General features: G+C 39.6%; 57 protein-coding genes, 1 tRNA gene, 4 pseudogenes and 1 other annotated feature (2 of these 63 cut by a window edge). Of the genes and pseudogenes, 52 read left to right on the forward strand and 10 right to left on the reverse strand.

All coding sequences use genetic code 11. The features are described 5' to 3' along the window. Positions 1-1,288, reverse strand: partial view of an ATP-binding cassette domain-containing protein gene (locus tag E2R31_RS04605; RefSeq protein ID WP_132973083.1) — the 5' portion only. 272 nt of this gene lie to the left of the window's left edge; the window shows 1,288 of its 1,560 coding nt (coding positions 1-1,288); the start codon lies at positions 1,286-1,288; its stop codon lies off the left edge, out of view. 331 nt (positions 1,289-1,619) lie between these two features. Continuing rightward, the gene (locus E2R31_RS04610; protein WP_125847178.1) at positions 1,620-1,949 is read right to left on the reverse strand and encodes a helicase BlpT; all 330 of its coding nucleotides are present in this window, start codon (positions 1,947-1,949) and stop codon (positions 1,620-1,622) included. A 168-nt stretch (positions 1,950-2,117) separates the two neighbouring features. On the opposite strand from E2R31_RS04610, the gene E2R31_RS04615 reads away from it, so the two are divergent. From E2R31_RS04615 to E2R31_RS04645, 7 genes are all read left to right on the forward strand, one after another. Beyond that, the gene (locus E2R31_RS04615; protein WP_132973085.1) at positions 2,118-2,660 is read left to right on the forward strand and encodes a YceD family protein; all 543 of its coding nucleotides are present in this window, start codon (positions 2,118-2,120) and stop codon (positions 2,658-2,660) included. Next, positions 2,661-3,290, forward strand: coding sequence for an endonuclease III (nth, locus tag E2R31_RS04620; RefSeq protein ID WP_000244436.1), 630 nt, complete (start codon positions 2,661-2,663; stop codon positions 3,288-3,290). Positions 3,291-3,500: 210 nt separating this feature from the next. Next, positions 3,501-4,022: a bifunctional pyr operon transcriptional regulator/uracil phosphoribosyltransferase PyrR gene (gene pyrR, locus E2R31_RS04625; RefSeq protein WP_000850018.1), complete on the forward strand. Its 522-nt coding sequence runs from the start codon at positions 3,501-3,503 to the stop codon at positions 4,020-4,022. Positions 4,023-4,040: 18 nt separating this feature from the next. Further along, entirely contained in the window at positions 4,041-4,964 is a 924-nt protein-coding gene (locus tag E2R31_RS04630; protein ID WP_132973087.1) for an aspartate carbamoyltransferase catalytic subunit, read from the forward strand. Between the two features lie 49 nt (positions 4,965-5,013). Next, positions 5,014-6,093, forward strand: a complete 1,080-nt coding sequence (locus E2R31_RS04635; RefSeq protein ID WP_132973089.1) for a carbamoyl phosphate synthase small subunit — start codon at positions 5,014-5,016, stop codon at positions 6,091-6,093. 448 nt (positions 6,094-6,541) lie between these two features. After that, complete coding sequence (carB, locus tag E2R31_RS04640) at positions 6,542-9,718, forward strand: carbamoyl-phosphate synthase large subunit (protein ID WP_132973091.1); 3,177 nt, start codon at positions 6,542-6,544, stop codon at positions 9,716-9,718. A 221-nt stretch (positions 9,719-9,939) separates the two neighbouring features. Continuing rightward, positions 9,940-11,274, forward strand: coding sequence for an Nramp family divalent metal transporter (locus E2R31_RS04645; protein WP_132973093.1), 1,335 nt, complete (start codon positions 9,940-9,942; stop codon positions 11,272-11,274). 121 nt (positions 11,275-11,395) lie between these two features. On the opposite strand, the gene E2R31_RS04650 is transcribed toward E2R31_RS04645, so the two are convergent. After that, positions 11,396-11,638 (reverse strand): type B 50S ribosomal protein L31, encoded by a 243-nt coding sequence (locus E2R31_RS04650; RefSeq protein WP_000710762.1) that lies wholly within the window; start codon positions 11,636-11,638, stop codon positions 11,396-11,398. 95 nt (positions 11,639-11,733) lie between these two features. Beyond that, positions 11,734-12,669, reverse strand: a complete 936-nt coding sequence (locus tag E2R31_RS04655; RefSeq protein ID WP_132973095.1) for a DHH family phosphoesterase — start codon at positions 12,667-12,669, stop codon at positions 11,734-11,736. A gap of 103 nt (positions 12,670-12,772) precedes the next feature. On the opposite strand from E2R31_RS04655, the gene E2R31_RS04660 reads away from it, so the two are divergent. From E2R31_RS04660 to E2R31_RS04745, 19 genes and pseudogenes are all read left to right on the forward strand, one after another. Then, positions 12,773-13,216, forward strand: a complete 444-nt coding sequence (locus E2R31_RS04660) for a flavodoxin (protein ID WP_001162133.1) — start codon at positions 12,773-12,775, stop codon at positions 13,214-13,216. 117 nt (positions 13,217-13,333) lie between these two features. Next, the gene (locus E2R31_RS04665; RefSeq protein ID WP_132973097.1) at positions 13,334-13,606 is read left to right on the forward strand and encodes a chorismate mutase; all 273 of its coding nucleotides are present in this window, start codon (positions 13,334-13,336) and stop codon (positions 13,604-13,606) included. After that, positions 13,599-14,816, forward strand: a complete 1,218-nt coding sequence (locus E2R31_RS04670; protein ID WP_132973099.1) for a chloride channel protein — start codon at positions 13,599-13,601, stop codon at positions 14,814-14,816. The genes E2R31_RS04665 and E2R31_RS04670 overlap by 8 nt, the downstream gene beginning before the upstream one ends. A 123-nt stretch (positions 14,817-14,939) precedes the next feature. After that, complete coding sequence (rplS, locus tag E2R31_RS04675) at positions 14,940-15,287, forward strand: 50S ribosomal protein L19 (RefSeq protein WP_132973101.1); 348 nt, start codon at positions 14,940-14,942, stop codon at positions 15,285-15,287. 42 nt (positions 15,288-15,329) lie between these two features. Next, positions 15,330-15,401 (forward strand) — tRNA-Arg (locus tag E2R31_RS04680). 482 nt (positions 15,402-15,883) lie between these two features. Next, positions 15,884-16,013 (forward strand): annotated as a pseudogene (locus E2R31_RS10140) (YSIRK-type signal peptide-containing protein); the annotation flags it as partial. A gap of 398 nt (positions 16,014-16,411) precedes the next feature. Further along, positions 16,412-18,112 (forward strand): annotated as a pseudogene (locus E2R31_RS04685) (glycosyl hydrolase family 28-related protein); the annotation flags it as partial. Next, positions 18,099-18,830: a protein phosphatase 2C domain-containing protein gene (locus E2R31_RS04690; RefSeq protein WP_080976545.1), complete on the forward strand. Its 732-nt coding sequence runs from the start codon at positions 18,099-18,101 to the stop codon at positions 18,828-18,830. The pseudogene E2R31_RS04685 and the gene E2R31_RS04690, both read left to right, overlap by 14 nt. Before the next feature lie 82 nt (positions 18,831-18,912). Beyond that, positions 18,913-19,551, forward strand: coding sequence for a phosphate signaling complex PhoU family protein (locus tag E2R31_RS04695; RefSeq protein ID WP_084942846.1), 639 nt, complete (start codon positions 18,913-18,915; stop codon positions 19,549-19,551). A 16-nt stretch (positions 19,552-19,567) separates the two neighbouring features. Continuing rightward, positions 19,568-21,043 carry a UDP-glucose--hexose-1-phosphate uridylyltransferase gene (gene galT, locus E2R31_RS04700; protein WP_132973105.1) on the forward strand — a complete coding sequence of 492 codons (1,476 nt, stop codon included), beginning with the start codon at positions 19,568-19,570 and terminating at the stop codon, positions 21,041-21,043. Positions 21,044-21,055: 12 nt separating this feature from the next. Continuing rightward, positions 21,056-22,069, forward strand: a complete 1,014-nt coding sequence (galE, locus tag E2R31_RS04705) for a UDP-glucose 4-epimerase GalE (RefSeq protein ID WP_132973107.1) — start codon at positions 21,056-21,058, stop codon at positions 22,067-22,069. 142 nt (positions 22,070-22,211) lie between these two features. After that, positions 22,212-22,868 carry a DUF1868 domain-containing protein gene (locus tag E2R31_RS04710; RefSeq protein WP_000793817.1) on the forward strand — a complete coding sequence of 219 codons (657 nt, stop codon included), beginning with the start codon at positions 22,212-22,214 and terminating at the stop codon, positions 22,866-22,868. 37 nt (positions 22,869-22,905) lie between these two features. Continuing rightward, positions 22,906-23,985 (forward strand): extracellular solute-binding protein, encoded by a 1,080-nt coding sequence (locus E2R31_RS04715; protein ID WP_132973109.1) that lies wholly within the window; start codon positions 22,906-22,908, stop codon positions 23,983-23,985. Positions 23,986-24,088: 103 nt separating this feature from the next. Further along, entirely contained in the window at positions 24,089-25,099 is a 1,011-nt protein-coding gene (locus tag E2R31_RS04720; RefSeq protein ID WP_084973845.1) for an ABC transporter ATP-binding protein, read from the forward strand. A gap of 11 nt (positions 25,100-25,110) precedes the next feature. After that, complete coding sequence (locus E2R31_RS04725; RefSeq protein ID WP_084973843.1) at positions 25,111-26,802, forward strand: ABC transporter permease; 1,692 nt, start codon at positions 25,111-25,113, stop codon at positions 26,800-26,802. A gap of 2 nt (positions 26,803-26,804) precedes the next feature. Next, entirely contained in the window at positions 26,805-27,515 is a 711-nt protein-coding gene (locus tag E2R31_RS04730) for an MgtC/SapB family protein (RefSeq protein WP_084973841.1), read from the forward strand. Between the two features lie 94 nt (positions 27,516-27,609). Further along, positions 27,610-27,972 carry a hypothetical protein gene (locus tag E2R31_RS04735; protein ID WP_084973839.1) on the forward strand — a complete coding sequence of 121 codons (363 nt, stop codon included), beginning with the start codon at positions 27,610-27,612 and terminating at the stop codon, positions 27,970-27,972. A 129-nt stretch (positions 27,973-28,101) separates the two neighbouring features. Next, positions 28,102-29,103 (forward strand): LacI family DNA-binding transcriptional regulator, encoded by a 1,002-nt coding sequence (locus E2R31_RS04740; RefSeq protein ID WP_084973837.1) that lies wholly within the window; start codon positions 28,102-28,104, stop codon positions 29,101-29,103. Positions 29,104-29,574: 471 nt separating this feature from the next. Next, positions 29,575-31,344 carry a DUF4365 domain-containing protein gene (locus E2R31_RS04745; RefSeq protein ID WP_132973111.1) on the forward strand — a complete coding sequence of 590 codons (1,770 nt, stop codon included), beginning with the start codon at positions 29,575-29,577 and terminating at the stop codon, positions 31,342-31,344. Positions 31,345-31,556: 212 nt separating this feature from the next. On the opposite strand, the gene yidA is transcribed toward E2R31_RS04745, so the two are convergent. Then, positions 31,557-32,363: a sugar-phosphatase gene (gene yidA / locus E2R31_RS04750; protein ID WP_132973113.1), complete on the reverse strand. Its 807-nt coding sequence runs from the start codon at positions 32,361-32,363 to the stop codon at positions 31,557-31,559. Positions 32,364-32,375: 12 nt separating this feature from the next. Further along, positions 32,376-33,680 carry an HD domain-containing protein gene (locus E2R31_RS04755; RefSeq protein ID WP_132973115.1) on the reverse strand — a complete coding sequence of 435 codons (1,305 nt, stop codon included), beginning with the start codon at positions 33,678-33,680 and terminating at the stop codon, positions 32,376-32,378. A 71-nt stretch (positions 33,681-33,751) separates the two neighbouring features. Between E2R31_RS04755 and E2R31_RS04760 the strand changes: the two genes are divergently transcribed. Next, on the forward strand, positions 33,752-34,129 hold the full coding sequence (locus E2R31_RS04760) for a YwiB family protein (RefSeq protein ID WP_132973117.1): 378 nt from the start codon (positions 33,752-33,754) through the stop codon (positions 34,127-34,129). Positions 34,130-34,153: 24 nt separating this feature from the next. On the opposite strand, the gene E2R31_RS04765 is transcribed toward E2R31_RS04760, so the two are convergent. Next, positions 34,154-35,236 (reverse strand): DEAD/DEAH box helicase, encoded by a 1,083-nt coding sequence (locus tag E2R31_RS04765; RefSeq protein ID WP_132973119.1) that lies wholly within the window; start codon positions 35,234-35,236, stop codon positions 34,154-34,156. Continuing rightward, on the reverse strand, positions 35,233-36,210 hold the full coding sequence (locus E2R31_RS04770; RefSeq protein WP_132973121.1) for a Gfo/Idh/MocA family protein: 978 nt from the start codon (positions 36,208-36,210) through the stop codon (positions 35,233-35,235). Before E2R31_RS04770 ends, E2R31_RS04765 begins: the two co-directional genes overlap by 4 nt. 155 nt (positions 36,211-36,365) lie before the next feature. On the opposite strand from E2R31_RS04770, the gene E2R31_RS04775 reads away from it, so the two are divergent. From E2R31_RS04775 to rpmA, 4 genes are all read left to right on the forward strand, one after another. Next, positions 36,366-37,052, forward strand: a complete 687-nt coding sequence (locus E2R31_RS04775; protein ID WP_132973123.1) for a YoaK family protein — start codon at positions 36,366-36,368, stop codon at positions 37,050-37,052. A 64-nt stretch (positions 37,053-37,116) separates the two neighbouring features. Then, positions 37,117-37,236, forward strand: a sequence feature (ribosomal protein L21 leader region). Between the two features lie 33 nt (positions 37,237-37,269). Further along, the gene (rplU, locus tag E2R31_RS04785; protein WP_000109141.1) at positions 37,270-37,584 is read left to right on the forward strand and encodes a 50S ribosomal protein L21; all 315 of its coding nucleotides are present in this window, start codon (positions 37,270-37,272) and stop codon (positions 37,582-37,584) included. Between the two features lie 15 nt (positions 37,585-37,599). Next, positions 37,600-37,944: a ribosomal-processing cysteine protease Prp gene (locus E2R31_RS04790; RefSeq protein ID WP_000613697.1), complete on the forward strand. Its 345-nt coding sequence runs from the start codon at positions 37,600-37,602 to the stop codon at positions 37,942-37,944. A gap of 16 nt (positions 37,945-37,960) precedes the next feature. Beyond that, entirely contained in the window at positions 37,961-38,254 is a 294-nt protein-coding gene (rpmA, locus tag E2R31_RS04795; protein WP_000916509.1) for a 50S ribosomal protein L27, read from the forward strand. A 162-nt stretch (positions 38,255-38,416) separates the two neighbouring features. Here the strand turns inward: rpmA and E2R31_RS09975 are convergent. Beyond that, positions 38,417-38,491: pseudogene (locus E2R31_RS09975) on the reverse strand (AraC family transcriptional regulator); the annotation flags it as partial. On the opposite strand from E2R31_RS09975, the gene E2R31_RS04800 reads away from it, so the two are divergent. The 17 genes from E2R31_RS04800 (at position 38,484) to E2R31_RS04880 (ending at position 52,572) form a co-directional block, all read left to right on the forward strand. Then, positions 38,484-39,392 carry a LysR family transcriptional regulator gene (locus E2R31_RS04800; RefSeq protein ID WP_132973125.1) on the forward strand — a complete coding sequence of 303 codons (909 nt, stop codon included), beginning with the start codon at positions 38,484-38,486 and terminating at the stop codon, positions 39,390-39,392. The pseudogene E2R31_RS09975 and the gene E2R31_RS04800 sit on opposite strands and share 8 nt — an antisense overlap. Further along, positions 39,389-39,856, forward strand: a complete 468-nt coding sequence (gene lspA, locus E2R31_RS04805; protein WP_132973127.1) for a signal peptidase II — start codon at positions 39,389-39,391, stop codon at positions 39,854-39,856. The genes E2R31_RS04800 and lspA overlap by 4 nt, the downstream gene beginning before the upstream one ends. Continuing rightward, positions 39,840-40,739, forward strand: a complete 900-nt coding sequence (locus tag E2R31_RS04810; protein ID WP_132973129.1) for an RluA family pseudouridine synthase — start codon at positions 39,840-39,842, stop codon at positions 40,737-40,739. The genes lspA and E2R31_RS04810 overlap by 17 nt, the downstream gene beginning before the upstream one ends. Positions 40,740-40,840: 101 nt before the next feature. Beyond that, entirely contained in the window at positions 40,841-41,950 is a 1,110-nt protein-coding gene (gene proB / locus E2R31_RS04815) for a glutamate 5-kinase (RefSeq protein ID WP_243701291.1), read from the forward strand. 9 nt (positions 41,951-41,959) lie between these two features. After that, entirely contained in the window at positions 41,960-43,222 is a 1,263-nt protein-coding gene (locus E2R31_RS04820; protein WP_132973133.1) for a glutamate-5-semialdehyde dehydrogenase, read from the forward strand. A gap of 3 nt (positions 43,223-43,225) precedes the next feature. Continuing rightward, on the forward strand, positions 43,226-44,023 hold the full coding sequence (proC, locus tag E2R31_RS04825; protein ID WP_132973135.1) for a pyrroline-5-carboxylate reductase: 798 nt from the start codon (positions 43,226-43,228) through the stop codon (positions 44,021-44,023). A gap of 120 nt (positions 44,024-44,143) precedes the next feature. Then, positions 44,144-44,782, forward strand: a complete 639-nt coding sequence (tmk, locus tag E2R31_RS04830) for a dTMP kinase (protein WP_132973137.1) — start codon at positions 44,144-44,146, stop codon at positions 44,780-44,782. Beyond that, positions 44,779-45,669, forward strand: coding sequence for a DNA polymerase III subunit delta' (locus E2R31_RS04835; RefSeq protein ID WP_132973139.1), 891 nt, complete (start codon positions 44,779-44,781; stop codon positions 45,667-45,669). The genes tmk and E2R31_RS04835 overlap by 4 nt, the downstream gene beginning before the upstream one ends. Before the next feature lie 39 nt (positions 45,670-45,708). Then, positions 45,709-46,026 carry a DNA replication initiation control protein YabA gene (gene yabA / locus E2R31_RS04840; RefSeq protein ID WP_000358229.1) on the forward strand — a complete coding sequence of 106 codons (318 nt, stop codon included), beginning with the start codon at positions 45,709-45,711 and terminating at the stop codon, positions 46,024-46,026. Positions 46,027-46,028: 2 nt separating this feature from the next. Continuing rightward, entirely contained in the window at positions 46,029-46,907 is an 879-nt protein-coding gene (gene rsmI / locus E2R31_RS04845) for a 16S rRNA (cytidine(1402)-2'-O)-methyltransferase (protein ID WP_132973141.1), read from the forward strand. A gap of 133 nt (positions 46,908-47,040) precedes the next feature. Next, a complete protein-coding gene (trmFO, locus tag E2R31_RS04850; protein ID WP_049500755.1) occupies positions 47,041-48,375 on the forward strand; it encodes a methylenetetrahydrofolate--tRNA-(uracil(54)-C(5))-methyltransferase (FADH(2)-oxidizing) TrmFO in 1,335 nt (444 codons plus the stop codon). Positions 48,376-48,458: 83 nt separating this feature from the next. Further along, positions 48,459-49,196 (forward strand): UMP kinase, encoded by a 738-nt coding sequence (pyrH, locus tag E2R31_RS04855; protein WP_132973143.1) that lies wholly within the window; start codon positions 48,459-48,461, stop codon positions 49,194-49,196. Positions 49,197-49,203: 7 nt separating this feature from the next. Beyond that, positions 49,204-49,761, forward strand: a complete 558-nt coding sequence (gene frr, locus E2R31_RS04860; RefSeq protein ID WP_001262235.1) for a ribosome recycling factor — start codon at positions 49,204-49,206, stop codon at positions 49,759-49,761. Between the two features lie 59 nt (positions 49,762-49,820). Next, positions 49,821-50,675, forward strand: a complete 855-nt coding sequence (gene cvfB, locus E2R31_RS04865; protein ID WP_132973145.1) for an RNA-binding virulence regulatory protein CvfB — start codon at positions 49,821-49,823, stop codon at positions 50,673-50,675. A gap of 12 nt (positions 50,676-50,687) precedes the next feature. Further along, the gene (locus E2R31_RS04870; RefSeq protein WP_132973147.1) at positions 50,688-51,293 is read left to right on the forward strand and encodes a GrpB family protein; all 606 of its coding nucleotides are present in this window, start codon (positions 50,688-50,690) and stop codon (positions 51,291-51,293) included. After that, positions 51,290-51,505 (forward strand): YozE family protein, encoded by a 216-nt coding sequence (locus tag E2R31_RS04875; protein ID WP_001232084.1) that lies wholly within the window; start codon positions 51,290-51,292, stop codon positions 51,503-51,505. The genes E2R31_RS04870 and E2R31_RS04875 overlap by 4 nt, the downstream gene beginning before the upstream one ends. An 80-nt stretch (positions 51,506-51,585) precedes the next feature. Beyond that, complete coding sequence (locus E2R31_RS04880; protein ID WP_000658168.1) at positions 51,586-52,572, forward strand: PhoH family protein; 987 nt, start codon at positions 51,586-51,588, stop codon at positions 52,570-52,572. Positions 52,573-52,621: 49 nt separating this feature from the next. Here E2R31_RS04880 and ald read toward each other — a convergent pair whose 3' ends face one another. Continuing rightward, positions 52,622-53,734, reverse strand: coding sequence for an alanine dehydrogenase (gene ald / locus E2R31_RS04885; RefSeq protein ID WP_132973149.1), 1,113 nt, complete (start codon positions 53,732-53,734; stop codon positions 52,622-52,624). Between the two features lie 175 nt (positions 53,735-53,909). On the opposite strand from ald, the gene E2R31_RS04895 reads away from it, so the two are divergent. From E2R31_RS04895 to E2R31_RS10145, 4 genes and pseudogenes are all read left to right on the forward strand, one after another. After that, positions 53,910-54,479 carry a GNAT family N-acetyltransferase gene (locus E2R31_RS04895; RefSeq protein WP_084880596.1) on the forward strand — a complete coding sequence of 190 codons (570 nt, stop codon included), beginning with the start codon at positions 53,910-53,912 and terminating at the stop codon, positions 54,477-54,479. Between the two features lie 65 nt (positions 54,480-54,544). Continuing rightward, positions 54,545-55,195 (forward strand): helix-hairpin-helix domain-containing protein, encoded by a 651-nt coding sequence (locus E2R31_RS04900; protein ID WP_084880597.1) that lies wholly within the window; start codon positions 54,545-54,547, stop codon positions 55,193-55,195. Then, a complete protein-coding gene (locus E2R31_RS04905; protein WP_132973151.1) occupies positions 55,179-57,419 on the forward strand; it encodes a DNA internalization-related competence protein ComEC/Rec2 in 2,241 nt (746 codons plus the stop codon). Before E2R31_RS04900 ends, E2R31_RS04905 begins: the two co-directional genes overlap by 17 nt. A gap of 184 nt (positions 57,420-57,603) precedes the next feature. After that, a pseudogene (locus E2R31_RS10145) lies at positions 57,604-57,671 on the forward strand (hypothetical protein) (it continues 119 nt past the right edge of the window).

Consider the following 57,671-nt stretch of genomic DNA (forward strand, 5'->3'; position numbering starts at 1 on the left):
TCTCTGGATAGCTGAAATTGAGACTAGCTAGGTGAGATTGGATTTTCTGTAGTTCCTCTTTTTGTCCAGTTTGGCTGAGATAGGCTACTGGTGACATCTCCAATTGCAGTTTTTTATGGTAATCTTGTGGCATAAAACCAAGCGAAATTTCTCTTTTGGCGCTAAGTAGTTGCTGCAACTTGGCTAGCAGAGTCGATTTCCCAACACCATTTGGCCCGATGATACCGATTTTATCTTGGCCACGGACCGTTAGTCGTAACTCCTGAGCTAAAATGCGCTGGCCAATGGACAAATTTTCCTTTTCCAGTTGAACTAAGACTTTAGAAGCCGCTAATGGTTGGATATCTGAGAAGAAAAGTTGGATTTGTTCCTCTTCAAGTGGCTTTTGTGCCATGGACTGAGCTGCCTTTTCGTAGCGTTTTTCTTGAGAGAGAACAGTTTTCATCTTTTTAGCCAATAGGCGACCGGCAGTACTGTCTTTGGTTGCTCGAAGTGCAGTTTCTACATTTTGCTTAACTCGGCGATGTTTTTCCATGGTTTTGTCATAGGCTCTCTGGTCGTTAGCAGCTTGCTGACTTTGTCTGGCAAAACTAGCCTTTCTCTGCTCACTATAGCGATCATAGTCTAAATGCTCGACTAGCGTTTCCGCTTCTTTCCGATGCTTGACCAGTCGCAAGTGGACAATAGTATCAGCCGTTTGAGAAAGAAAGTCTTCATCATGGGAAATGAAAATAACAGTTTGCCTAATCTTTTGTATCTGCCTTTTTAGCCAATCAACCGTCTCAAGGTCTAGGTCATTTGAAGGTTCATCTAAAAATAGAATCTCAAAGGGTTTGGCTAATTCATGGATGAGTTGAATTTTCAAAGCTTCGCCCCCTGATAGACTGCCAATCTTTTGCTCACTAGCGAAGCGATCACTATCAAAATGTAACTCCTCAGCCAAACGATAGAGGATACTGTAGTCTAAATCAGTAGACTCTAAAAAGAAGTAATCGTGTAGAGTTCTATTTTTTAGCTCCTCAGGTAACTTTTGAGGAATGTAAGCCAGTGACTGAAGGTTAGACTGGATGTCTCCCTTGATAGTGAAATCAGGTAATGCTTCCCCCATTAAATCTCGTAGTAAAGTCGATTTACCATTTCCTTCTTCACCAATAATAGCAACCTTTTCCCCGTCTTGGATAGTCATGCTTAAGTCAGATACAAGGTCTCGTAAATCTTTGTTTTGCGTGATAGTTAGATGATTGATTTTTATCATATTGTTGCCCTTTCTAGAATGTCGATAGTGCATAACAAAAAGCTCTACTTTACCTAGTAGAGCCTAAAGTCACTGTCAAAAACTCTATTATCCTCGTTGAAAAGCTCGTCAAACTAGCTTGGAGCTGCCTAACCCAACCCAAGAGGAGCATAGCTTTCTAGTTTTTTGATTTTTAATGAGGATAAAGTACCAGAAAATCCAGTACAAAAAGAGCACACAAAAAGAGACAAAAACAAGATCTACTAAATAAAGATTCTTTATTTGATAGATTAGTTGTTCATGTCTCCCTTACCTCCGAGTATTAGTACCTCTATCCTATACCTTTAAGGAAATTTTGTCAACAGAAAACTGGAAATTCCAAGCTCTAAAAACCAAAAACAGGTCCATAGAGAGTCAGTACGTGTTTGACGTGCTCGTAATGGAACTTGTCATAGTTACGCCAAGCGGTGCGTGCTGGGTCGTTTAGTTTTAGGCTCCCCAGTCCGATCAGTAGACTGGTACGTTGGTAAAATTTCTCAAGGTCAATTAAGATACTGTTGTTAACCGTTTCAGCTTTTTTAAGTTCCTTGAGAGTGCTGTTTAGCAGTTCTTGTAGACGGAAATCATCGGCTGTTCCTTGTTTGCAGCTTTGGTAGCTTTTATTTAACTCGGATAGGAGTTGGTAAGCTTCGTTAATCAGGGCTTTGTCTTCCATATGAGCATCCTCCTTGCTCTGATGTATTCTTGCCTATAGTATAGCACTAATAGGAAAGTTTGTCATAGTAAATATGTTAAAAAATGAGATTTTAATATCAAAGTTTGGGAAGCTGACTTATAGCCTTTTCATGGTATAATCAAGTGAGTACATCTTTATGGAGGAAATATGAAGTTAAATATTCAAGAAATTCGTAAGCAGCCTGAAGGCCTGCATTTTGAACAAGTTTTAGACCTGGCAGCAGACTTGCGTAAACGGAATCAAGAAATTTTAGATGTCAAAGATATCCTTGCAGTGGGAAAGGTGCAGTATGAAGACCGTCTGTATTTCTTAGACTATCAGTTGTCATATACCATTGTTCTTGCTTCCAGCCGCAGTATGGAGCCAGTTGAGTTGGCTGAGTTATATCCAGTGACAGAAGTTTTCATGGAAGGAGCGACCAACCAACTGGACCAGGAAGTTCTAGATGATGACTTGGTCTTGCCTATCGAAAATGGGGAAATCGACCTTGCTGAGAGCGTTTCCGATAATATCTTGCTAAACATTCCAATCAAGGTCTTAACAGCAGAAGAAGAAGCTGGTCAAGGTTTTGTGTCTGGAAATGACTGGCAAATCATGACTGAAGATGAATACCAGGCTCAACAAGCAGTCAAGAAAGAAGAAAACAGTCCATTTGCTGGCTTACAAGGACTGTTTGATGGAGACGAGTAGATGGTTTTATCCAAGAAACGTGCCCGTCATGTCATTGAGGAAATCATTGCCCTCTTCCCAGATGCTAAACCTAGCCTTGATTTTACCAATCATTTTGAACTACTGGTTGCGGTGATGTTGTCAGCTCAGACTACAGATGCAGCGGTAAATAAGGCCACACCAGGTCTCTTTGCTGCCTTTCCAACGCCACAAGCTATGTCCGTAGCGACTGAAAGTGAAATTGCTTCACACATTTCTCGTCTGGGACTTTATCGAAATAAGGCCAAGTTTCTCAAAAAATGTGCCCAACAGTTACTAGACGATTTTGATGGCCAGGTTCCTCAGACTCGTGAGGAATTAGAAAGTCTAGCTGGTGTAGGTCGTAAAACAGCAAATGTAGTTATGAGTGTGGGGTTTGGAATCCCAGCCTTTGCAGTAGATACCCATGTTGAGCGTATCTGCAAACACCATGATATTGTTAAAAAATCGGCCACACCCCTCGAAGTAGAAAAACGTGTCATGGATATTCTGCCTCCAGAGAAATGGTTGGCAGCCCATCAAGCCATGATTTACTTTGGACGAGCTATCTGTCACCCAAAGAACCCAGAATGCGATCACTATCCACAATTATATGATTTTAGTAATGTTTAAGGGGACTCTGAAAAAGTTTTTGCTTGATTTTAAGGGTGCTTTGTGCTATAGTAAATGGTAACTAAATAGTCCTTTAAACCTGTCCCGTGAGGCAGGCAAGGAGCGCGATAAAGTAGAAGGGTGAAGTCTATACTGTATACAGTAGGGCTCGCTTGGCTATACATTTCAAGTCTCCTTGTAGAAGGAGACTTTTCTTTTTGGAGGTTTGTAATGAAGACAAAAGAAGTTGTAGACGAATTGACTGTCAAACGAGCGATTACGCGAATTACTTATGAGATTATTGAGCGCAATAAAGATTTGAATAAAATTATCCTAGCGGGGATAAAAACGCGTGGTGTTTTCATCGCTCATCGTATCAAAGAACGCTTGGAGCAGTTGGAAAACATCACTGTTCCTGTTGTGGAACTGGACACCAAGCCTTTCCGTGATGATGTTAAAAGCGGGGAAGATACTTCTTTGATTTCTGTTGATGTGACAGACCGTGAAGTTATCTTGGTAGATGATGTACTCTATACAGGCCGTACCATCCGCGCCGCTATTGATAACATTGTCGGCCATGGTCGTCCTGCGCGCGTGAGTCTTGCGGTGCTAGTTGACCGTGGACATAGAGAATTGCCTATCCGTCCAGATTACGTTGGGAAAAATATCCCAACCAGTCGTTCTGAAGAAATCATCGTAGAGATGACAGAACTTGATGGCCAAGACAGAGTTCTGATTACTGAAGAAGCTTAGAAAGCTGAAGGAGTAGCCATGTCAGAAAATCAACAAGCATTGAACCATGTGGTTTCCATGGAAGACCTTACAGTTGATCAAGTGATGAAATTGATCAAACGAGGGATTGAGTTTAAAAACGGAGCCCAACTTCCCTACGAGAACAAACCTATCGTATCGAATCTCTTCTTTGAGGATTCTACCCGAACACATAAGTCTTTTGAAGTGGCAGAGATTAAGCTAGGCTTGGAGAGACTGGACTTTGATGTGAAGACTAGCTCGGTCAATAAGGGTGAGACACTTTATGACACCATTTTGACTCTATCTGCTCTAGGGGTGGATGTCTGTGTGATTCGCCACCCAGAGGTTGACTACTACAGAGAGTTGATTGCGAGTCCGTCGATTACAACTTCCATTATCAATGGTGGAGATGGTTCGGGACAACATCCTAGTCAGAGCTTGCTTGATTTGATGACCATTTATGAGGAGTTTGGTCACTTTGAGGGTCTCAAGGTTTCTATTGCAGGTGACTTGGACCACTCACGTGTTGCCAAGTCTAATATGCAGATTTTGAAACGCTTGGGAGCTGAACTTTACTTTGCAGGTCCTGAGGAATGGAGAAGTCAAGAGTTTGCGGACTATGGACAGTTTGTAACTATTGATGAGATTGTTGATCAGGTGGATGTTTTGATGTTGCTCCGCGTTCAACATGAACGCCATGAAAGTGGAGCCGTTTTTTCAAAAGAAGACTACCATGCTCAACACGGCTTGAACCAAGAGCGCTATAATCGCTTAAAAGAAACAGCAATCATTATGCATCCGGCTCCAGTGAATCGAGATGTGGAAATTGCTGACCACTTGGTTGAAGCGCCAAAATCACGCATTGTCCAACAAATGACCAATGGTGTCTTTGTTCGAATGGCAATCTTAGAATCCGTACTGGCGAGTAGAAACGCCAACTAAAACACAAGACGTTAAAAGACGCCAGTGAGCGTCCACGAGAGGTGAAAATATGACAAAAAGACTTCTAGTATTAGAAGATGGCACAGTTTTTGAAGGCAAGGCCTTTGGAGCAGATATTGATGTTACAGGCGAAATCGTCTTTAATACAGGGATGACCGGTTACCAAGAATCCATTACAGACCAGTCTTATAATGGACAAATCTTGACTTTCACTTATCCTTTGGTGGGAAATTATGGAATTAACCGTGATGATTACGAATCCATCATTCCAACTTGTAAAGGAGTTGTCGTTTTTGAAGAGGCACGTAGAGCTAGCAACTGGCGGAATCAAATGACCTTGGATGAATTTTTGAAAGCTAAGAAAATTCCAGGTATTTCAGGGATTGATACGCGTGCACTTACCAAGATTATCCGTAAGCATGGTACCATGCGTGCAACCTTGACTCACGTTGGGGACAGCATGGACCATGTGACGGACCAGCTCCAAGCAACAGTCTTGCCTACAGATAATATCAAGCAGGTTTCTACTAAAACTTCCTATCCAGCTCCTGGAGTTGGTTTGAGTGTGGTCTTAGTAGACTTTGGTCTCAAGCACTCAATCTTACGTGAACTTTCTAAGCGTAACTGTAACGTGACCGTCGTTCCGTATTCAACAATGGCAGAAGAAATTCTCCACCTCAATCCTGATGGAGTTATGTTGTCAAATGGTCCAGGTAACCCAGAAGACGTTCCAGAAGCACTGGACATGATTCGTGGTGTGCAAGGGAAAATTCCAATTTTCGGAATTTGTATGGGACACCAACTCTTTGCTATGGCAAACGGTGCTAAGACCTACAAGATGAAATTTGGTCACCGAGGATTTAACCACGCGGTACGTGAAATTGCAACAGGACGCGTAGACTTTACTAGCCAGAACCATGGTTATGCAGTCAGCCGTGAGGACTTGCCAGAGCACCTGATCATTACCCACGAAGAAATTAATGACAAGTCAGTTGAAGGAGTTCGCCACAGATACCAACCAGGTTTCTCTGTTCAATTCCACCCAGATGCAGCTCCTGGTCCACACGACGCTAGCTACCTCTTTGATGAATTTATCGAGATGATGGAAGCTTTTAAACAATCAAACTAAGAACGAGTAAAAGCTCGTCGAAGAATTTATGTAACTGAACACGGACGGAAAGCTCGGAATTTAGAGAAACCAACTTGGATTGTCAATCCTTCCTTGGTTTCCTAAAATTCAATCGCTTTCTATTCGTCCTTTGTATCTTATTTAATGTCGCCCTGTGAGGCGACGAATAGAAAGACAGGTCGTTTCTTTTAGTCGCTATTGGGCGAACTAAAAACTCCCTGCACTAGATTTTTTATCGAAAAATATCGTTTCTCTAAAAAATCGTCGGAGAATTTATTTAATGGCAACCAGAGAGTTGCCAAATAGAAAGGAGAAGGGTGGTCCGTATTTGCTGAAATGAATACGGGCTACGGACGGTGCTAAAAAGATAGTTATTCCTAGAACTGACAGTTCTTCGTCATAACTCCTATTTTAGATTTGTCCGCTTGACGCCCTTAATATCTTATAAATGCCTAAACGTACTGATATTCAAAAAATTATGGTGATTGGTTCTGGTCCGATTATTATTGGTCAGGCTGCTGAGTTTGACTACGCTGGGACCCAGGCCTGCTTGTCTTTGAAAGAGGAAGGCTATGAGGTTGTTTTGGTGAACTCAAACCCTGCAACCATCATGACGGACAAGGAGATTGCTGACAAGGTTTATATTGAACCAATCACACTTGAATTTGTGACACGTATTCTCCGTAAGGAACGTCCAGATGCCTTGCTGCCTACTCTCGGTGGTCAGACGGGTCTGAACATGGCTATGGAATTGTCTAAAAATGGCATCTTAGATGAGCTTGGAGTAGAGCTTCTGGGAACTAAATTATCTGCTATTGACCAAGCTGAGGACCGTGACCTCTTTAAACAATTGATGGAAGAGCTTGAGCAACCAATCCCAGAATCTGAAATTGTCAACACAGTGGAAGGAGCTGTTGCTTTTGCGGCATCAATCGGCTATCCAGTCATTGTCCGTCCAGCCTTTACTCTAGGTGGTACTGGTGGTGGTATGTGTGCCAACGAGGAAGAATTGCGTGAAATCGCTGAAAATGGGTTGAAGTTGTCGCCTGTTACCCAATGTTTGATTGAGCGTTCCATTGCAGGTTTCAAGGAAATCGAATACGAAGTCATGCGCGACTCAGCTGATAATGCCCTCGTTGTTTGTAACATGGAAAACTTTGACCCAGTTGGGATTCATACAGGGGATTCCATTGTATTTGCCCCTGCGCAAACCATGTCAGACTATGAGAACCAAATGCTTCGTGATGCCAGCTTGAGCATCATTCGTGCCCTCAAGATTGAAGGCGGATGTAATGTTCAGCTAGCTCTTGATCCCCACAGCTTTAAGTACTATGTTATCGAAGTAAACCCTCGTGTATCGCGTTCTTCTGCCCTTGCATCTAAGGCGACAGGGTATCCGATTGCTAAGTTGGCTGCTAAGATTGCAGTAGGCTTGACTCTAGATGAGGTTATCAACCCAGTTACGGGCTCAACCTACGCCATGTTTGAGCCTGCCCTTGACTATGTGGTTGCCAAGATTCCACGTTTCCCGTTTGATAAGTTTGAAAAAGGTGAACGTCGTCTCGGTACCCAGATGAAGGCAACTGGAGAAGTCATGGCGATTGGTCGAAACATTGAAGAATCTCTCCTTAAGGCCTGCCGCTCCCTTGAAATTGGTGTCCACCACAATGAAATGCCTGAGCTTGCAGCGGTTTCAGATGATGCTTTGATTGAAAAGGTTGTCAAAGCCCAAGATGACCGCCTCTTCTACGTTTCAGAAGCCATTCGCCGTGGTTACACACCAGAAGAAATTGCTGAATTGACCAAGATTGATATCTTTTATCTTGATAAACTCTTGCATATCTTTGAAATCGAGCAAGAATTGGGTGCCCATCCACGAGATCTAGAAGTTTTGAAAACAGCTAAACTCAACGGATTCTCAGACCGTAAAATCGCTGAACTCTGGGAAACGACAGCTGATCAAGTTCGTCAAATTCGCTTGGAAAACAAGATTGTTCCAGTTTATAAGATGGTAGATACTTGTGCCGCAGAATTTGAATCAGAAACACCATACTTCTATTCAACCTATGGTTGGGAAAATGAGTCTATCAAGTCTGATAAGGAATCTGTACTTGTCCTAGGTTCTGGTCCAATCCGTATCGGGCAAGGGGTTGAGTTTGACTACGCAACTGTTCATTCAGTTAAGGCTATTCAGGCTGCTGGCTATGAAGCCATTATCATGAACTCAAACCCAGAAACCGTTTCTACAGACTTCTCGGTATCTGACAAGCTCTACTTTGAACCGTTGACCTTCGAAGATGTTATGAATGTTATCGACTTGGAGCAACCAAAAGGCGTTATTGTTCAGTTTGGTGGTCAAACAGCTATCAACCTTGCGGAGCCATTGGCAAAAGCAGGTGTGACCATTTTGGGAACGCAAGTCGCTGACTTAGACCGTGCCGAAGACCGTGACCTCTTCGAACAAGCCCTTAAAGACTTGGATATTCCACAGCCACCAGGTCAAACAGCTACCAATGAAGAAGAAGCAGTGCTTGCTGCTCGTAAGATTGGTTTCCCAGTCCTCGTTCGCCCATCTTATGTTTTGGGTGGACGTGCCATGGAAATCGTTGAAAACGAAGAAGACCTCCGTTCTTACATGCGTACCGCTGTTAAGGCTAGTCCAGACCACCCAGTTCTTGTGGACTCTTACATTGTTGGGCAAGAGTGTGAAGTTGATGCCATTTCAGACGGAGAAAATGTCCTTATCCCTGGTATCATGGAACATATAGAACGTGCTGGTGTCCACTCAGGTGACTCAATGGCCGTTTATCCACCACAAACCTTGTCGCAAAAGGTTCAGGAAACCATCGCAGACTACACCAAACGCCTAGCAATTGGTCTTAACTGCCTTGGCATGATGAACATCCAGTTTGTCATCAAGGATGAAAAAGTCTATGTTATTGAGGTTAATCCACGTGCCAGCCGTACGGTTCCATTCCTTTCAAAAGTAACCAATATTCCTATGGCGCAGGTAGCAACTAAGCTCATTCTTGGACAAAGTTTATCAGAACTTGGTTACCAAGATGGACTTTACCCTGAAAGCACTCGTGTTCATATCAAGGCTCCAGTCTTCTCCTTCACCAAGTTAGCTAAGGTAGATAGCTTGCTCGGTCCTGAAATGAAGTCGACAGGGGAAGTTATGGGATCTGATACAACTCTTGAAAAAGCTCTCTATAAAGCTTTCGAAGCTTCTTACTTACACCTGCCAACCTTTGGTAACGTTGTATTTACCATTGCAGATGATGCCAAAGATGAGGCCTTGGACTTGGCTCGCCGTTTCCAAAATATCGGTTACGGTATTCTCGCGACAGAAGGAACTGCAGCCTTCTTTGCTAGTCATGGACTGCATGCCCAGCCTGTTGGTAAGATTGGTGATGATGAGAAGGATATCCCAAGTTTTGTCCGCAAAGGGAAAATTCAAGCTATCATCAATACTGTCGGAACCAAACGAACTGCCGACGAAGATGGTGAGCAAATCCGCCGTTCAGCCATTGAACACGGTGTGCCACTCTTTACAGCCCTAGACACAGCAGATGCCATGCTCAAGGTGCTAGAAAGTCGTAGTTTTGTTACAGAAGCGATCTAGTTGAGAAATATTTTTCACAGTTTTAAAGCCAGCGTCAAAAAACGCTGGCTTTTACAATACTGATATTGTCTATTTCAACTATCATTTGTTTTCTTAGGAATCATTCTAAAATGTGATATAATAAGGGTGAATTGGAAATAGGTAAACTATTTTCACCATTCTTTCAAAAAAATATTCTATTAAGAAATATGTAAAGACAGATTAGAAAGTGGGAAATCCCTATGTCCTCTTATGAAAAAGTCTCTCTTTCTGAGATCAATCAATCTATTGAGACTCCAAATAACAATCATTTTTGGCAAAATCTAAAAGCATTCTTAGGACCTGGTGCACTTGTGGCAGTTGGCTACATGGATCCTGGAAACTGGATCACCAGTGTGGTTGGTGGTGCCTCCTACAAGTACAGCCTTTTATTTGTTATTTTAATTTCATCCATCATTGCTATGCAGCTACAACAGATGGCTGGGAAGCTCGGTATCGTGACTAGGATGGACCTAGCGCAGGCCACAGCTCATCATGCTCCCAAGTGGCTTCGCTATAGTTTGTGGGTGATTTTAGAATTAGCTTTAATGGCGACAGACTTGGCTGAGGTTCTAGGTTCAGCGATTGCCTTAAATCTTTTGTTTAAAATACCGATTATGATTGCTATCCTCTTAACCGTTTTAGATGTGTTTCTTTTGTTGTTGTTGATGAAATTTGGTTTCAAAAAAATTGAAGCTATTGTTACGACCCTTATTTTAACCATATTAGCCATCTTTACCTATCTTGTGGCCTTATCCAATCCAAGTATTCAGGGTATTTTTGGTGGTTATTTACCGACTCCAACATTATTTGAAACACCATTGCCGGGTCATGAAAGCCAATTGACCTTGGCTCTAGGGATTGTAGGAGCGACAGTCATGCCCCATAATCTCTATCTCCATTCATCCCTATCTCAAACAAGGAAAATCAATCACAAAGATAAGAAGGATGTTCGGAAAGCCGTGCGTTTTATGACTTGGGATTCAAATATTCAGTTGTCCCTAGCTTTTATTGTCAATTCCTTGCTTCTCATTTTAGGGGCCTCTCTCTTTTTTGGTCACGCATCTGAAATTTCAGCTTTCTCCCAAATGTACAATGCTTTACAGGATTCGACGATAGCAGGAGCGATAGCCAGCTCAACTCTGTCAACTTTATTTGCTCTAGCCCTCCTAGCAAGTGGCCAAAATTCGACCATTACAGGCACTTTGACAGGACAGATTGTCATGGAAGGTTTCTTACATCTAAGATTGCCTCAGTGGCTTATCCGTATCGGTACCCGTATTTTTGCCTTGCTCCCTGTGATTATAGTCGCCATCTTGTTTGGACATCAAGAAAAGACCTTGGATCAGTTATTGGTCTATTCACAGGTCTTTCTTTCAATCGCTCTTCCGTTTTCAATTTTCCCCTTGATTTATCTAACCTCTAAAAAGTCACTGATGGGAGAATTCACCAATGCCAAGTGGAACACAATCCTAGGATACGCAGTTTCCATTATCTTAACTATTCTCAATATCAAACTTCTTTTTGATATTTTTTAAACTTGTTCAAATTAGTTTTCGGCACTAGCTTGAAGCTTGATATTGAGATAATAGTAGTGGTTGGTTCATAAAAACATAAAAAGAAGTAAAAAAAGAACAGTGGTAACTGTTCTTTTTATGATTATTTGAGACCGTATTTTTTGTTGAAACGATCCACACGTCCATCTGCTTGAGTGAACTTTTGACGTCCAGTGTAGAATGGGTGTGAGTCTGATGAAATTTCCACACGGATCAATGGGTAAGTTTCGCCTTCGAACTCAACAGTTTCGTTAGAGCGTTTTGTTGAACCGCTAAGGAATTTGTAACCAGTAGTTGTGTCCATGAAGACAACTGGGCGATATTCTGGATGGATATCTTTTTTCATTTTGCAATATTTCCTTTCTGCCATGGTCTCTTTGCGAGCCATAGATTGTTACCTTACTAGTCTATCAGATTCTGAAAAGTTTGGCAAGTATTTTATCAGTTTTTAAGCAAGTTTTTTAATTTTTGGTAGATGATTTCGTTTTCTTCTAGACTATAGGAATTGGCGCCACTGGCTAATGGGTGCCCTCCTCCGTCGTGTTGTTTGGCAATTTCATTGATAGGGGTAATTTTACTGCGCATACGCACACGGAAGTGACCGTCAGCTTGCTCAACAAAGATAGCCCAAGCCTTAACGGTATCGATTCGACCAGGTGCTCCAACAATCGCTGCTGTTTCAGCATCCGTAACCTTATATTTTTCCAAGATGTCTTGAGTAAGCAGAACGCGTGCAGCCCCATTCTCATCAACTTCTAAGTGATCATAAACATACCCTTGCAGTTTTGCAATCTTGAAGCTCATGGTATCCATTTGTCGAGACAATCCAGCAAAGTCAAAATCAACTTCTCGGAGCTGGCCAGCTATTCTAAAGGTACGGGCACTAGTTGACGGGTAGAGAAAACGCCCTGTGTCTCCGACAATTCCTGCATAGAGAAGTCGTGCCGCTTCGCTAGACAAAGTTAGTTGGTTTTCTTGAGCAAATAGAGCAATCATCTCACTGGCACTGCTTGAACTTGTATCCACCCAAGATAGGTCACCATAGATATCATCATTTGGATGGTGATCGATTTTGATGGTGAAAGCAGCTTGTTCATAGCGTTTATCATCGATACGAGGACGATTCGCTGTATCACAAATAATAGCAAGGGCTCCTTGGTAGTCACTATCTTGGACAGTATCCATTTCCGCCATCCAAGTCAAAGTCGGTTCATTAAAACCGACCGCTTTGATGGTCTTTTCTGGAAAATGGTGTGTGAGAAGAGCTTTTAAACCTACCTGACTCCCTAAGGCATCTGGATCTGGTTTCATATGACGATGAATGATAATGGTATCGTATTCTTTGATTTTCTCTAAAATTTGCTGGCAAATTTCCATAAACAACCTCAATTCTTTCTCATTTCATTGTAGCACAAGAATTTTTATTTTTAAAATGAAAAAGATATGATATAATGGAGAAAGATAAATTGAGGAGGACGATATGGCATTAGCAAAAATTGTATTTGCCAGTATGACCGGTAATACCGAAGAAATTGCAGATATTGTTGCAGACAAATTGCGTGAATTAGGCTTGGATGTCGATGTGGATGAGTGTACAACTGTTGACGCTTCAGACTTCTTAGAAGCAGACATCGCTATCGTTGCGACCTATACTTATGGTGATGGAGAATTGCCAGATGAGATGATGGACTTCTACGAAGACCTAGCAGACCTCAACTTGAATGGTAAAATCTACGGAGTGGTCGGTTCAGGAGATACCTTCTACGACGAATTCTGTAAGGCTGTTGATGACTTTGATCGTGTATTTGTGGCGACAGGAGCTGAAAAAGGTTCAGAGTGTGTTAAAGTGGACCTCTCTGCCGAAGAAGAAGACATCGAACGTTTGGAACAATTCGCAGAAGAATTGGCTGCAAAAGTAGGATAAGAATCAAACTGCGCTGACTGGAAGAAGTCAGTGCGTTTTTTTATTAGTTTTTTTGGGATTTTACTAGCCTATTTGATGGCTTTTTGATACAATAATTCAAATAAAGGAGGAGGCACTATGGATTTAAATAGTATTCGGCAAGAAATTGATCAAATCGATCAAGAGCTTGTAGCCTTGCTGGAAAAACGGATGGTTTGTGTCGGTCAGATTGTAGAATATAAGGAGCAAAAGGGACTCCCTGTGCTCGACCAGGGAAGGGAAAGAGAAGTGCTAGAAAAAGTCGATTCTCTTGTGATGGATGAGCAGTATCGCACGACCATTCAAGCCCAGTTTCAAGATATGATGAAACACTCTAGAACTTACCAAGAGGAGGTCAGGGCGCGTGACTAGTCTATCCATCAAGGAAAAAGCAAAACAGTATATAGTGCTGACAGGGATGGCCCTCTTCATCGGTCTCTTGGTCGGTACCATTGATGTGATTTTTGGCCAAGGCCTTCTCCTGATCGGAGATGTTCGAAGCCAGCACTGGCCCTTGATTCTTTTCCTTGCTTTAGCAGGGCTTGTCATCGTTCATCTCTATAAACGTTTTGGAGGCAAGGCATCAAAAGGGATGGGCCTGGTCTTTGATGTTGGGCACGCGCGTGAGGAGGAAATCCCCTTGGTCTTGGTGCCTTTGATCATGTTGACGACCTGGATGAGCCACCTCTTTGGTGGTTCGGTCGGTCGGGAAGGCGTAGCTGTCCAGATTGGAGCAACCCTTTCACATCGTATTGTCCGTCATATCAAGATAGCCGATGCTTCACGTATTTTTCTTATGACCGGGATGGCAGCAGGTTTTGCGGGGCTCTTTCAGACGTCTCTAGCTGCCACCTTCTTTGCCCTTGAAGTTCTAACTGTTGGGGAGTTGCAGCTGATCGCCCTCTATCCAGCCCTCATCGCCTCGATCGTGGCGAGCTTCACCTCTCATGCTCTTGGTTTGGAGAAATTTGCTGTGCCACTCAAGGAAACGTTGAGCTGGACACCAGAGACCTTGATCAAAGTTGCTCTTCTTGGCTTGGCTTTTGGCCTCGCTGGGAAGCTCTTTGCAGTTAGCCTTTCTTGGTTGAAAAAAACAGTCGCTCAAGTCTTGCCTAATCCGTATATCCGGATTGCTGTCATAGGGGCTGGACTCAGCTTGGTCCTCTTGACGCTTCAGCTGACCAAGGTCGGCTCTTATAGTGGGCTCGGAACCAATTTGATTGATGTAGCCTTTCATCAGGGGAGTGCGCAGCCTTATGACTGGATCCTCAAGCTCCTCTTTACCGTGGTGACTATCTCTGCTGGATACCAAGGAGGAGAAGTGACACCGCTTTTTGCGATCGGAGCTACGCTTGGCGTTTTTCTCGCACCTATACTGGGGCTTCCAGTCTTGGTCGTGGCTGCTATCGGTTATGCCAGTGTCTTTGGTAGTGCGACTACAACCTTGTTCGCACCGATCTTGATCGGAGGAGAAGTCTTTGGCTATGGCAATCTTCCTTTCTTTGTGATTGCCTGTGCCATCGCCTATTGCCTGCCAAAAGAGTGGAGCATTTATTCCGGTCAAAAAGTTGCAAAAAAGTAGAGAAAAGAGCTTTACAAACCTGAAAATATCTGATATGATAGTTTCTGTGCGTAATGGACGCACAAAAATACAGTTTATCCGCTGAGGAAGGTTCCTCAAGATTGACAAAGATAGGAGAATAAAATGAATCCATTAATCCAAAGCTTGACTGAAGGTCAACTTCGTACAGATATTCCATCATTCCGTCCTGGTGACACTATTCGTGTACACGCGAAAGTTGTCGAAGGAAACCGTGAACGTATCCAGATTTTTGAAGGTGTTGTTATCGCACGTAAAGGTGCTGGCATCTCAGAAAACTACACAGTTCGTAAAATCTCTAACGGTGTAGGTGTTGAGCGTATCTTCCCAATCCACACTCCACGTGTTGAAAAGATTGAAGTTGTTCGTTACGGTAAAGTACGTCGTGCGAAATTGTACTACTTGCGTGCACTTCAAGGTAAGGCAGCTCGTATCAAAGAAATTCGTCGTTAATTCGACTAAAAAACTCTGCTTATTCAGCAGAGTTTTTATCTAGCTCCCTTAGTTCAATGGATATAACAACTCCCTCCTAAGGAGTAGTTGCAGGTTCGATTCCTGCAGGGGGCATTTTAAGTAATGCAAAGAAAAGCAAAGAATATGCAAAGTGTTTATTTTAAGGCAATCATCACAAGTTAATTTTTAAAAATAATTTAGTATTTTTTGTTTTTTTGACCAAATCATGACCAAATTTTGACCAAAATTAAATTTTTAGAAATTAATATAAAGTAAAGTAGATCAAGAAATTGGTCTATTTTTTGTGAAACAGTATTAAGAGTTATTAAAAAATATTTTATCATTTTCACTATGAAATTGTTCTGTCCATTTAAAAATGTTGGAAGAGACTAAATAATATTTTTGGTTTATAGAACAGATATAAAGTTTTAAATATGATTACGCTTTAAAAAAATGTTGTATTTTATTGTGTTATCCCTTGACAATTTTATTTAGAAAATATATGATAAGGATAATGACAGCGGTGTCATTTTGTCTGATACAAAAAAATTTAGTGATAGATAGTAAAAAAACAATAAAAAATTTGGAGGTGTTTTATGAAGCATTTTGTTCACAATGAGGTTTTTAGTATTCGGAAACTTAAGGTTGGATTGTGCTCTGTTTTGGTAGCGGTTTCATTCCTGGGGGTACAAAGTGTTTTTGCTGATGAAGTAGTTACAAGTGCTCCTCAAATATCTATGAATGAGCTTTATACTTCGACCATCAATAGTATAGAAGGTTCTTCAACTAGTAATCATGACAATCCTACTGGGATTGACTCTTCTACCTCACAATTAACCGATAGTAAAGTTGATTCTCCTTTGATATCTAATAAGGAATATAAAGAAGATGGGGTAAATACTGGATCTTTTGAAGATGAAATGAAAGATTCTCCGCTAGTTTCTAATAGTGCCCTTTCTAATTCAACTATCAAAAGTTTAGAAGGTTCCTTAACTAGTAATCATGACAGTTTGACTGATTTTATTACTACTTATTCAAAGTCAGTTAGTTCTGAGAACGAAGTTGCAGATACTTCTAATAGGAATGAAGTGGGAGATAGTAACACTGCTTTAGAAAAAGGGACTGAAATTTCGGCTTTAAGTGTAAAAGATTATGGTGCAGTAGGTGATGGTGTATCAGATGATAGACAAGCAATTCAAGATACAATAGATGCAGCTGCTAAAGGATTAGGTGGAGGAAAAGTATATTTTCCTGAAGGGACTTATTTAGTTAAAGAAATTGTCTTTTTGAGAAGTCATACACACCTAGAAGTACATGAAAAAGCTACAATATTAAATGGTATCAATATCAAAAATCATCCTTCTATTGTATTCATGACAGGTTTATTCACTGATGATGGAGATCAAGTTGAGTGGGAACCAACCGAAGATATCAGTTACTCTGGTGGAACAATTGATATGAACGGAGCTTTGAATGAAGAGAGGACAAAAGCTAAGAATCTTCCTTTGATCAATTCTTCAGGAGCCTTTGCTATAGGAAATTCAAAAAACGTAACAATAAGTAATGTAACCTTTAAAGATAGCTATCAGGGACATGCCATTCAAATTGCAGGTTCAAAAAATGTACTAGTAGACAACTCTCGGTTTTTGGGACAAGCTCTCCCTAAGACTATGAAGGATGGTCAGATCATCAGTAAGGAGTCTATTCAAATAGAGCCATTAACCAGAAAAGGCTTTCCATATGCATTAAATGATAATGGTCAAAAATCTGAAAATGTAACAATTCAAAATTCTTATTTTGGTAAAAGTGAAAAATCAGGTGAACTAGTAACTGCAATTGGGACACATTATCAAACTGCAACAACTGAAAATCCTTCAAATATTAAAATTCTAAATAATCATTTTGATAATATGATGTATGCGGGTGTTCGCTTTACAGGATTTACTGATATTTTAATAAAAGGAAATAGGTTTGATAAGAAAACTAAAGAGGAAAGTGTACACTATCGTGAAAATGGTGCTGCTTTAGTTAATGCTTATAGTTATAAAAATGTTAAAGATATATTAGATTTGAATAAACATGTGACTATTACTGGAAATGTATTTAATATTGCTGATTCTAACACTAAAGCAATACGAGTTGCAAAAGATAGTGCAGATTATCTTGGAAAAGTAACTGATATTACTATAACAAAGAATATCATTCGTAATAATTCGAAAAATACTAAACAGCCAAATATTGAAATGTTAAGAGTCAGCGACAATTTGGTAGTGTCTGATAATATCATTTCAGGAGGTAAAGACGGAATCGTAATTGAAGAATCCGCTGGAAGTATCACTGTCTTAAATAACCAACTTTCCAATTTAACAGGAAATCCTGTTTCTTTACTTAAAACTGATTTTAATGGGACCAGTTCAGACACAAATAATAGTGTCGGTGATTTTAATATTATAACTGAGAATGAAAGTTATAAAATCTTTTCGCAAAATTCAGGTAATCACTCAGACAACCACTCAGATAAGCATGTAGAGGAAATAAAACCTGTAGCTGAAAACAAAAATAATTTAGCGAATAATTACTCAGTAAATAGTGTAGATGATAAAATTGAAAAATCAAATCATGATTCAGGTAATGTAGTAACAGGAGAAATTTCACAAAAACAATATGACGTAACTAATGTTAGTGAAGTAGTTAAGACAAAAAATAATCAACATGCATTACCAAAAACTGGATTAAATAAAATGGTTGAGTTGCTTTTAACTATTATTGGAATTTGCCTTCTATTTGGACAATGGAGTTTTAAACGTCATTATGAAGATAGATAGAATATGCTCAATACAAGGTAGCGCTATAGAGAACGAAGATAGCGTAGATTACAAAAATCAATATTTCTGGATCATAGATGGAGCAACAGATTTATTTAATTCAAAAGACTCTATAGGTTATTCAGTTTCAGAAGTATCTCACCTTATTTCTGAATGTCTCAAGCAGTATTGTGACGATTCGTTATCATTGAAGAAAATTTTCGAACTTGTTTTGGATGACGTTAGAAAAATAATTGAGATAGATAAGTGTGAGTTTGATGATTATTACCAGTTACCAACTTTTGCCTTTATTTTTGCGAAATTATCTGGTTTAAAATTAGAATACATAATGATTGGCGATTGTGTTATGATAGTCAACAATCAAACTATTACAGACCATAGAGTAGATTGCCTTTTTGAACAAGGAAAATTTTCAATCAAATCTAATGATGAAGTTGATAAAAAGACTATATTACAAAATATTAGGAAGCTAGCTAATAAACCAGATGGATATTGGATAGGTTCACTAGACAAAAGTAGTATAAATCATGTTATCAATGGTAGTTTGGAAGTAACTAGTAATCATATTGTTTTAATGACTGATGGTTTTTACGATTTTTATACTCAAAATTCAGGCTACAATTTTGGAGAGTTAATTGAAATGAGAAAAGAATCTACAAATATTGATCCTATTTATGGTAAAAAAGATGATGCAAGTATTTTGATAATTGATGTTTAAAATAATTTCATCATATGATGAACTATAAAGACAGTTATCTATACGAGTTCTTTATAGTGCAATTGATTATTGAGGTTAGATAATGTTGAGAAAGCATTTTGACAATGAAATTATTGAGTTGTCTAATAATCTAGAAGATATATGGATTTCTATAATAAAAAAATATGAAATGATATTTGATGACTTAACCGAAGTTCAAAAACAAAGTATTATAGATAATGATTTAGTTATTAATGAAGCAGTTGTTACAATAGATATGAAAGGTATTGAACTCATCTGTTTACAACATCCTGTTTCTGTTGATTTGAGAAAAATTATAACTATAGTAAAATTATCCACAGATATTGAACGTATTGGTGATCGAATCATTGAAATAGTTAAGAATTTAAAAAATATTCATACAATGCATGAATGGGGACCATTATTTTATGAAATGCTAAAAATACATTTTATTCTAGGGGATCACTTAAAGAAAACTCTAACATGGTATAAGAATAGAAACTATGAACCTGACGTAAATGACTATAATAAAAAATGTAAGTTGATATCTGGTCTATGTCAAAAACTAGGAGACAAAGTAGTAGAGAACTTTCTTATTGAATCCTCAAATGTTGATGAAACTATTGTATTTTTAGAAGTTATTAATATTCTTGATAAGATATCCCATACAACACAATCTATTTATAAATGGTTAGATTATCAGGAAATTGGAGTATTATAGTTAAAGAGGAGTATACATGCAGACAATAGTAGATAATTTTACTAATAAAGTTATTGAATATGGATTTTATAAATCGATGGACCAAATATATATAAAAAATAGAATATTGGCTTTAATCGGTGAAGAAGGAACTGATAAGATTTCAAATGATAGTGATCTTAAAAAATTAAAAGACAATTTAGTAGAAATAGCTTTAAAGAATGGTAAAATTGCTGATTTAGCTGAGGCAAAGGAATGTTTAGGTGCAGAGCTGATGAATTTTATCGTTCCATTGCCAAGTCGCCTTAATGATATTTTTTGGAGTTCATATGATGTTTCGCCACAGGAGGCAGTTGAAGAGTTCTATCAATTAAGTAAAGATAGCGACTATATTAAATTGTCAGCTATCGCTAAAAATATAGCTTTTCATACTGAAACTAATTATGGTTCACTTGAAATTACAATCAATTTATCAAAACCGGAAAAAGATCCGAAAACAATCGCGGCAGAGAAATTGGTAAAGTCATCTAATTATCCAAAATGTTTACTTTGTATGGAAAATGAAGGTTATCAGGGGAGAATAAATTATCCAGCACGTGCTAATCATAGAATTATTCGGTTGGAACTGGGAGACGAAGTATGGGGTTTCCAGTATTCCCCATACTCATATTTTAATGAGCATGCGATATTCTTGAATAGTCAACATGTACCAATGGCTATTACGTCCAAAACATTTGAACAATTATTGGAGATTGTTGATATTTTACCAGGGTATTTTGCTGGTTCAAATTCTGATCTTCCTATCTCAGGAGGTTCTATTCTTAGTCATAATCACTACCAGGGTGGAAAACATATTTTCCCAATGGAAAAAGCAAAATTTGAGAGAGAATTTCTTTTTAAAGACTTTGAGGATGTTAAAGCAGGTATTGTAAAATGGCCGATGTCAGTGATTAGGCTACAAGGTGAAAATAAAAATCGTTTGGTAGAATTAGCTACTAAAATTCTAAATATCTGGAGAGAATATTCAGATTTAGAAGTAGACATCATTGCTAAGACTGAAGATATTCCACACCATACGGTGACTCCTATTGCTCGTAAAGTGGATGGAAGATATGAATTGGATATTGTTCTGAGAGATAACCATACTACTAAACAATACCCAGATGGTGTTTACCACCCTCATCAAGATGTACAACATATTAAAAAGGAAAATATCGGGTTAATCGAAGTGATGGGACTTGCGATTTTACCACCTCGTTTGAAAACAGAGTTAGAAGAAGTTGAAAAATATCTTTTAGGAGAAAAAAATTCAATTGCAAACTATCATTTAGAATGGGCCGTTCAATTGAAAGAAAAATATCCTGGACTTAAAGAGGAGGAGGTTCATAGCGTAGTTCAACATGAAGTAGGGCAAGTATTTGCGAGAGTTCTCGAAGATGCTGGCGTTTATAAGAATACTCCGTTTGGACATGAAGCGTTTATGAGATTTGTTAAGTCGGTTGGAATTAATTAGGAGGAAGTAAAAATGGCAATATTGGTAACAGGCGGAGCTGGTTATATTGGTAGCCATACCGTAGTAGAATTACTAAATTTAGGTAAGGAAGTCGTTATTGTCGACAACCTTTCAAACTCAAGCATTTTAGTATTAGATCGTATTGAAGCAATTACAGGGCAACGTCCTGCGTTTTACGAATTAGATGTTTGTGATAAACAAGGATTGAGAAAAGTTTTTGAACAAGAATCTATTGAGGCTGCAATTCATTTTGCAGGATACAAAGCTGTCGGCGAATCCGTGCAAAAGCCTGTAATGTACTACGAAAATAATATTATGAGCACATTAGCTCTTGTTGAAGTGATGTCAGAGTTTAATGTTAAAAAGATTGTGTTTTCATCGAGTGCGACTGTATACGGCGTTCACAATCAGTCTCCCCTTATTGAGACGATGCCGACAAGTGCAACGAATCCGTATGGGTACACAAAAGTGATGCTTGAACAAATTTTAAAAGATGTTCATGTAGCAGATTCAGAGTGGAGTATTGCGTTGCTTCGTTATTTCAATCCGATTGGTGCTCATGAGTCGGGGTTGATTGGAGAAGATCCATCAGGAATTCCTAACAACTTAATGCCTTTTATTGCACAAGTAGCGGTAGGTAAGCGACCAGAGCTAAGTGTTTTTGGAGATGATTATGATACGGTAGATGGTACTGGTGTTCGCGATTATATCCATGTAGTGGATTTAGCGATAGGGCATATAAAAGCTTTAGAGAAAGTATCTGAAAAAACAGATGTTTATATTTATAACCTTGGTTCAGGAGAAGGCACAAGTGTATTACAACTTGTAAATACATTTGAAAGTGTCAATAAGGTTCCAATTCCTTATAAAATTGTTCCAAGACGATCAGGAGACGTTGCGACTTGTTATGCAAATGCGGATAAGGCGTATAAGGAATTAAATTGGAAGACTACAAAAACGGTCGAAGACATGTGTAGAGATACATGGAATTGGCAATCAAAAAATCCTAATGGATACAATAAATAAAAAAGTTCGAGTAGTCTTGTAATATGTATATATTAAAAAAATTAAAAAAAATAATGAAAGCGCTTGACAAAGTAAACGATTACATTGTATAATATAAACATGAATGACACCGATGTCAAAAAATAAAAAAGAAGGTCTTTTTATGAAAAACTTAACAAAAATTAAGTTCAAAGAGAACGGGGAATTTAATCATTTCCCGGGGAATACAGTTGTAGCAAATCTTTATACTAATTCAGATTTGATGGAAGTTGTTGATATCATTCAATCACGCTATAGAGAGTTACCATTTATAGATAAATTCACATTAACTCCAAGAGATTCTATTCATATGACTGTAATTGAATTGCTTTGCCATGAAAATCGTGAGCCAGAATTTTGGAGTAGCCATCTACCATTGGATACGCCATTACAAGAAATTCATGATTACTTTGCAAAACAACTAGAAATTTTCCCATTGCTAAACGAAGATATTCATATGCGTGTGACTGAAATGGGAAATCAAAACATTTTAGTAGAACCAGCCGATGAGAAATCAGCTAAACGATTAGAAGAAATTAGAACATATGTTTCTGAAAAAGCAGGTGTTCGATTCCCTAATCATGATCGCTATCAATTCCATATCTCAATTGGATATCTTCGAGTTCCATTAACTGAAGAAGAAAATGAAGAGTTTACTAAAGTGAAAAAGGAATTAACGGAAGTTCTGCTTGAAAAGATTCCTGTCATTACAGTAAATCGTATCGATTACACAGTATTTGAAGATATGAGACGTTTTGTTCCATATTGTGAAAAATTTTAAAATAAAATTATAATTAAAAATAAAAAGGAGATTTCATATGAAAAAATCTAAATTATTATCACTTTTAGCTGCAGGGGTTGCGGTTACAACATTGGCAGCATGTTCAGGTGGTTCAACTAATTCATCAAATTCTTCGAACGATACACCTCAATCAGAAGAAAAAGCTGATAAGAGCCAAGAATTAGTAATTTATTCTAACTCTGTTTCAAACGGACGTGGAGATTGGCTAACTGCTAAAGCAAAAGAAGCTGGTTTCAATATTAAAATGGTTGACATTCCAGGTGCTCAGTTGGCAGATCGTGTTATTGCTGAGAAGAATAATGCAGTTGCTGATATGGTATTTGGTATTGGAGCTGTTGATTCAAATAAAATTAGAGATCAAAAATTATTGGTACAGTATAAACCTAAATGGTTAGATAAAATTGACCAATCTTTATCAGATAAAGATAATTATTACAATCCTGTAATTGTTCAACCATTAGTTTTGATTGGTGCTCCTGATGTTACTGAAATGCCTAAAGATTGGACTGAGTTAGGTAGCAAGTATAAAGGTAAATATTCAATTTCGGGGCTCTCAGGTGGAACAGGGCGTGCTATCTTGGCAAGTATCCTTGTTCGTTATCTAGATGATAAAGGAGAATTGGGTGTTTCTGAAAAAGGTTGGCAAGCAGCTAAAGAATATTTGGAAAATGCGTACACTCTTCAAAAGGGTGAAAGTTCAATTGTTAAAATGTTGGATAAGGATGACCCAATCCAGTATGGAATGATGTGGGGTTCTGGTGCATTAGTTGGACAGAAAGAACACAATGTTGTATTTAAAGTAATGTCTCCTGAAATTGGTGTCCCGTTTGTAACTGAACAAACAATGATTTTGAATACTAGTAAGAAACAAGCTTTAGCTAAAGAATTTATTGATTGGTTTGGTCAAACAGAAATTCAAGTAGAGTATAGCAAAAACTTTGGTTCTATTCCTGCAAATACTGAGGCAGTTAAAGAGTTACCAGAAGCTACTAAGAAATTTGTTGATCAAGTGAAACCACAAAGTATTGATTGGGAAGCTGTTGGAAAACATTTGGACGAATGGGTCGAAAAAGCTGAACTTGAATATGTAAAATAGGACATAAGTGTAATTTTTAAAATTCCAAGTCTCTCTAATGTTTCTGCACATACAAAAGAAATTAAGAGGGACTTTTTATATATTAGTAAAGGAAGTTAATAATATGATTAAATTTGATAATATTCAAATTAAATATGGTGATTTTATCGCGATTGATAATCTTAATTTAGATATTCAGGAAGGAGAATTCTTTACCTTTCTAGGACCTTCTGGATGTGGTAAATCAACAACTTTGAGAGCTTTGGTAGGTTTTCTAGACCCTTCATCTGGAAGTATTGAGGTTAATGGCACAGATGTTACGCACTTGGAGCCTGAAAAACGTGGAATCGGGATCGTATTCCAATCTTACGCACTATTTCCAACAATGACAGTTTTTGATAATATTGCATTTGGTTTAAAAGTTAAAAAAGTTGCTCCAGATGTTATTAAAGCCAAGGTTTCTGCAGTGGCTGCTAAAATTAAGATTTCAGATCAACAATTGCAACGTAACGTTTCAGAATTATCTGGAGGACAACAGCAGCGTGTAGCTTTAGCTCGTGCTCTTGTTTTGGAACCTAAAATCCTATGTTTGGATGAACCCTTGTCAAACCTAGATGCAAAATTACGTGTGGATTTGAGAAAAGAGTTGAAACGTCTTCAAAAAGAATTGGGAATTACAACTCTATATGTTACACATGACCAAGAGGAAGCGTTAACGCTATCTGATAGGATTGCTGTTTTTAATAATGGTTTTATTGAACAAGTGGGGACACCAGTAGAAATTTATCATAATTCTCAAACAGAATTTGTATGTGATTTCATTGGAGATATTAACGTACTTACAGATGAAACTGTTCACGGAATTCTTCTAAATAATGCTCATGTTTTTTTGGAAGATAAAAAAGGTTACATTCGTTTAGAAAAAGTTCGCTTCAAACGTGAAACGGATCAGGATTTTGTCTTAAAAGGTTCAATTATTGATGTTGAATTTTCAGGAGTTACAATTCACTATACTGTTCAGGTATCTGAAAACCAAATTCTTAATGTAACAAGTATCGATAGTCAGTCAGCTATTAGATCTGTCGGAGAAAGTGTGGAATTATTTATCACACCATCAGACGTTCTGCAATTTTAAGGAGGGGCAGTATGCGTCATAAATTAAATTGGAAAGATTGGCTCATTCGTTTAGGCTTAATCTGGTTCTTGGTAACTTTCATCATTTATCCAAACTTTGATTTAGTAGTTAATGTATTTGTGAAAGGTGGGGAGTTTTCACTTGATGTCGTACAACGAGCTTTTAAATCTCAACGTGCGATTCAGAGTATTTTTAACAGTTTCAAGTTAGCATTCTCACTAATTATAACTGTTAATGTTGTTGGTGTACTTTGTGTATTGTTTACAGAATATTTTGATATTAAAGGAGCTAAAATATTAAAACTAGGATACATGACGTCACTAATCTACGGTGGAGTAGTTTTGGCTACTGGTTATAAATTCGTTTATGGACCATATGGAATGATTACCAAATTTTTACAAAGTATTATTCCATCTTTAGATCCTAACTGGTTTATTGGTTATGGTGCAGTTCTATTTATTATGACATTTTCTGGTACTGCTAATCACACCTTATTCCTAACCAATACAATTCGAAGTGTAGACTATCATACTATTGAAGCTGCACGTAATATGGGTGCCAAACCATTTACAGTGTTTAGAAAAGTAGTATTGCCAACTCTAATTCCTACTTTATTCGCTCTGACAATTATGGTTTTTCTAAGTGGGTTATCAGCAGTAGCAGCACCTATGATTGTTGGTGGGAAAGAATTCCAAACTATTAACCCAATGATCATAACATTTGCTGGAATGGGAAATTCTCGTGACTTAGCCGCCTTTCTAGCAATTATTTTGGGTATTGCCACTACGATTTTGCTTACTATTATGAACAAGATCGAAAAAGGCGGAAATTATATTTCTATTTCTAAAACGAAAGCACCTTTGAAAAAACAAAAAATCACATCTAAACCATGGAATATCATTGCACATATTGTTGCTTATGCTTTGTTCACTGTTTTCATGTTACCATTGATTTTCATTGTATTGTATTCATTTACTGACCCAGTTGCAATACAGTCAGGAAACTTATCATTATCAAACTTTACTCTTGATAATTACAGATTGTTCTTTAGTAATAGTGTTGCGTTTTCTCCATTCCTAGTCAGCTTTATATATTCTATCATTGCAGCAACTACTGCAACAGTTCTTGCTGTTGTGTTTGCGCGAGTAGTTCGTAAACATAAAACTCGATTTGATTTCTTGTTCGAATACGGAGCTCTTCTTCCTTGGCTATTACCAAGTACACTTCTAGCAGTTAGTTTATTGTTCACTTTCAACCAACCTCAACTTTTAGTCTTTAACCAGATTCTAGTTGGTAGTTTAGTAATTTTGCTAATCGCTTATATTGTTGTAAAAATTCCATTCTCTTATAGAATGGTACGTGCAATCTTATTTAGTGTTGATGATGAGATGGAGGATGCTGCTAGAAGTATGGGGGCTTCACCATTTTACACAATGATGAAGGTTATTATTCCTTTCATCTTGCCGGTAGTTCTTTCTGTTATCGCACTCAACTTTAACTCTTTATTGACCGATTTCGATTTATCTGTATTCCTTTATCATCCATTGGCTCAACCATTAGGTATTACGATTCGTTCTGCAGGTGATGAAACAGCAACATCTAATGCACAAGCTCTTGTATTTGTTTATACAATTGTTCTAATGATTATTTCAGGAACTGTATTGTACTTCACACAGAGACCGCGTGGTAAGAAAAGGAAATAGTAATGCAATCATCCAGCATTGGACTATCATACATTGAAATTATTATTAGAGTCGTGTTATCTTTGGTCATTGGAAGTATTATTGGCTTAGAAAGAGGAAGTAAATCTCAACCAGCAGGTATTCGTACACATAGTATCGTTTGTATGGCTGCTTGTTTGATTATGATGACTAATGAATTTGTATCTTATAAGTTTGGAACAGGAGATCCGACACGTTTAGGTGCTCAAGTTATTTCTGGTGTTGGTTTTCTTGGAGCTGGAACAATTCTTATCACAGATAAAAAGAAGGTTACTGGTCTGACAACTGCAGCAGGAATCTGGGCTTCTGCAGGAATAGGTTTAGCTATTGGAGTAGGTTTTTATGAAGGTGCTCTGTTAGTAGCTATTTCTGTGTGGAGTGTGATTTCTATGTTTCAGCCTTTAAAAAAATATCTTCAAAGTCGTTCAAAAGTTATTGAATTATATATTGTAGTTAAATCTACTGAGGCATATAATCGAGTATTAGTTTATTGTGCAGAAAATGGAATTCGATTGAATGATTCAAGAACTGCTTTTGGAGATGTTAATTCTGAAAGAATTGAATATTTTGATGTTCCAGACAAAAGAATAGCATCATTTATGACTCTAGAACTTTCAGGTAAGTTTGAACATCTTAAACTAATGGAAGAAATAGCAAATATTGTTGGTGTTATTTATGTCGAAGAAGTTAGTTGATATAGAATAAACAAAGGGGCAGTTATTCTTGTCCCTTTGTTTTTTAGGTGATAATTGACTCGAAATTATTTGCAAAGTATAAGGATAAACATAAATGAAGGTATATAATATTAATTTTGACTGTGGAAGAATAACGTATTTTGAATATAATTCTTTAGTGCAAGTATATAGATTTCATTCTTTTTATGATGTTTGTGAAATTGTATTTTCGTCTTCTTTACCAGCTGATGATATATTAGCAAAAGTTATTGTTAAGGAAAAGATTATTCCGATCTTAGACTGCTATGTCCAAATGTTATTAGATACTTTTATAGTTTCAATGGATTTTACCGAAAATGATTTTTTATATTTTCGTGGTAAGTTATTTTCATACAAGTTTATCAGTTGTGAAGTAGAAAAAATTGTAAAGAATAAAAATTTTAATTGTCAATGTTATTTTTTTGAATCGAAAGAATAGAGTATAAAATAGAAAATTTTGAAATTAAAGTTTTTGTTAAGATACATTAAAATGTTTTACTAAATTCTCTTGTTAAAAAAAGTAAATATTGTATAATGATATTAGATAAATCATAAATGGAGGACTAAAGTGAAAAATTTAAACGGTAAAAAGGTAACTATTTATGATATTGCGAATTTATCAGGTTTTTCTCCAAAAACTGTTTCACGTGTTATTAACGGTGGTGAAAAGGTAAAAGAAGAAACTTATCGAGCTATTCAAAAAGTCATTGATGAGTTGTCGTATGTTCCAAATGCATATGCAAAAAATTTGACTAAGAAAGAAACTACAAATATTTTGATTTCCGTTAAAAAGATTGATTCTTTTCCCTTGATTTGGTTTCAAACTTTACTAGATAGAGTTCTACAAACTTGTAAAGAGTTTGGTGTAAACGCTATTGTTGAATACTTTGGTGAAGAAGATACGATTAGGAATTCAATAATTTCAAGTACAGGAAGCTTAATAGATGGAGTAATAGTATTTTATGAAAGTAAAGACGATATTCGGATTAATTATTTACAGAAGAATAATATGCCTTTTATAGTTTTTGGAGAATCTCGAACACCTGATGTTGTTTATGTATCTAATAACAATTTTCAAGCCACTTATGATATGATGGAATTAGTAACAAAAGAGAATATTAAAAGTATGTTGTTACTTATGGGAGGGGAATCTCTTGTTAATAAGGATCGTGAAAAAGGTATTCGTACTTTTTTGACTGATAAAAATTATTTAATGGATTTGCAAGTTATTTATGGCTTAACTACAATTGATTCAGTTTATTCATATGCTATAAATAATTTATCTAATCAAAATCATCCGGATATGATATTTGTTTCTGGGGATGAGAAGGTTCAAGGGCTGATTCGTGCGTGCTATGAGAAGGGGATTACCATTCCTGATGATATTTCAATAATTGGATTCGATAATATTCCTATTTCGCAATATTATACTCCAGCTCTGTCTACTATTTCTCCTAATTATGCTATGTTAGCCCAAAAAATGATAGAAGGTGTTTTAGCAATTATTAAAGGGGAAAGTGTCACATCTGTTGAAGTTTCTCCTAAATTTGTTAGGAGACAGAGTTTCTAGTATTGTTTAATTCTTGAAAATCCTAGTGGAAAAGATGGAGTGTTCTAAAATAAGTTCTGTTTAGCCTCCATTTAGTTTCTAATGAGTTGTTTAGTCGCTTTTCATTATAGATGATATGGGACTTTTTTCTACAACAAAATAGGCTCCATAATATCCATAGGGGGCATTTTTAGAAATGTAAAGAAAAAAAAGAAAATTCAAAGTGTTTGTTTATAGGCAATCATCACAAGTTAGTTTTTTTAAATAAGTTAGTATTTTTGGAATTTTTGACCAAAGTGTGACCAAAAGTCAATGAATATAGAATAAAGTAGATCAGGAAACTGGTCTATTTATTTTGTAATTATTAATGAACAGTATTTTTTAAGTTTATAATATTCAGTTTAAGTTAAATAGTTGTAATTATAGTATATAAGTTTTTCTTTGTTAATGTTATAATATAAAGTATATAAAGCTATTTTTCGAGGTGCGGATTTGGCAAATAATAGAAAAATTGAGACATTAGGTGTTTCATATCTGTCGACATTTATAGATAAGCATGAGTTACTTCAATCTTATTTTGATAGAAATGATAAAACTCCAGTGTGGGATGGAGAAATTCATGTTCTTAAATCATCGAGTGAGAAGAAAGACGAAATATTAGGTAAAGTACCTGTTCAGATTAAAACCACTAGACAGAAAAAAGATGTGTTAAAATCCTTTCCATTAGATGCTAGAGATTTAGAATTATATAAATCAAATGGCGGCGTAGTTTTATTTGTAGTTTGGTTGAGTGAGAATAATGACTTACGAGAAATCTATTATAAATCATTGCCTCCTTTTTCTATAAAAGATTTGCTCAAAAAAAGTAAATTAAAAAATAAATCTACAAATAGTAAGAAACTGTCCATACAGATATTTAAACTAGATGAAAAAAAGATGTATCCAATGTTAGTGGATTTTATAAATAATAGTCAGAGACAGTATAGCTTCATAAATACTGATGGTATCTCAGTTGAAGATATCTCTGACGATAATAATCTTAAATTCTATTTTTATGGACAAGGAAAAGGAGAGATATTTAACTATCAGAAAGAACACGATCTCTTCATTTATTATAAAGATCCTTTAACTGGTATTGAAATACCACTTGAAAATACAATAAAGGTTGTCGAAACTTACGAGGAAACTGATTTAATTATTACAATTGGAGATTTTACTTTTCAAGATGTAAAAAGACATCGATTCCCTGATGGGAGTGTACAACTACATTTTGGTGAATGCTTTAAAATGTCCTTTGATGTAAATAAAAAAATATTTAAATTTAATTATACAAGGTCTAATATGCTCTCAAAAGCCATGGAGTGTACGGAGGTACTTCAAGAGCTAGGAAGAGTAGGATATTTCAATCTCAATGGAAATAAAATAGAACTAGATAATCAGTCAATATCGGATATTACTTCACGGAATTTAGATAGCGATATAAAGGATTTGAGACAGATTTCTAACTTCTTGGAAAATATGGGTGTACAAAAGGATCTTGATCTAAACTACTTTGATAAACAATCTCAAAAAAATCTAAATATCCTTAATTCAGGTCTTGTTCTAAAGAAGAAGGTTGCCTTAGATTATAATGAATCTAAATTACTTCATCTAAGAATTGCTAATATCCATATTATTGCCTTATATAATTTTACAATAGATAAGAACGGAACTATGATTGATATCTTTACTGAAATTCCCTGGTGTAGGAGAGGTGAGGGTAAAGATTCTTCAGATATTTCAATTTTTGAAGTTTTTGAACCTAACGATTGGCTAAAAATAGATAATTGTAATTTTGATTCGGTTATTGCCTCATATCAAAGATTAGTTGATAATGACTTGAAATTTGAAGATGCTAATAACACTATTATAAAAATAGTTATTGCTGCTGACATGGCAGAAGATGTTTCTAGAAGAGAGTTATTGCTTAATTGGGCACAATGTCTTTCTAATTGGAACTTAAAATACTCCCAAAATAGTGAGATAGCTATAATAAATGACCTTCAAATAAAATCTAGAGTTCGTAAATTAAACAGCAAAGAAATGGAGATTCTAAGCAATATTTTAGTAAATAGTAATGATAACTATGAACTTTGTTTCGGTTCATCAGTGTTATTAAAATCGAAACCGCAAGCTGATTTGTTTTGGAATAAACTGGATAACGAGACAAAAGAAAGATATAAAGACTTTCCTATTTATACTTTGTATATGAAATTATCGTAAAATTAAAAGAGATTATAAAGAGATAAAATATGGAAATAAAGAGGGTGATTTATTATAATTCAGTACCACAATTAAGGAAGCAATACCTATTTTTGCACTCTCAAGATTTAAGTAACTGTAAAACTGCAATTTAATTTATTGATTTACCCTCATTGTGATATGTTCATACTAAAAACCGCTCTGCTGAGAGGTTTTCGTCTATTCTTACCTTTTTACAGTACCCACGTACGGATAGCATGGGCTACGCCAGATTCGTCGTTTGTTTTGGTGATGTATTTGGCAATTTTTTTGAGTTCAGGATTTCCATTTTCCATGACAACGGGGTTTCCAACGACTTCCAGCATGGCACGGTCATTTTCTTCGTCCCCAATCGCCATGGTTTCATCTTTGGTTAATCCTAGTTTTTCAGCCAAGTGAGTGATGGCTGAACCCTTGTCTACATTCTTTTTAAGGAGCTCTAGGTAGAAAGGAGCAGATTTGTTGATAGAGTAGCGTTCGTAAAATTCTGCTGGAATCTTTTCAATCGCAGCATCGAGAATTTCTGGTTCATCGATGAACATACACTTGACAATTTCCTTGTCAGCCATTTCCTCAGGTGTACGGTAGAAAATAGGCATGCTGACGAGGGTTGATTCGTGTACTGTGTATTTTCCGATATTGCGATTGGCAGTGTAGATACCATCCTTGGTAATGGCGTGCATGTGGACACCGAGCTTGCGACTGAGGAATTCCATATCCAGATAATCCTCATAAGTCAAGGATTCGCTGATAATCTCATGGCCAGTAGCAGTTTCTTGGACAAGGGCACCGTTGAAGGTTACAACATAGTCACCTTCGTCTCTCAACTGCAAGTCGTCCAGAAGTTTGGCAACACCTGCGATGGGACGGCCCGTTGCAATTACAACTTTGACACCGGTTTGTTTGGCTTCTTGGATGGCAGAAAAGACTTCAGGAGTGATCTCCTTTTTACTGTTGACTAGGGTACCATCGATATCGACGGCGATTAGTTTAATACTCATATATTTCCTCTATTAGTTCTTAGTTGGGGTAAAATGATCGTTCTCAATCAAGTGTAAAAATTGCTGGGTGATACTTGCGAATATGCTATTTTGATCTAACATTTCTTTTGGGAAATAGAAACGATTATCTCCGTGGCGGCTGCCAGCAAGGGATTGGACGATAGGAGACAGGCTAGAGAGTTCTGCCAGTTCTCCATTTTTTTGTAAAATCTCAATCTGAGTCCGTGGATTTTCAGATTCGGGACGATAGATATCATAAGGGAGGTCAAAGTTCTTATGAATAGCAGTGTAGTAGTTTGGATCAAAACCGATTTCTTCAACCAGTTGTCTCATGGTTGCGAGTTGGTCTTGGTCTTCTTGTGAAAAGGTAATGGATTTAAAGACCTTGCGGTTGACAAAGCGTTGCGACAAGTCTGCTAGTATCTTGTCAGGGCTGGTCATCCAGAGCTGGAAGTAGGTATTCATCACTCCATCATCTAGAGCCAGATAGTCAGACAAGGCCACATTTTTTTCAAAGAAAGGCAGGAGGTGTGGAGAAGTTCGTGCAAAGAAGTCCTTGTCCTCAGGGTAGAGTTCCTTGGCACGTTTGAGGAGATTCTGCAGGAGAACTTCCATGGCGCGTGTTGCTGGGTGAAAATAAACCTGCATATACATCTGGTAGCGACTGAGAACATAGTCTTCGATGGCATGCATGCCATTGCGCTGAAAGGCGATGCCATTTTCGACAGGACGAATGACTCGGAGGATACGAGTCAAGTCAAATTCCCCATAAGATGCTCCTGTAAAATAAGAGTCGCGCAAGAGATAGTCCATACGATCTGCATCAATCTGGCTAGAAATGAGCTGCACGACCTGCTTGTTAGGATAGGTATGGTCGATGACACTGGCCACCTTTTTTGGGAAATCTGGCGCTACTTGAAGCAGGACTCGGTGAATCTCTGTCTCAGGACTTTGGATGATTTCCTGAGTGATAGCCTCATGATCTGTATCAAAGAGATTTTCAAAAGTATGCGAGTAGGCACCATGCCCAAGGTCATGTAGGAGAGCAGCGGTCATGGTCAAGAGAGACTCAGCAGGATCCCATTCTTCAGGATATTTTTCTTCAAAAATCTCCGTGATACGTCGTGCAATCTCATAGACCCCCAAACAGTGGGAGAAGCGGCTGTGCTCCCCACCGTGGAAGGTATAACTGGAAGTTCCTAGTTGCTTAATACGGCGCAAGCGTTGAAATTCTTTTGTATTGATCAAGTCATAGATGACCTGGTTGTTTACATGGATATAGTTGTGAACTGGGTCACGGAATACTTTTTCGTTCATATGACCATTATAGCAAAATCCTGCTCTTTTTGGTAAAATAGTAGGACAAGAGACAAGAAAGAGGACCTGATGTGAAGATTCGGATGCGAAATACGATTCAGTTTGATGAACAGTTGGAAGTCATAGACCAACTCTATGACGTGGAAGTGCGTGAAAAAGGGGATTATAGCTATTTACTTTTCTACAATGAAGAAAAGGAAAAAGTGGTTCTCAAGTTTCATGGTAAGGAACTGGTGATGACCCGTTTCTCGAGTCCAAAGACCATCATGCGCTTTCTAAAGGATAGTGATAGTTTGGCCTATATTTCTACTCCAATGGGGATGCAGGAGTTTATCATTCAGACGAGTCACTACAAACTGGATGGGCAAAAGATTGAGTTAGTCTATCAACTGCAAAATCAAGAGGGACACCCTTTTGCCAGCTATCAATTAGAAATTAGCTGGGGATAAGAAAAAGGTTGGCGAGAGCCAACCTTATTTGATATAGAGTTCTTGGTTTTTTAGGACAATTTCACGAACACTTGCGAACTTCTTGAGTTTTTTAAGTTCTTCAGGATGGGTTACGAGAGTAATAACATAGCCCTCTTTGCCCATGCGACCTGTACGGCCAGCACGGTGAGTGTAAGTTTCGATATCTCTAGGGACATCAAAGTTTACGACACATTCTAGGCTATCGATATCAATTCCACGTGCCAGAAGGTCTGTTGCAAGGAGAAGAGTTAGTTGTTTGTCCTTAAACTTTTCCAAGATAACTTTTCGAAATTTAACATTGACATCACTAGCAAGGGAAACAGCCAAGATATCCCGATACTGTAGTTTTTCCTCTGCGCTTCCAAGGTCTGATAGGCTGTTAAAGAATACCAGACTACGAAAATCCTCTACATGAGCCAGTTTTCGTAGCATATCCACTCGGTGACGTTGGTCTACCTGCATGTAGAAATGCTGAATGTTGTCCAGTTTTTGATCAGAGAGATCAATGGTGCGCGTGTTTGGAGCAATCTTTTCTTGGTCAAACTTGGTCGTCGCACTCATGTAGATGAGTTGGTGGTCACGAGGTGCATAGTGAGTGATTTTCTCGACAAAGTGAATCTGAGAATCATCAAGCAATTGGTCAAATTCATCCAGAATGATGGTTTCCACATTCATCATCTTGATTTTTTTCAATTTAATTAGTTCAAAGATACGGCCAGGGGTTCCTATCAGAATTTCTGGTCCTTTTTTGAGGCGTTCAATCTGGCGTTTCTGACTCGAACCTGATAAGAAGAGCTGAGCAGTCAAGCCAATAGCCTCTGCCCACGTTTTGCATACATCAAAAATCTGTCCAGCAAGCTCCGTATTTGGTGCTAGAATCAAGAGTTGCTGGGCTTTTTTCTTTTGTAGTCTGAGAAGACTTGGAAGTAAATAAGCTAGCGTCTTACCAGTTCCTGTTGGGCTCACTCCCAGTAGGTTTTCTCCAGCAAGTATAGGCTCAAATAGTTGAGTTTGAATGGGGGTGAATTCTTGGAAACCGAACTGGTCGCTCAGTTCTTGCCATTCAGTCGGTAGTTTGGTTTTCATTTTTCTGCCTCAAATCTAATGCCAGCAGTCTGGCGCATAGTGTATAGTAGCTCATGAACAGAACCTGCATCATCCAGCCAGTTCTGGTAAAGTTTCTGGTCTGGTTGCTGGATCATGTGTGCAAATGCAGTGACTTCCTCAGTCATTGTATGAGGAGCCTGTTGGATAGGGAGTTGAACTTGATTTCCTCGGTGGTTAGTAAAAATAGCTGAGCGGACATGTTCAATCGTGTTGAGGGTCAAGGTTCCATCCGCTGTATAAATCTCACAAGGAAGATTGGAAGTGATGTTTTTTCCAGCCTTGATATGAACTTGAAAGTCAGGGTAGAAGAGGATACCGTCTCCATTTAGGTCAATGCTATTGCTAAGTTGTTGGGCCTGATAGGTCGCGTCCTTAGCTTCTCCAAAGAGACGAACAGCAGCGTAGACAGGATAAATCCCCAAATCCATAAGGGCTCCACCGGCAAAACGATCTGAAAAGACATTTGGCGTCTGCCCAGCCAACAAGTTCGGCATCTTGGAAGAATACTTGGCATAGTTGAAATCTGCGCCTAAGATTTGCTTGTCTGCCAAAAAATTCTTGATAGTGGTAAAGGCTTCCTCGTGGTAATTACGAGCTGCCTCAAAGATAAAACAGTGATTTTTCTCAGCTGTCTGTCTCAAATTCAGCCATTCTTGTGGCTGAGTGACAGCTGGCTTTTCAAGAATGACGTGCTTACCAGCAGACAAGGCAGCCTTGGCTTGAACAAAATGCAAGGAGTTTGGACTGGCGATATAGACCACATCAAAGGAAGACTTAAAGAAGTCTTCTAATTGATCAAAGAGTTGGATATTTTCATAGCGAGAAGCAAAGGTTGCGGCAGTTTCTAGTTTTCTAGAATAGACTGCGACCAGCTGGTATTCTCCGCTAGCATGGGCTGCTTCTATGAAGTGATGACTGATAGCACTAGTTCCGATGACACCTAATTTAAGCATAAATACTCCTTTTCCGACTTCAAATCCTTCCTTCATTATAACATAGAAAAGAAGGACTATCCAACAGATGGTAAAAATTTTCAAATGGACTACGAATTTCTCAAAGAAAGTGGTACAATATTTAGATAAGTAGATGAAATGAGAAGGGGGAGAAAATGAGATTATTACCAATAAGAAAAATATCACGTCAGTCTAAAAGGCTAGCGCTTTTTTTGACTTTTTGCGCAGGATATGTTGATGCCTATACCTTTATCGTGCGAGGAAATACCCTTGTGGCAGGACAGACTGGAAATGTAGTTTTTCTATCAGTGGGACTCATTCAACATAATGTGTCAGATGCCAGTGCCAAAGTAATGACCTTGATTTCCTTTATGATGGGGGTCTTTTTACTGACAGTTTATAAGGAAAAATTGAGAATTGTGAAAAAGCCAATTTTGTCATTGATACCACTCGCGATCTTATCCATAATCATTGGGTTTGTTCCCTTGACAGTTGACAATATCTATCTAGTACCGCCTTTAGCCTTTTGTATGGGACTGGTAACAACTGCTTTTGGAGAAGTTTCGGGTATTGCCTATAATAACGCTTTTATGACGGGGAATATCAAACGAACCATGTTGGCTTTTGGAGATTATTTTCGGACTAAGCATACACCTTTCCTACGAGAGGGCTTGATTTTTGTTAGCTTGCTTAGCAGTTTTGTCTTTGGAGTTGTTTTTTCAGCTTATCTGACGATTTACTATCAGGAGAAGACAATTTTAGGTATTCCTCTTATGATGAGTATCTTTTACTTCAGTATGTTTTTTGCTTCTTGGAGGAAGAAAGGGAAAGAAAAAGCTTAAATTTGATTGATTTTACTTGTAAGAAAAAAGAAGATATGCTATACTTGAAGAGTTGACTATGCACAGTCCTGTGCAACCGCACGAACATCGTTGCTCGTCGTATACAAAATTAAAACTTTGTTATACTTAGAGCTCATCTTTTAAGTGGTTCGTCCCACGATGCTAGGCGAGTCTTCACAAAATACGGGGAAACCCTAAAAATCATAGGAGGTGCATAATGAGCACATACGCAATTATCAAAACTGGCGGAAAACAAGTTAAAGTTGAAGTTGGTCAAGCAGTTTACGTTGAAAAATTGAACGTTGAAGCTGGTCAAGAAGTTACTTTTAACGAAGTTGTTCTTGTTGGTGGTGAAAACACTGTTGTCGGAACTCCACTTGTTGCTGGAGCTACTGTAGTTGGAACTGTTGAAAAACAAGGAAAACAAAAGAAAGTTGTTACTTACAAGTACAAACCTAAAAAAGGTAGCCACCGTAAACAAGGTCACCGTCAACCATATACAAAAGTTGTCATCAACGCAATCAACGCTTAATTTTAAGGAGAACACATGATACAAGCAGTCTTTGAGAGAGCCGAAGATGGCGAGCTGAGGAGTGCGGAAATTACTGGACACGCCGAGAGTGGCGAATACGGCTTAGATGTCGTGTGTGCATCGGTTTCTACGCTTGCCATTAACTTTATCAATTCCATTGAGAAATTTGCAGGCTATGAACCAATCTTAGAATTAAACGAAGATGAAGGTGGCTATCTAAAGGTTGAAATACCAGCGGATCTTCCTTCGCACCAGAGAGAAATGACCCAGTTATTCTTCGAATCATTTTTCTTAGGTATGGCAAACTTATCGGAGAACTCTTCTGAGTTCGTCCAAACCAGAGTTATCACAGAAAACTAACACGGAGGAAAACATTATGTTAAAAATGACTCTTAACAACTTGCAACTTTTCGCCCACAAAAAAGGTGGAGGTTCTACATCAAACGGACGTGATTCACAAGCGAAACGTCTTGGAGCTAAAGCAGCTGACGGGCAAACTGTAACAGGTGGATCAATCCTTTACCGTCAACGTGGTACACACATCTACCCAGGTGTAAACGTTGGACGTGGTGGAGACGATACTTTGTTCGCTAAAGTTGAAGGCGTAGTACGCTTTGAACGTAAAGGTCGCGATAAAAAGCAGGTTTCTGTTTACCCAATCGCAAAATAAAAAGGTCCAGTGAACCTTTTTATCCCGAGCCTTGAAATGTAAAGGCGAGGAAGCTAGAAGTAGCATTAAATAAGGCTTTCCGAGTTTTCGGAGAGCCTATTTTTTATTTTGGTACCCATCAATTTATTAAGCCTAGTATAGTTAGATTTTATGATGAATATTCTTTTTCCTTTGTGGAAAATTTCTGAAATATGGTATAATGAACAGATAGAGAAGTTGGGGGTAAAAGATGAACATTCAACAATTACGCTATGTTGTGGCTATTGCGAATAGTGGTACTTTCCGTGAAGCTGCTGAAAAGATGTATGTTAGTCAACCAAGTCTGTCTATTTCTGTGCGCGATTTGGAAAAAGAGCTAGGTTTTAAGATTTTCCGTCGGACGAGTTCAGGGACTTTCTTGACCCGTCGTGGTATGGAATTTTACGAAAAAGCGCAGGAATTGGTCAAAGGATTTGATGTTTTTCAAAATCAATATGCCAATCCTGAGGAAGAAAAAGATGAATTCTCTATTGCTAGCCAGCACTATGACTTCTTGCCACCAACTATTACGGCTTTTTCAGAGCGCTATCCTGACTATAAGAACTTCCGTATTTTTGAGTCTACTACAGTTCAAATCTTAGACGAAGTAGCTCAGGGTCACAGTGAGATTGGGATCATCTACCTCAACAATCAAAATAAAAAGGGCATCATGCAACGGGTTGAAAAGTTGGGCTTGGAAGTTATTGAACTGATTCCTTTCCAGACTCACATCTATCTGCGTGAAGGACATCCTTTAGCAAAGAAAGAGGAACTGGTCATGGAGGATTTAGCGGATCTACCAACAGTTCGCTTTACTCAGGAAAAGGACGAGTACCTTTACTATTCAGAGAACTTTGTCGATACCAGCGCGAGCTCGCAGATGTTCAATGTGACGGACCGTGCTACCTTGAATGGTATTTTAGAGCGGACAGATGCCTATGCGACTGGGTCTGGATTTTTGGATAGCGACAGTGTCAATGGCATTACAGTTATTCGTCTCAGGGATAATCTAGACAACCGCATGGTCTATGTCAAACGGGAAGAAGTTGAGCTTAGTCAAGCTGGGACACTCTTCGTTGAGGTTATGCAAGAATATTTTGATCAGAAGAGGAAATCATGAAAAAAAGAGGGATAGTAGCAGTGATTGTACTGCTTTTGATTGGGCTGGATCAGTGGGTTAAAGCCTATGTCGTCCAACAGATACCTTTGGGTGAAGTTCGCTCTTGGATACCCAGTCTCGTTAGCTTGACCTATCTGCAAAATCGTGGGGCAGCTTTTTCCATGCTGCAAGACCAGCAGTGGTTATTTGCTGTCATTACCTTGGTTGTCATGGCAGGTGCCATATGGTATCTACATAAGCACATGGAGGACTCTCTCTGGCAGGTCTTTGGACTGACTTTGATAATCGCGGGAGGTCTAGGCAACTTTATTGACAGAATAAGTCAAGGTTTTGTGGTGGATATGTTTCACCTAGACTTTATCAATTTTGCGATTTTCAATGTTGCTGACAGCTATTTGACAGTTGGGGTGATTGTTCTATTGATTGCAATGCTTAAAGAGGAAGTAAATGGAAATAAAAATTGAAAGAGGTGGGGTGCGCTTGGATAAGGCTTTGTCAGATTTGACAGAATTGTCACGCAGTCTCGCTAATGAACAAATCAAGGCTGGACAAGTTTTGGTCAATGGCCAAGCCAAGAAAGCTAAATACACTGTCCAAGAGGGGGATGTCATCACCTATCATGTGCCAGAACCAGAGGTTTTGGAGTATGTTGCTGAGGAACTTACTCTGGAAATTATCTACCAAGATGAGGACGTCGCCGTTGTCAACAAGCCTCAGGGTATGGTGGTTCATCCCAGCGCCGGTCATACCAGTGGAACCTTGGTCAATGCCCTCATGTACCATATCAAGGACTTGTCAGGTATCAATGGGGTTCTCCGTCCAGGAATCGTCCACCGCATTGACAAGGATACGTCTGGTCTCCTCATGATTGCTAAAAATGATGAGGCCCACTTGGCACTTGCCCAAGAGCTCAAGGATAAAAAGTCTCTCCGCAAATACTGGGCGATTGTTCATGGTAATCTTCCCAATGATCGTGGTGTGATTGAAGCTCCGATTGGTCGTAGTGAAAAAGATCGTAAGAAACAGGCAGTGACTGCTAAAGGGAAGCCAGCAGTGACTCGTTTTCAAGTCTTGGAACGCTTTGGAGATTATAGTTTGCTAGAGTTGCAACTGGAAACAGGGCGTACTCACCAAATCCGTGTTCATATGGCTTATATTGGCCATCCAGTCGCTGGTGATGAAGTCTATGGTCCTCGTAAGACTTTGAAAGGACATGGACAGTTTCTCCATGCAAAGACTCTAGGTTTTACCCATCCGAGGACAGGTGAAACCTTGGAGTTCACAGCAGATATTCCAGAGATTTTTAAAGAAACGCTGGAAAGATTGCGTAAAATTGAGAATAGATAAAAGAGTTGAGAAGTTTTGTCTCAACCTTTTTTATTTCAAGTCTTTTCTATTTTAAAGTATTCATGTTATAATGGATAAATATGAAGAATCGGAGTGAGAATATGAACTACAAACGAATCGTCTTTAAGGTGGGGACTTCATCCTTGACAAATGAAGACGGGAGTTTATCAAGAAGTAAAGTAAAGGTAATTACCCAACAATTAGCTATGTTGCATGAAGCTGGGCATGAGTTGATTTTGGTGTCATCTGGGGCAGTAGCGGCCGGCTTTGGAGCTTTGGGATTTAAAAAACGTCCGACCAAGATCGCTGATAAGCAGGCTTCGGCTGCAGTAGGACAAGGTTTGCTCCTAGAAGAATACACAACTAACCTCCTCATGCGCCAAATCGTCTCCGCGCAAATCTTGCTGACACAGGATGATTTTGTAGATAAACGTCGTTATAAGAACGCCCATCAGGCCTTGTCTGTATTGCTTCATCGTGGTGCCATTCCTATCATCAACGAGAATGACAGTGTCGTTATTGATGAGCTCAAGGTGGGAGACAATGATACTCTGAGTGCTCAGGTAGCGGCTATGGTGCAGGCAGACCTTTTGGTTCTCTTGACGGATGTAGACGGTCTCTATACCGGAAATCCCAACTCAGATCCAAGAGCTAAACGTCTTGAGAAAATCGAGACTATCAATCGTGAGATTATTGATATGGCTGGTGGAGCAGGTTCGTCAAACGGTACCGGGGGTATGCTGACAAAAATCAAAGCTGCAACTATTGCGACGGAGTCGGGTGTGCCAGTCTATATTTGCTCCTCCTTGAAATCAGATGCCTTGATTGAGGCAGCGGAGGAGACCAAGGATGGTTCCTTCTTTGTTGCGCAAGAGAAGGGACTTCGTACCCAGAAACAATGGCTGGCTTTCTATGCTCAAAGTCAGGGAACGATTTGGGTAGATGGTGGAGCTGCAGAGGCACTTTCAAAAAACGGGAAAAGTCTCCTTTTATCGGGTGTGGTAGAAGTGGAAGGAAACTTCTCTTACCACGATATTGTCACAGTTGCTGATAGGGAAACAGGTCAATCTCTTGGAAAGGGACGTGTTCAATTTGGTGTCTCAGCCCTAGAAGATATGCTTCGTTCCCAAAAAGCCAAGGGAGTCTTGATTCACCGAGATGACTGGATTTCCATCACTCCTGAAATCCAGCTGCTCTTTACAGAATTTTAGAGGTGAACGATGGTAAGTACACAAGAACAATTTGAACAGGTACAGGCTGTTAAAAAATCAATCAATACTGCCAGTGAAGCAGTGAAAAACCAAGCCTTGCTAGCCATGGCAGATCATTTATTGGTAGCTACTGAGGAGATTTTAGTGGCCAATGCCCTCGATATGGCAGCGGCCAAGGGGAAAATCTCAGATGTTATGCTAGATCGTCTTTATTTGGATGCAGGACGTATAGAAGCGATGGCAAGAGGAATTCGTGAAGTGGTTGCTTTACCAGATCCTATCGGTGAAGTCCTAGAAACAAGTCAGCTTGAAAATGGCTTGGTTATTACTAAGAAGCGTGTGGCCATGGGTGTTATCGGTATTATCTATGAAAGCCGTCCAAATGTGACATCGGATGCGGCTGCCTTGGCTCTCAAGAGTGGAAATGCAGTCGTTCTTCGTAGTGGCAAAGATGCCTATCAAACTGCCCATGCTATTGTCACAGCCTTGAAGAAGGGCCTGGAGGCGACTACCATTCATCCTGATGTGATTCAACTAGTGGAAGATACCAGTCGAGAAAGTAGCTATGCTATGATGAAGGCCAAGGGTTATCTTGACCTTCTCATTCCTCGTGGAGGAGCTGGCTTGATCAATGCCGTGGTTGAAAATGCCATCGTACCTGTTATCGAGACAGGAACTGGAATTGTCCATGTCTATGTGGACAAGGATGCCGATGAAGACAAGGCTCTGTCTATCATCAACAATGCTAAAACCAGTCGTCCTTCTGTTTGCAATGCTATGGAGGTTTTGCTGGTTCATGAAGACAAGGCAGCGGATTTCCTTCCTCGCTTGGAGCAAGTTCTGGTTACAAGTCGGAAAGAAGCTGGGCTGGAACCAATTCAATTCCGCCTAGACAGCAAAGCAAGCCAGTTTCTTTCAGGTCAAGCAGCTGAGGTCCAAGACTTTGACACCGAGTTTTTAGACTATATCTTAGCGGTTAAGGTCGTGAGCAGTTTAGAAGAAGCGGTTGAGCATATTGAAGCCCACAGTACCCATCATTCGGACGCCATTGTGACAGAAAATGTTGAAGCTGCGGCTTACTTTACAGATCAAGTGGACTCTGCAGCGGTTTATGTCAATGCTTCAACGCGTTTCACTGATGGAGGCCAGTTTGGTCTTGGATGCGAAATGGGGATTTCTACTCAAAAATTGCATGCGCGTGGGCCAATGGGCTTGAAAGAGTTGACCAGCTACAAGTATGTGGTTACTGGTAACGGACAGATAAGGGAGTAAGAGATGAAGATTGGATTTATCGGTTTGGGGAATATGGGTTCTAGCTTGGCTAAGGCTGTCTTGCAGGCCAAGACGGGTCAACAGATTCTCCTTGCCAATCGCAGTCAAGCTAAAGTAGATGCTTTTATCGCCAACTTCGGCGGTCAGGCTTCCAGCAATGAAGAAATTTTTGCAGAAGCAGATGTAATCTTTCTAGGAGTTAAGCCGGCTCAGTTTTCTGAATTGCTTGCTCAATATCAGACCATCCTTGAAAAACGAGAAAGTCTTCTTTTGATTTCTATGGCGGCTGGATTGACCTTGGAAAAACTAGCCAGACTTCTACCGAGTCACCACCGAATTATTCGCATCATGCCCAATACTCCAGTGGCTATCGGCCAAGGAGTGATTAGTTATGCCATGTCAGCAAACTGTCGTGCTGAGGACAGTGAACTCTTTTGTCAATTATTAGCCAAGGCTGGTCTCTTGGTTGAGATGGGAGATAGTTTAATCGATGCGGCGACAGGTCTCGCAGGTTGTGGACCAGCTTTTGTCTATCTCTTTATCGAGGCTTTAGCAGATGCGGGTGTACAGACAGCATTGCCACGAGAAATAGCTTTGAAAATGGCAGCCCAGACTGTAGTCGGAGCTGGACAAATGGTCCTCGAAAGTCAACAACATCCTGGAGTATTGAAAGACCAAGTTTGTAGCCCAGGAGGTTCGACTATCGCTGGTGTAGCAAGTCTGGAAGAACATGCCTTTAGAGGCACAGTCATGGACGCAGTTCATCAAGCCTATAAACGAACACAAGAACTAGGTAAATAAGAGGTTGGATGACTCCCAGCCTCTTTTATGGTCGGTTGAATGGAGAAGAAGCAAAAAGATTGTCACAAAAACCTATTTTTTTGATAGAATAGAAGGTAGAAAAAAAGAAATGAGTTAGACATGTCAAAAGGATTTTTAGTCTCGCTTGAGGGACCAGAGGGAGCAGGGAAGACCAGTGTTTTAGAGGCTTTGCTCCCAATTTTAGAGGAAAAAGGAGTAGAGGTGCTGACGACCCGTGAGCCAGGTGGAGTCTTGATTGGAGAGAAGATTCGGGAAGTGATTTTAGATCCAAGTCATACTCAGATGGATCCTAAAACGGAACTCCTTCTCTATATCGCCAGTCGTAGACAGCACTTGGTGGAAAAAGTTCTTCCAGCTCTTGGAGATGGTAGGTTGGTCATTATGGACCGTTTCATCGATAGTTCTGTTGCCTATCAGGGATTTGGTCGTGGCTTGGATATTGATGCCATTGATTGGCTCAATCACTTTGCGACAGATGGCCTCAAACCCGATTTGACACTTTATTTTGACATTGAGGTGGAAGAAGGGCTGGCTCGCATTGCTGCTAATAGTGACCGCGAGGTCAATCGTTTGGACATGGAAGGCTTAGACTTGCACAAAAAAGTTCGTAAAGGCTACCTTTCTCTTCTGGACAAAGAAGGAAATCGCATGGTCAAGATTGATGCGAGTCTTCCTTTGGAGCAAGTTGTGGAAACAACCAAGGCTGTCTTATTTGACAGAATGGGCTTGGCTAAATGAAACAAGAACAACTAAAAGCTTGGCAGCCAGACCAGTTTGACCGCTTTGTCCGTATCCTAGAACAAAACCAGCTCAATCATGCCTATCTCTTTTCAGGTTTCTTTGGAAGCTTGGAAATGGCGCAGTTTTTGGCTAAGAGTCTTTTTTGTACGGATAAAGTAGGCGTTTTACCATGTGAGAATTGCCGAAACTGCAAGCTGATTGAACAGGAAGAATTTCCCGATGTTACTTTAATCAAGCCAGTCAATCAGGTCATCAAGACAGAACGCATTCGGGAATTGGTGGGACAGTTTTCTCAAGCAGGGATTGAAAGTCAACAACAGGTTTTTATTATCGAGCAGGCGGAGAAAATGCATCCCAACGCAGCCAATTCTCTGCTCAAGGTCATCGAAGAACCCCAGAGTGAAGTTTACATTTTCTTCTTGACCAGAGATGAGGAAAAGATATTACCGACCATCCGAAGTCGGACGCAGATTTTCCACTTTAAAAAGCAAGAAGAAAAGCTCATCTTGCTCTTAGAACAAATGGGACTGGTTAAGAAAAAGGCGACTCTTTTAGCCCAGTTTTGTCAGTCACGAGCTGAAGCAGAAAAGTTGGCTAATCAGGCAAGTTTTTGGATCTTGGTCGATGAAAGTGAACGCCTACTGACCTGGTTATTAACTAAGAAAAAAGAAAGTTATCTGCAGGTTGCTAAATTAGCTAACTTAACAGATGACAAGGAAAAACAGGATCAGGTTTTACGGATTCTTGAAGTCCTCTGTGGACAAGATATCTTGCAAGCAAGAGTACGGGTGATTCTACAAGATTTGCTAGAAGCTAGAAAAATGTGGCAAGCCAATGTCAGCTTTCAAAATGCCATGGAATATCTGGTCTTAAAAGAAATGTAAACTCAAAAATAAACGATAAAGAAAGGAAAGGGCTGGTTTATGGACAAGAAAGAATTATTTGATGCGCTAGACGATTTTTCCCAACAGTTATTGGTGACCTTGGCCGATGTGGAAGCCATCAAGAAAAATCTCAAGAGCCTAGTAGAGGAAAATACAGCTCTTCGCTTGGAAAATAGTAAGTTGCGCGAACGCTTGGGCGAGGTGGAAGCAGATACCCCCGTCAAGGCTAAGCATGTTCGTGAAAGCGTCCGCCGAATCTATAAAGACGGGTTTCACGTATGTAATGATTTTTATGGACAACGCCGAGAGCAGGACGAAGAATGTATGTTCTGTGACGAGTTGTTATACAGGGAGTAAGCATGCAGATTCAAAAAAGTTTTAAGGGGCAAACTCCCTATGGCAAGCTTTACCTAGTAGCAACGCCGATTGGCAATCTAGATGACATGACCTTTCGTGCCATCCAGACTCTAAAAGAGGTGGACTGGATTGCGGCTGAGGACACGCGCAATACCGGTCTTTTGCTCAAGCATTTTGACATTTCGACCAAGCAGATTAGTTTTCATGAGCATAATGCCAAGGAAAAGATTCCTGATTTGATTGGTTTTCTGAAAGCAGGGCAAAGTATTGCTCAGGTATCCGATGCGGGTCTGCCTAGTATCTCGGACCCTGGTCATGATTTGGTCAAGGCAGCTATTGAGGAAGAAATCGCAGTTGTTACCGTTCCGGGTGCCTCTGCAGGGATTTCTGCCTTGATTGCCAGTGGCCTAGCGCCGCAACCACATATTTTTTACGGCTTTTTACCAAGAAAATCAGGCCAGCAAAAGCAATTTCTCGACTCAAAAAAAGACTATCCTGAAACACAAATTTTCTATGAATCACCTCATCGTGTGGCAGATACATTGGAAAATATGCTAGAAGTCTACGGTGACCGCTCGGTAGTCTTGGTCAGGGAATTGACTAAAATCTATGAAGAATACCAACGAGGAAAGATTTCAGAGCTGCTAGAAAGCATCGCTGAAACGCCACTCAAGGGCGAATGCCTTCTCATCATTGAGGGTGCCAGTCAGGATGTGGAGGAAAAGGACGAGGAGGACTTGTTTTCAGAAATCCAATCTCGTATCCAGCAAGGCATGAAGAAAAATCAAGCCATTAAGGAAGTCGCAAAGATATATCAGTGGAATAAAAGCCAGCTTTACGCTGCCTACCACGACTGGGAAGAAAATCAAGAAAGTGATTAAACAGGGAAGTTTGCCTTCTTCCCTTTTTTTGTTATACTAGTAAAAGAAAATTTAGAAAGATTTGTGGGTGTCAAATAGTCTAGTAGCTTGTTTTTATTTGGACTTGGTTTCCACCCAAAGAGGTATTAGTGTCGTGTCTCAATCTTATATCAATGTTATCGGAGCAGGTTTGGCAGGTTCTGAAGCAGCCTACCAAATCGCAGAACGTGGTATTCCAGTTAAACTCTATGAAATGCGTGGTGTCAAGTCAACACCTCAGCACAAAACAGATAATTTTGCTGAATTGGTTTGTTCCAATTCCTTACGTGGGGATGCTTTGACCAATGCAGTTGGGCTTCTCAAGGAAGAAATGCGTCGCTTGGGTTCTGTTATCTTGGAATCAGCAGAAGCTACACGTGTTCCTGCAGGCGGAGCCCTTGCGGTGGACCGTGATGGTTTCTCTCAAATGGTGACTGAAAAAGTGGCCAATCATCCCTTGATTGAAGTGGTTCGTGATGAAATTACAGAATTGCCGACGGATGTTATTACGGTTGTCGCTACTGGTCCTTTGACTAGTGATGCCTTAGCTGAAAAGATTCATGCCCTTAATGATGGGGATGGATTCTATTTCTACGATGCGGCGGCGCCGATTATCGACGTTAACACCATCGATATGAGCAAGGTCTATCTCAAGTCTCGTTATGATAAGGGAGAAGCAGCCTACCTCAACGCTCCAATGACCAAACAAGAGTTTATGGATTTCCATGAAGCCTTGGTCAATGCGGAAGAAGCACCGCTCAATTCGTTTGAAAAAGAAAAGTACTTTGAAGGTTGTATGCCTATCGAAGTCATGGCTAAGCGTGGCATTAAAACCATGCTTTATGGTCCGATGAAGCCAGTCGGTTTGGAGTATCCAGAAGACTACACAGGACCTCGTGATGGCGAATTTAAAACCCCTTATGCAGTTGTTCAACTTCGTCAGGACAATGCGGCTGGTAGCCTCTACAATATCGTCGGTTTCCAGACCCACCTCAAATGGGGAGAACAAAAGCGTGTCTTCCAAATGATTCCAGGTCTTGAAAATGCGGAGTTTGTTCGTTATGGGGTCATGCACCGCAATTCTTACATGGATTCACCAAATCTTCTCGAGCAAACCTATCGTTCTAAGAAACAGCCCAACCTCTTTTTTGCTGGTCAAATGACGGGTGTGGAAGGCTATGTTGAGTCAGCAGCTTCAGGATTAGTTGCAGGTATTAACGCGGCTCGACTCTTCAAGGGTGAAAGTGAAGCTATCTTCCCAGAGACCACAGCGATCGGAAGTCTAGCTCATTACATCACTCACGCTGATAGCAAACATTTCCAACCCATGAATGTCAATTTTGGTATTATCAAGGAGTTAGAAGGCGAGCGTATCCGTGATAAAAAAGCTCGTTATGAAAAAATTGCAGAGCGTGCTCTTACCGACTTAGAGGAATTTTTAACGGTTTAATTTTTTTGAAAGAATTGCTCATGATACTATAAAAATCTTAGAAATTGTGATAAAATAGGTAGGATAAAAAAAGGAGAGTAAAAATGGCGAATCCCAAGTATAAACGTATTTTAATCAAGTTATCAGGTGAAGCCCTTGCCGGTGAACGTGGCGTAGGGATTGATATCCAAACAGTTCAAACAATCGCAAAAGAGATTCAAGAAGTTCATAGTTTAGGTATCGAAATTGCCCTTGTTATTGGTGGAGGAAATCTCTGGCGTGGGGAACCTGCTGCAGAAGCAGGAATGGACCGCGTTCAGGCCGATTACACTGGAATGCTTGGGACCGTGATGAATGCTCTTGTGATGGCAGATTCATTGCAACAAGTTGGTGTCGATACGCGTGTACAAACAGCTATTTCTATGCAACAAGTTGCAGAACCTTACGTACGTGGACGTGCTCTTCGCCATCTTGAAAAAGGCCGCATCGTTATCTTTGGTGCTGGTATTGGTTCACCTTACTTCTCAACAGATACAACAGCAGCCCTTCGTGCAGCTGAAATCGAAGCAGATGCCATTCTAATGGCTAAAAACGGTGTTGATGGTGTTTACAATGCCGATCCTAAGAAAGATAAGACAGCCGTTAAGTTTGAAGAATTGACCCACCGTGACGTTATCAATAAAGGTCTTCGTATCATGGACTCAACTGCTTCAACCCTCTCTATGGACAACGACATTGACTTGGTTGTCTTCAATATGAACCAACCAGGCAACATCAAACGTGTCGTATTTGGTGAAAATATCGGAACAACAGTTTCAAACAATATCGAAGAAAAGGAATAAGAAAATTATGGCTAATGCAATTGTAGAAAAAGCTAAAGAGAGAATGACCCAGTCTCACCAATCACTTGCTCGTGAATTTGGTGGTATCCGTGCCGGTCGTGCCAACGCAAGCTTGCTAGACCGTATCCACGTAGAATACTACGGAGTCGAAACTCCTCTTAACCAAATCGCTTCTATTACTATTCCAGAAGCGCGTGTTTTGTTGGTAACACCATTTGACAAGTCTTCATTGAAAGACATCGAACGTGCCTTGAACGCTTCTGACCTTGGTATTACACCAGCTAATGACGGTTCTGTGATTCGCTTGGTTATCCCAGCTCTTACAGAAGAAACTCGTCGTGACCTTGCCAAAGAAGTGAAGAAGGTCGGTGAGAATGCTAAAGTGGCTGTCCGTAACATCCGCCGCGACGCTATGGACGAAGCTAAAAAGCAAGAAAAAGCAAAAGAAATCACTGAAGACGAATTGAAGACTCTTGAAAAAGATATTCAAAAAGTAACAGACGATGCTGTGAAACACATCGATGACATGACTGCCAATAAAGAAAAAGAAATCTTGGAAGTCTAAAAATAAACAGAAAAACTCAGTTGGCATTGCTGGCTGAGTTTTATTCGAAAGAAGGAAATATGAATACAAATCTTGCAAGTTTTATCGTTGGACTTATCATCGATGAAAATGACCGTTTTTACTTTGTGCAAAAGGATGGTCAAACCTATGCTCTTGCTAAGGAAGAAGGTCAACATTCGGTAGGTGATACGGTCAAAGGTTTTGCCTATACGGATATGAAGCAGAAACTCCGCTTGACCACTCAAGAAGTTACTGCCACTCAAGACCAATTTGGCTGGGGAACCGTAACAGAAGTTCGTAAGGATTTGGGTGTTTTTGTTGATACCGGTCTACCTGATAAGGAAATCGTTGTGTCACTCGATATCCTCCCTGAGCTCAAGGAACTCTGGCCTAAGAAGGGGGATAAACTCTACATCCGTCTTGAAGTGGACAAGAAAGACCGAATCTGGGGACTCTTGGCTTATCAAGAAGACTTCCAACGTCTGGCTCGTCCTGCCTACAACAACATGCAGAACCAAAACTGGCCAGCCATTGTTTACCGTCTCAAGCTGTCAGGGACCTTTGTCTATCTGCCAGAGAATAACATGCTTGGTTTCATTCACCCAAGTGAGCGCTACGCAGAGCCACGTTTGGGACAAGTTTTAGATGCGCGTGTCATCGGTTTCCGTGAAGTGGACCGTACCTTGAACCTCTCCCTCAAACCACGTTCCTTTGAAATGTTGGAAAATGATGCTCAGATGATTTTGACCTACTTGGAAAGCAATGGCGGTTTCATGACTTTAAATGATAAGTCATCTCCTGAGGACATCAAGGCAACCTTTGGCATTTCTAAAGGTCAGTTCAAGAAAGCACTCGGTGGCTTGATGAAGGCTGGCAAAATCAAGCAAGACCAGTTTGGTACAGAGTTGATTTAGACCTTACTAGATATGATAAAGAAACTTGAAGAAATGAGTTTAGAGGAACTCTGGCAACTTTTTCCTATTTTTCTAGTAGAGCACAGGTCAGAGTGGAAAGACTGGTATGAATCGGAAAAAACAAGTCTGAAAAAAATATTGGGTGCAAATGTTATTCAAAGAATAGAACATATCGGTAGCACTGCTATTCCTAATATTTGGGCCAAAAATATCGTTGATATTCTGCTAGAAGTAAGTAGAATAGAGGATTTAGCAAGAGTTAGGGATTTATTGGTGAAGAATGGTTGGCTAGTGATGTCGGAGAGTCCTACCAGGATTTCGCTAAATAAAGGATACACAGAGCAGGGCTTTGCCGAGAAAGTTTTTCATTTACATTTGCGAATGATGGGAGATCATGACGAGATTTATTTTAAAGATTATCTCTGCCAGCATCCAGATATTGCCCAAGCGTATCAGGAATTAAAACTCAGTTTGTGGAAACAATTTGAACACAATCGAGACGCCTATACAGATGCGAAAACAGATTTTATAAACTACTACGTTTCAGAGGCTAAGTCCAGTAATTTTCAAGAATCAGAAAAGTGTCATCAAAAAAATCTTGATAGGAGAAAGAATTGAGAAAATCATTTTACACTTGGCTCATGACTGAGCGCAATCCTAAAAGTAACAGTCCTAAAGCCATCTTGGCAGACCTCGCTTTTGAAGAGTCAGCTTTTCCAAAACACACGGATGATTTTGATGAGGTAAGTCGCTTTTTGGAGGAGCATGCCAGTTTCTCTTTTAACCTAGGAGACTTTGACGCCATCTGGCAAGAATACTTAGAACACTAGAGACAATGAGATGAGGCTAGTATTTTATTGTTCTCTTTGCTATAATATAAAGAAATAAACGGATTAGAGAGGTTCTTTATTTGAAGGAACATTCAATAGACATTCAACTGAGTCATCCAGATGACTTGTTTCATCTTTTTGGTTCCAATGAGCGCCATCTTCGTTTGATGGAAGAAGAGCTCGATGTGGTGATTCATGCCCGTACGGAAATTGTCCAGGTTATCGGAGAAGAGTCTGCCTGTGAGGAAGCCCGTCAGGTTATCCAGGCTTTGATGGTCTTGGTGAATCGAGGAATGACCGTTGGCACGCCAGATGTGGTGACTGCGATTAGCATGGTCAAAAACGATGAAATCGACAAGTTTGTCGCCCTTTACGAAGAAGAAATCATCAAGGATAATACTGGGAAACCGATCCGTGTCAAAACACTGGGTCAAAAACTTTATGTGGACAGTGTCAAACAGCATGATGTGACTTTTGGAATCGGACCTGCAGGGACTGGGAAGACCTTTCTTGCAGTGACCTTGGCAGTGACAGCCCTTAAACGTGGGCAAGTCAAGCGGATTATCCTGACTCGTCCAGCCGTTGAAGCAGGAGAGAGTCTTGGATTTCTACCAGGTGATCTCAAGGAGAAGGTGGATCCTTACCTTCGACCTGTTTATGATGCCTTGTATCAGATTCTCGGCAAAGATCAGACGACCCGTCTCATGGAGCGTGAGATTATCGAAATCGCGCCCCTTGCCTATATGCGTGGCCGGACCTTGGATGATGCCTTTGTCATTTTAGATGAGGCACAAAATACGACCATCATGCAGATGAAGATGTTCCTGACTCGTTTAGGCTTTAATTCGAAGATGATTGTCAATGGAGATATCAGTCAGATTGACCTACCTCGCAATGTCAAGTCCGGTTTGATTGATGCCCAAGAAAAGCTTAAGAACATTCACCAAATTGACTTTGTTCATTTTTCAGCCAAGGATGTGGTTCGCCATCCAGTTGTCGCTCAGATTATCCGAGCTTATGAACCGGCTCCAGTTAAGGTTGAAGAAAAGAACCAAGAAACAGAATAGCAAAAGAGCAGTTCAATTTGAACTGCTCTTTTTTAATGAGTGTATAGCTTTAAACAAGTTCGTTGATAGAAGTATGATCTTTATCGAGTCCTTGAGCAACTGGGAGGCTGGTTAAGTAACCTTTATAAGTGGTCACACCTTGACGCAAGCCTTCATCTTCAGCAATTGCTTGTGCGAATCCTTTGCCAGCCAGAGCTTCGATATAAGGAAGAGTGACATTGGTTAGGGCGATAGTAGAGGTACGAGCAACTGCACCAGGGATATTGGCAACGGCATAGTGGAGAACACCGTATTTTTCATAGACAGGTTCATCGTGCGTTGTCACACGGTCAGCTGTCTCGATAACGCCACCTTGGTCAACGGCAACATCAACGATGACAGAGCCTGGACGCATTTGTTTGACCATCTCATCTGTCACCAATTTCGGTGCTTTGGCACCAGGGATGAGAACTGCACCAATCACCACATCAGCATCTCTCACACTTGCTTCGATGTTGAATGAATTAGACATAAGAGTTTGAATTTGGTTTCCAAAGACTTCTTCTAGAACCGAGAGACGCTTAGCGCTGATATCTAAAATAGTCACTTGAGCACCAAGACCAAGGGCAATGCGGGCAGCATGTGTACCGACGACACCACCACCGATGATAGTTACTTTTCCTTTTGGAACGCCTGGTACACCACCTAGTAGGACACCAGAACCACCAGCTTGCTTAGTAAGGAAGTGGGCTCCGATTTGAACAGCCATACGACCAGCAACCTCACTCATAGGAACGAGGAGTGGTAGTTGTCCTTGATTATCACGAACAGTTTCATAGGCAACTCCTGTTGTTTTTGCTGCTAGCATAGCATCTGCTAATTCTGGAGCAGCGGCCATGTGCAAGTAGGTGAAGAGAAGAAGATCGTCGCGCAAATAACCATATTCAGAAGCTAGTGGTTCTTTTACTTTCACGACCAACTCGGCAGCCCAGGCTTCAGCAGCAGTAGCGACAATCACAGCTCCTTGCTTTTGATAGTCTGCATCAGTAAATCCTGAACCGAGACCAGCATTTGTTTCAATGAGGACACGATGTCCACGACTGACTAAACTGTGGACGCCAGCAGGAGTGAGGGCAACACGGTTTTCATTATTTTTAATTTCTTTTGGAATTCCGATTAACATAGAGATAACCTACCTTTCAATTGACGGTCTTGTTTTAGTTGTCACATTTAAGTTCATAGATCAAAAATGTGATGGTTTTATTGTATATGAAACCGCTTCAAAAATCAAGAAAAACTTGTCATCCAAATTTATTTATGCTAGACTAGTGAGAATCAAGCTCTAATGGAGAAAAAGTATGGAATCAATATTTGTGAAATTTGCCCAGTATCCATCTATAGAAACGGAGCGTTTATTGCTCCGACCTGTAACCTTGGACGATGCAGAAGCTATGTTTGAGTATGCTTCAGACAGAGAAAATACACGCTATACTTTTCCAACAAATCAAAGCTTAGAAGAAACTAAGAATAACATTGCTCAGTTTTACTTGGCTAATCCCTTGGGCCGTTGGGGAATCGAACTAAAAAGCACTGGTCAGTTTATCGGAACTATTGACTTGCACAAGATTGATCCCATTCTCAAAAAAGCAGCTATTGGATACATTATCAATAAAAAGTATTGGAATCAAGGATTGACGACAGAAGCCAATCGTGCCGTGATTGAACTGGCTTTTGAGAAGATTGGAATGAACAAGTTGACCGCTCTTCATGACAAAGACAATCCCGCATCTGGCAAGGTCATGGAGAAATCAGGTATGCGTTTTTCCCACGAAGAACCCTATGCCAGAATGGATAATAAAGAACCAGGTCGAATTATCACAAGAGTTCATTATGTCTTGACCAAGGAAGACTATTTTGCAAATAAATAAGCAGGTGAAAAGATTTTTCAGCTGTTTTTTCTTTCTCTTGCGAATAACTTAAGAGAGGAGAAAATATGGAAGCAATTATCGAGAAAATTAAAGAGTATAAAATCATTGTCATCTGTGCTGGTTTAGGTTTGGCCTTGGGCGGATTTTTCCTACTAAAGCCAACTTCACAAACATCTGTGAAAGAAACAAACTTGCAGGCTGAAGTTGCAGCTGTTTCAAAGGATTCATCATCTGAAAAGGAAATCAAGAAGGAAGAAAAGGAAGAATCTCCTGAACAAGATCTAATCACAGTAGATGTTAAGGGGGCTGTTAAATCGCCAGGGATTTATGATTTGCCAGTAGGGAGTCGGGTTCATGATGCCGTTCAGAAGGCAGGTGGATTGACAGAGGAAGCAGATAGTAAATCGCTCAATCTCGCTCAGAAAGTCAGTGACGAGGCTCTTGTCTATGTTCCAACTAAGGGAGAAGAAGCAGCTAGCCAGCAGACTGGTTCTGGAACGACTCCTTCGACAAGTAAAGATAAGAAGGTCAACCTCAATAAAGCTAGTCTGGAAGAACTCAAGCAGGTCAAAGGCTTGGGAGGAAAACGAGCGCAGGATATTATCGACCATCGTGAGGCAAATGGCAAATTCAAGTCGGTAGATGAATTAAAGAAAGTCTCTGGTATAGGCGCTAAGACCATAGAAAAGCTAAAAGATTATGTCACAGTGGATTAAGAATTTCCCTATTCCTCTAATCTATCTGAGCTTTCTGTTGCTCTGGCTTTACTATGCCATTTTTGGAGTGTCCTATCTCGCTCTGCTAGGTTTTGTTTTTTTGCTGATCTGCCTCTTTTTCCAATTTCCTTGGAAATCGGCTGGTAAAGTTCTAGCGATTTGTGGAGTTTTTGGAATTTGGTTTTTGTTTCAAAATTGGCAACAGACACAAGCTAGTCAGAACCTAGTGGATTCTGTTGAGAGGGTACGGATTTTACCAGATACCATCAAAGTCAATGGAGACAGTCTGTCCTTTCGGGGCAAGGCTGACGGCAGCACTTTCCAAGTTTACTATAAACTCCAGTCCGAGGAGGAGAAAGAGTACTTTCAAGCCTTAACAGACCTTCACGAGATAGAGCTAGAAGGGAAAGTCTCTGAACCTGAAGGACAGAGAAATTTTGGTGGATTTGACTACCAAGCCTATCTAAAGACTCAAGGGATTTACCAGACACTGACTATCAAGAACATCCAGTCGCTTAAAAAGGTTAACAGTTGGGATATAGGAGAAAATCTGTCTAGTTTACGTCGAAAGGCTGTAGTTTGGATCAAGACGTACTTTCCAGATCCTATGCGCAATTATATGACAGGTCTTCTTTTAGGACATTTGGACACGGACTTTGAGGAGATGAATGAGCTTTATTCCAGTCTTGGAATTATCCATCTCTTTGCCTTGTCGGGTATGCAGGTGGGCTTCTTTATGGATGCTTTTAAGAAACTCCTCTTGCGATTGGGCTTGACCCAAGAAAAGTTGAAGTGGCTAACTTATCCCTTTTCTCTTATCTATGCAGGTCTGACAGGATTTTCAGCATCGGTCATTCGCAGTCTCTTGCAAAAGTTACTGGCCCAACATGGTATTAAGGGTTTGGATAATTTTGCCTTGACGGTCCTTGTCCTTTTTATCATTATGCCAAACTTTTTCCTAACTGCAGGAGGAGTCTTGTCCTGCGCTTATGCTTTTATCTTGACCATGACTAGCAAAGAAGGCGATGGGATCAAGGCAGTTGCTAGAGAAAGTCTAGTCATTTCCTTGGGAATATTGCCTATTCTATCCTTCTATTTTGCAGAATTTCAGCCTTGGTCTATCATTTTGACCTTTGTCTTTTCCTTTCTGTTTGATGTGGTCTTTTTGCCACTTTTGTCCATCTTATTTATTCTGTCCTTTATTTACCCAGTCACTCAGTTTAACTTTGTCTTTGAGTGGTTGGAGAATATCATTCGATTGGTATCGCAGCTGGCAAGCAGGCCTCTGGTCTTTGGTCAACCCAACGCATGGCTGTTAATTCTACTGTTAATTTCCTTGGCAATACTGTATGATTTTAGGAAAAATATCAAAAGAGTAGCTGGAGTCAGCTTATTGATTATAGGTCTCTTTTTCCTAACCAAACATCCGCTGGGTAATGAAATCACCATGCTGGATGTGGGGCAAGGTGAAAGTATTTTCCTACGGGATGTGACTGGGAAAACTATTCTCATAGATGTAGGTGGTAAGGCAGAATCTGATAAGAAAATCGAGGCTTGGCAAGAAAAGTCGACGACCAGCACTGCCCAGCGTACCTTGATTCCCTATCTTAAAAGTCGAGGAGTAGATAAGATTGACCAGCTGATTTTGACCAATACAGACAAGGAACATGTTGGTGATTTACTGGAGGTGACCAAGGCTTTCCATGTTGGGGAGATTTTAGTATCAAAAGGAAGTCTGACACAGAAGGAATTTGTAGCGGAACTAGAAGCAAGTCAAACCAAGGTGCGCAGTGTAACTGCAGGGGAGAACTTGCCGATTTTTGGCAGTTACTTAGAAGTTCTATCTCCAAGGCAGATTCGGGATGGGAATCGTGATGATTCTCTGGTTCTTTATGGAAAACTCTTAGATAAGCACTTTCTCTTCACAGGAAATTTGAAAGAGAAGGGAGAGAAGGATCTTCTAAAGCAATACCCTGACTTAGAGGTGGATGTCCTGAAAGCAGGTCAACATAGTGCTAAAACATCATCCAATTCAGCTTTCCTAGAACAGCTCAAACCGGAGTCCACTCTCATTTCAGTTGGAAAGAGCAATCGAGCAAAACTCCCTCATCAGGAAACCTTGACACAACTGGAAAATATCAAGAGTAAGATTTACCGAACTGACCAGCAAGGAGCTATACGGTTTAAGGGATGGAATAGTTGGCGAATTGAAAGTGTTCGTTAGGAAGAAAATGTTATATATTAGTGAAATAAACTAAAAATCTGTTGCATAATACCAAGAAAAACGATATAATGAAAGTGTTTCCAATAGTAAAGATATAAATGCAATGAAAACATGAAAAATCAGCAAAAGTTGTTTTATTAGCTAGTTTGTTATCTGTTGGTCTTTTCAGTCCAGTGCAGTAGCTGTGACAGTTACTAAAAGTTATCGGCATGATTGGAATACCGCTTGGAAGTTTAGTATGAATTACCACGG

It is taken from the genome of Streptococcus downii (genome assembly GCF_004353325.1).
GTDB classification, from domain to species: domain Bacteria; phylum Bacillota; class Bacilli; order Lactobacillales; family Streptococcaceae; genus Streptococcus; species Streptococcus downii.

Excerpts from the sequence above, each read along its gene's own strand:
- E2R31_RS04610 (WP_125847178.1), bottom strand. The coding sequence starts at position 1,949 with ATGGAAGACAAAGCCCTGATTAACGAAGCTTACCAACTCCTATCCGAG.
- E2R31_RS04615 (WP_132973085.1), top strand. The coding sequence starts at position 2,118 with ATGAAGTTAAATATTCAAGAAATTCGTAAGCAGCCTGAAGGCCTGCAT.
- nth (WP_000244436.1), top strand. The coding sequence starts at position 2,661 with ATGGTTTTATCCAAGAAACGTGCCCGTCATGTCATTGAGGAAATCATT.
- pyrR (WP_000850018.1), top strand. The coding sequence starts at position 3,501 with ATGAAGACAAAAGAAGTTGTAGACGAATTGACTGTCAAACGAGCGATT.
- E2R31_RS04630 (WP_132973087.1), top strand. The coding sequence starts at position 4,041 with ATGTCAGAAAATCAACAAGCATTGAACCATGTGGTTTCCATGGAAGAC.
- E2R31_RS04635 (WP_132973089.1), top strand. The coding sequence starts at position 5,014 with ATGACAAAAAGACTTCTAGTATTAGAAGATGGCACAGTTTTTGAAGGC.
- carB (WP_132973091.1), top strand. The coding sequence starts at position 6,542 with ATGCCTAAACGTACTGATATTCAAAAAATTATGGTGATTGGTTCTGGT.
- E2R31_RS04645 (WP_132973093.1), top strand. The coding sequence starts at position 9,940 with ATGTCCTCTTATGAAAAAGTCTCTCTTTCTGAGATCAATCAATCTATT.
- E2R31_RS04650 (WP_000710762.1), bottom strand. The coding sequence starts at position 11,638 with ATGAAAAAAGATATCCATCCAGAATATCGCCCAGTTGTCTTCATGGAC.
- E2R31_RS04655 (WP_132973095.1), bottom strand. The coding sequence starts at position 12,669 with ATGGAAATTTGCCAGCAAATTTTAGAGAAAATCAAAGAATACGATACC.
- E2R31_RS04660 (WP_001162133.1), top strand. The coding sequence starts at position 12,773 with ATGGCATTAGCAAAAATTGTATTTGCCAGTATGACCGGTAATACCGAA.
- E2R31_RS04665 (WP_132973097.1), top strand. The coding sequence starts at position 13,334 with ATGGATTTAAATAGTATTCGGCAAGAAATTGATCAAATCGATCAAGAG.
- rplS (WP_132973101.1), top strand. The coding sequence starts at position 14,940 with ATGAATCCATTAATCCAAAGCTTGACTGAAGGTCAACTTCGTACAGAT.
- E2R31_RS04690 (WP_080976545.1), top strand. The coding sequence starts at position 18,099 with ATGAAGATAGATAGAATATGCTCAATACAAGGTAGCGCTATAGAGAAC.
- E2R31_RS04695 (WP_084942846.1), top strand. The coding sequence starts at position 18,913 with ATGTTGAGAAAGCATTTTGACAATGAAATTATTGAGTTGTCTAATAAT.
- galT (WP_132973105.1), top strand. The coding sequence starts at position 19,568 with ATGCAGACAATAGTAGATAATTTTACTAATAAAGTTATTGAATATGGA.
- galE (WP_132973107.1), top strand. The coding sequence starts at position 21,056 with ATGGCAATATTGGTAACAGGCGGAGCTGGTTATATTGGTAGCCATACC.
- E2R31_RS04710 (WP_000793817.1), top strand. The coding sequence starts at position 22,212 with ATGAAAAACTTAACAAAAATTAAGTTCAAAGAGAACGGGGAATTTAAT.
- E2R31_RS04715 (WP_132973109.1), top strand. The coding sequence starts at position 22,906 with ATGAAAAAATCTAAATTATTATCACTTTTAGCTGCAGGGGTTGCGGTT.
- E2R31_RS04720 (WP_084973845.1), top strand. The coding sequence starts at position 24,089 with ATGATTAAATTTGATAATATTCAAATTAAATATGGTGATTTTATCGCG.
- E2R31_RS04725 (WP_084973843.1), top strand. The coding sequence starts at position 25,111 with ATGCGTCATAAATTAAATTGGAAAGATTGGCTCATTCGTTTAGGCTTA.
- E2R31_RS04730 (WP_084973841.1), top strand. The coding sequence starts at position 26,805 with ATGCAATCATCCAGCATTGGACTATCATACATTGAAATTATTATTAGA.
- E2R31_RS04735 (WP_084973839.1), top strand. The coding sequence starts at position 27,610 with ATGAAGGTATATAATATTAATTTTGACTGTGGAAGAATAACGTATTTT.
- yidA (WP_132973113.1), bottom strand. The coding sequence starts at position 32,363 with ATGAGTATTAAACTAATCGCCGTCGATATCGATGGTACCCTAGTCAAC.
- E2R31_RS04755 (WP_132973115.1), bottom strand. The coding sequence starts at position 33,680 with ATGAACGAAAAAGTATTCCGTGACCCAGTTCACAACTATATCCATGTA.
- E2R31_RS04765 (WP_132973119.1), bottom strand. The coding sequence starts at position 35,236 with ATGAAAACCAAACTACCGACTGAATGGCAAGAACTGAGCGACCAGTTC.
- E2R31_RS04770 (WP_132973121.1), bottom strand. The coding sequence starts at position 36,210 with ATGCTTAAATTAGGTGTCATCGGAACTAGTGCTATCAGTCATCACTTC.
- E2R31_RS04775 (WP_132973123.1), top strand. The coding sequence starts at position 36,366 with ATGAGATTATTACCAATAAGAAAAATATCACGTCAGTCTAAAAGGCTA.
- rplU (WP_000109141.1), top strand. The coding sequence starts at position 37,270 with ATGAGCACATACGCAATTATCAAAACTGGCGGAAAACAAGTTAAAGTT.
- E2R31_RS04790 (WP_000613697.1), top strand. The coding sequence starts at position 37,600 with ATGATACAAGCAGTCTTTGAGAGAGCCGAAGATGGCGAGCTGAGGAGT.
- rpmA (WP_000916509.1), top strand. The coding sequence starts at position 37,961 with ATGTTAAAAATGACTCTTAACAACTTGCAACTTTTCGCCCACAAAAAA.
- E2R31_RS04800 (WP_132973125.1), top strand. The coding sequence starts at position 38,484 with ATGAACATTCAACAATTACGCTATGTTGTGGCTATTGCGAATAGTGGT.
- lspA (WP_132973127.1), top strand. The coding sequence starts at position 39,389 with ATGAAAAAAAGAGGGATAGTAGCAGTGATTGTACTGCTTTTGATTGGG.
- E2R31_RS04810 (WP_132973129.1), top strand. The coding sequence starts at position 39,840 with ATGGAAATAAAAATTGAAAGAGGTGGGGTGCGCTTGGATAAGGCTTTG.
- proB (WP_243701291.1), top strand. The coding sequence starts at position 40,841 with ATGAACTACAAACGAATCGTCTTTAAGGTGGGGACTTCATCCTTGACA.
- E2R31_RS04820 (WP_132973133.1), top strand. The coding sequence starts at position 41,960 with ATGGTAAGTACACAAGAACAATTTGAACAGGTACAGGCTGTTAAAAAA.
- proC (WP_132973135.1), top strand. The coding sequence starts at position 43,226 with ATGAAGATTGGATTTATCGGTTTGGGGAATATGGGTTCTAGCTTGGCT.
- tmk (WP_132973137.1), top strand. The coding sequence starts at position 44,144 with ATGTCAAAAGGATTTTTAGTCTCGCTTGAGGGACCAGAGGGAGCAGGG.
- E2R31_RS04835 (WP_132973139.1), top strand. The coding sequence starts at position 44,779 with ATGAAACAAGAACAACTAAAAGCTTGGCAGCCAGACCAGTTTGACCGC.
- yabA (WP_000358229.1), top strand. The coding sequence starts at position 45,709 with ATGGACAAGAAAGAATTATTTGATGCGCTAGACGATTTTTCCCAACAG.
- rsmI (WP_132973141.1), top strand. The coding sequence starts at position 46,029 with ATGCAGATTCAAAAAAGTTTTAAGGGGCAAACTCCCTATGGCAAGCTT.
- pyrH (WP_132973143.1), top strand. The coding sequence starts at position 48,459 with ATGGCGAATCCCAAGTATAAACGTATTTTAATCAAGTTATCAGGTGAA.
- frr (WP_001262235.1), top strand. The coding sequence starts at position 49,204 with ATGGCTAATGCAATTGTAGAAAAAGCTAAAGAGAGAATGACCCAGTCT.
- cvfB (WP_132973145.1), top strand. The coding sequence starts at position 49,821 with ATGAATACAAATCTTGCAAGTTTTATCGTTGGACTTATCATCGATGAA.
- E2R31_RS04870 (WP_132973147.1), top strand. The coding sequence starts at position 50,688 with ATGATAAAGAAACTTGAAGAAATGAGTTTAGAGGAACTCTGGCAACTT.
- ald (WP_132973149.1), bottom strand. The coding sequence starts at position 53,734 with ATGTTAATCGGAATTCCAAAAGAAATTAAAAATAATGAAAACCGTGTT.
- E2R31_RS04895 (WP_084880596.1), top strand. The coding sequence starts at position 53,910 with ATGGAATCAATATTTGTGAAATTTGCCCAGTATCCATCTATAGAAACG.
- E2R31_RS04900 (WP_084880597.1), top strand. The coding sequence starts at position 54,545 with ATGGAAGCAATTATCGAGAAAATTAAAGAGTATAAAATCATTGTCATC.
- E2R31_RS04905 (WP_132973151.1), top strand. The coding sequence starts at position 55,179 with ATGTCACAGTGGATTAAGAATTTCCCTATTCCTCTAATCTATCTGAGC.